The organism is Nonomuraea sp. NPDC050478, assembly GCF_044458265.1.
Classification (GTDB): Bacteria; Actinomycetota; Actinomycetes; order Streptosporangiales; family Streptosporangiaceae; genus Nonomuraea; species Nonomuraea ferruginea.
In genome coordinates, this window is sequence record NZ_JBITHT010000002.1 from 1,154,273 (window position 1) to 1,210,811 (window position 56,539).

Sequence of the window (56,539 nt, forward strand, 5' to 3'; positions counted from 1 at the left end):
GCCCCCGCACCGGCTCCCCCGTACTCCACGGGAGCGGATGCGGCGCGGGTTCCCGGGTCGGGGGCGGGTCGCCGGGGGGACGCGGTGGTTCCCTCTGATGGGGTGATCCCGCCAGGGGGTCTCCCTGAAGGCGGGGGTGAGGGTGCGTACCGAGGGGACGGGAAGCCGGAGGTACGGGCCAGGTTCTGGACGGATCGGACGGCGCAGGAGGCGGATCGGGCTGCGGAAGGAACGGACCGGCCCGTACAAGAGAAGGTGCCGGGCGCCGTGCACGGGGTGCGACTGGCGGCCGGGGTGGTGCTGGTGCTCGACGGGACGGGCCCGGCGCCGGGAGACGACGACGTGCGGGCACTACTCGCGGCCGCGGCGCCGCTGCTCGCGGTGCTCGAAGAGAGGGGACTCACATGAAGATCACATCGCTCGAGCCCGCCCGATGCGTGCCGGAGCCCGACGCGGGGATCGGCGCGCTGCGGACCGAGCGCGGCAACCTGCCGCTGGAGAGCGTCGACGTGCACGCGACGATCTCGGGCCTGGTCGCCGGCGTCGAGGTGGCCCAGGGCTTCCGCAACCCGTTCGACGTCACGCTGGAGGCCACGTACGTCTTCCCGCTGCCCGACAGGGCGGCCGTCACCGCGTTCCGGATGGAGGCGGACGACCGCGTCGTCGAGGGCGTGCTGAAGGAGCGCGGCCAGGCCCGCGCCGACTACGACCGGGCGCTGCGCGAGGGCAGGCGGGCGGCGATCGCCGAGGAGGACCGGCCGGACGTGTTCACCATCCGCGTGGGCAACATCCTCCCCGGCGAACGGGTGACGGTCCGGCTGACGCTGAGCCAGCCGCTGCCGTACGAGGACGGCGCGGCGACGTTCCGCTTCCCGCTGGTGGTGGCGCCCCGCTACATCCCCGGCGAGCCGATCGACGGCGAGCCGGCGGGCTCGGGCGCCGCGCCGGACACCGACGCGGTCCCGGACGCCTCCCGCATCACTCCCCCGGTGCTGCTGCCCGGCTTCCCGAACCCCGTCCGCCTGTCCCTGTCGGCCAGGATCGACGCCGCCGGGCTGGAGCTGCGCGAGCTGGCCTCCAGCCTGCACGTGGTCGAGGAAGAAGGCGACATCGTACGACTGCGCGCCGGTGAACGGCTGGACCGGGACTTCATCCTGCGGATGTCGTTCGCCGCGTCCACGTCCCTGCAGTTCGACGGCGCGGGCACGTTCGCGCTGTTCGTGGTCCCGCCCGAGCTGGAGGCCGACAGGCAGCCGCGCGACCTCGTCCTGCTGCTGGACCGTTCGGGCAGCATGGCGGGCTGGAAGATGGTCGCGGCCCGCAGGGCGGCGGCCCGGATCGTGGACACGCTCACGCCGCGCGACCGGTTCGCTGTGCTGGCGTTCGACTCGGTGGTGGAGGAGGCGTTCGAGGGCCTGGCCGAGGGGTCCGACCGCAACCGCTACCGCGCGGTCGAGCACCTGGCCAGGGTGGACGCGCGCGGCGGCACCGAGCTGCTGGAGCCGCTGCGCCGGGCGATCGGCCTGCTGGACGGCGAGCAGGGCAGGGAACGCGTCCTGGTGCTGGTCACCGACGGCCAGGTGGGCAACGAGGACCACATCCTGGAGCTGACCGGCGGCGCGCTGTCGGCGATGCGGGTGCACACGGTCGGCATCGACCGGGCGGTGAACGCGGGTTTCCTGGGCAGGCTGGCCGGTCTCGGCGCGGGCCGCAGCGAGCTGGTCGAGTCGGAGGACCGGCTGGACGCGGCGATGGAGCAGATCCACCGCCGGATCGGCGCGCCGATGGTGACGGACCTGTCGCTGAAGGACCTGGACGTGGAGCCGGGCACGGTCACCCGGCTGGGGTCGATCTTCCCGGGGGTGCCGCTGCGGGTGTACGGGCGGTGCCGGGGCGGCTCGTCGGTGACCGTGCGCGGGCTGGCGTCCGGCGCGCCGTGGGAGGAGCGGGTGCCGGGCACCGTCGCCGACAGCCCCGCGCTGCGCGCCGTCTGGGCGCGGGCCCATCTGCGCGAGCTGGAGGACCGGTACGCGATGGGCGAGCGGGAGCTGGAGCGGGAGATCGTCCGGGTCTCGCTGGAGCACGGCGTGCTGTGCCGGTTCACCGCCTACGTCGCGGTCGACTCCCGACCGGCGGCCGAGGGCGGCCCCGAGCACCGGGTGATCCAGCCGGTGGAGCTGCCGAGCGGGTGGGAGACGCCCGCCGCGCCGATGGCGTTCGGGCTCACCGCGATGGCGGGCCCGGCTCCCGGCGCGATCGCGCCGGCGGTGGCCCGGATGAGCTCGGCCGGTTTCGACGACCTGGACGTGCCCGACTTCCTGGCGGGCGGCGCGGCGGGACCGCGTGGTCCGATGTCCGGCCGGCCCGCGGGGATGCCTCGCGGTCCCATGTCCGCCCGTCCCGCGCCCGCCCCGCGGGCGACGCGGGGCCTGGACACCGTCAGGGTCCAGCTCGTCGCCGAGCTGGACCGGCTGAAGGCGCTGCACGCGCCGAACGCCCTCTACCTGGCGGACCTCGGCTCCCGCCTGGCCGCCCTGTCGGCGTACCTCGGCGGGCACGCCGAACTGTCGGCACTGGCCCGCGAGCTGGAATCGGCCGAACGTCCCGGAACCGACCCCGAGGCCCTCAGGCAGCGGGCCATCGAGGTGCTCACCGCCCTGACCGGCGGCCCTCCCCCGGGAAACCCCGGCGACGCCCGCCGCCCCTTCTGGAAGCGCCCCTGACGGCGCCCCGGGCGCGCCGCCCGTTCTGGAAGCGCCCCTGACGGCACCGCCCGACGCGGAGCGCCGCCCGTTCTGAAGCGACCCTGACGGCACCGCCCGACGCGGAGCGCCGCCCGTTCTGAAGCGGTCCTGACGGGCGGCGCCCGGCGCGTCGAGTCCGCCGTCGCTCCGGCCCGGCCGGGTACCCCGGTCGGGCCGGAGAGCCGCCCGGTCTGCCCGACGACGGGCCCCGCCCGAAACTCGGCCAGGCCGAAGAGCCGCGCGGTGCCACCCGACGACACGCCCCACCGGGAACGCGGCCAGGCCCAAGAGCCGAGCGGCGCCGCCCGACGACGCGCTCCGCCGGAAACCCGGCCAAACCCGAGAGCCGCGCGGGGCCCCGGACGGCGCGCAGCGCCGTAAAGCCACGCGACCGGACGACGCGCACCGCCATAAAGCCACGCGACCGGACGACGCGCACCGCCGGAGAGCCTCGCCGTGTTACGCGGCGACGCGCCGAAGGGCTTTGTTTGGGGTGATTTCTCACAGTCTTGACATCCTCAAGACCTTGGATGTCGGGAGAACGCTCGGTGAGGTATTACACCTGCTTCGCAGGCCTTTCACCTCTTCGTACGCCCTGCGGCGAGGGTGTCCGGCAGGGTCCGATTCCTCCCGCCCGAGGGCGGGGTCTCCTCGGGGACGGCTGACAAACGAGCGGATGACGGTCCCGGGAAAACGCATGCCTGAGGGGCCGGACAACCCCGTCCGGACCATATTCTGGACGGGTGACCACGATGGTTCTGGACGGTGGGCTCTCCACCCAGCTCAGTGCGCTCGGCGCCGACCTCGGCGACGAGCTCTGGACGGCGCGCCTTCTCCTCGACGACCCCGGCCTGATCCGCCAGGCGCACGCCGCCTACTTCGCGGCCGGCGCCGACGTGGCCACGACCGCCAGCTACCAGGCGTCCGTCCCCGGCTTCGTGCGCAGGGGCCTCGACCGCGGCCAGGCCGAGCGCCTGATCCGCGCGTCGGTGGAGGTGGCCGCGCAGGCCCGCGACGAGGCGGGCCACGGGCTCGTCGCCGCCTCGATCGGCCCCTACGGCGCCTACCTCGCCAACGGCGCCGAATACACCGGCGACTACGGCATCGACGAAGACGCCCTGCTGGCCTGGCACCGCCCTCGCTGGGAGATCCTCGCCTCCTCGGAGGCCGACATGCTCGCCTGCGAGACCATCCCGTCGTTCGCGGAGGCGCGGGCGCTGGCCAGGTTGCTGGCCGAGACGCCGTCGGTCAAGGTGTGGGTGAGCTTCTCCTGCCGCGACGCCGCCCACATCAGCGACGGCACCCCGATCACCGAGGCCGCGGCCCTGTTCGCCGGCAACCCGCAGGTGGTGGCCGTCGGCGCCAACTGCACCGCCCCGCGGCACATCCCCGGCCTCATCGCCGCGCTCCGCGGCGGCCTGCCCATCGTGGTCTACCCGAACTCCGGCGAGACCTGGGACGCCGCCGCCCGCCGCTGGCGCGGCCTGGCCGACCCGATCGAGTACGGTCAGGCGGCCAAGGAGTGGCAGGCGGCGGGGGCCTCACTGATCGGCGGCTGCTGCCGTACGACTCCCGAGCACATCCGGCAGATCGTCGCCCACCTGCCCTGACAGGCGGGAGCCGGGGTCACTCGCCCTTGGCCGCGGCCCTGGCCGCGCGCTCCATCTCGACCCTGGCGCTGGCGGCGTACTTGTCGACGTACTCCTGCCCCGACAGCTCCATCAGGGCGTACATGATCTCGTCCGTCACCGCGCGGAGCACCAGCCGGTCGTCCTCCATGCCGTAGTAACGGGAGAAGTCGAGCGGCTTGCCGAACCGCACCTCGGGCCGGATGCCGAACTTCGGCAGCGGGCGGCCCGGCGGCATCATCTCGAAGGTGTTGACCATGGCCCACGGGATGACCGGGGCCCGCGACTCCAGCGCCAGCCTGGCCACGCCGGTCTTGCCCTTGTAGAGGCGGCCGTCGGGCGAGCGGGTGCCCTCGGGGTAGATCCCGAGCAGGTGGCCCTCGCGCAGCACGCGAAGACCGGTGCGGAGCGCCGCCTCGCTGGCCTTGCCGCCGGAGCGGTCGATCGGGACGGTGCCGACCCCGCTGAAGAACATGCGGGTGAAGAAGCCTTTGATGCCGCGCCCGGTGAAGTAGTCGGACTTGCCCAGGCTGATGACCTTGCGGCGGAGGTGGAGCGGGCCGAAGAAGTGGTCGGCGAAGGAGAGGTGGTTGCCGGCGAGGATCGCGGGCCCCTCCTTGGGCACGTTGTCGACGCCTTCGGCCCACGGCCGGAAGACGATGTGGAGGATCGGCCCCAAGATGGCCTTGACCACCCAGTAGAACACCCGGCCACCTCTTCCTCACGCGACGGTCGGCAACGCGTAGTCATCTTCCCATCCCTCGGTGGATGCTCCTACACCAGCTCTCGCACAAATGCCCTGGATCGTGCGACGATCGGGCAGTTCCGGGATGAAAAAGCATGGAGGAGCTGTTATGCCGCTCATGCCAGGCGCCGAGCCCTATCACCACCGAGCAGGTCCGATCGGCGTGCTGCTGTGCCACGGCTTCACCGGCACGCCGCAGTCGCTGCGCCCGTGGGCCGAGTATCTGGCCGCGCGCGGGCTCACCGTGTCGCTGCCGCGGCAGCCCGGTCACGGCACCACCTGGCAGGAGATGAACCGCACCCGCTGGGAGGACTGGTACGCCGAGGTGGAGAAGGCGTTCGAGGACCTCCAGGGCCGCTGCGCCGAGGTGTTCACCGCGGGGCTGTCGCTGGGCGGCTGCCTGGCGCTGCGGCTGGCCGAGATGCACGGCGACGGCGTGCGCGGCGTGGTGGTGGTCAACCCGTCGATCACCAACGACGTGTGGCTGATGAAGCTGGCGCCGCTGCTCAAGTGGTTCGTCCCGTCGGTGCCCGGCGTGGCCAACGACGTGAAGAAGCCGGGGGTCACCGAGCTGGGCTACAGCCGCACGCCGGTGAAGGCGGCGGCGTCGCTGCCCGAGCTCTGGTCGCTGGTGCAGGCGGACCTGGACAAGCTGACGCAGCCGGTGCTCGTCTACCACAGCACCGACGACCATGTGGTGAAACCCGCCTCCGTGGCCATCATCCGTGAGAAGGTCCCGCAGGCCACGATCGAGGAGCTGGCCGATAGTTACCATGTTGCGACGCTGGACAACGATGCCGACAGGATCTTTGCCGGGAGCCTCGACTTCATCCGAACCCATGCCTCGGTACCCTTGCAGAGGGACTGATCGCACCCAGGGGGAAGTCGCGATCGCTGTGGAGAGGCCCATCTAGGTGACGCCCCAGAGTGACGAGGACGAGGTCTGGCGGCAGATCGTCGCGTCCTTCAATGACACCGCCGAGCGCGACTCGGCCGATCAGCCCTGGCCGGACAGCGAGAACGTCCCGGTGGAGCCCGGGCGGCGGGTGGTCAGGCCGCCGGAGGAGTTCGCCGAGGACGACGAGCACGGCGCCGACGACGACGATGACGAGAAGCCCCACGAGGACGACGACCACTACGTGCCGCCGCCTCCTCCCCCGCTGCCGAAGCTCGACCTGCCGGCCAAGCTCGCCTGGGTGGCGCTGTTCGGCGGCCCGGCCTACCTCCTGATCGCCGCGATCGCCGACTGGCACATGGAGGGCTGGGCGCTGTTCACCGCGGTGGCGGCGTTCATCGGCGGGTTCGTGGCGCTGGTGGTGCGCATGGGCGACGGCCCCAGCGGCGACTCCGGGTGGGACGACGGCGCCCGTCTCTAGGACTTCTTCGGATCGCGCGGCCCGAAGGACTCCACCACGTCGGTGTAGCGCTCCTGGGCGTCGACGGCGTGGCCGACCGCCCACACCGCCTGGCTGCCCGCCAGGTAGGTGACGGCCTGCAGGCGGACGCTGCTCCTGCCGTCGGCCGCCTTGCCCCGCACGACGTCGCAGGAACGCCTGCCGCAGCGCAGCATGTAGGCCTCGGCGGCGTGGCCGGGGTCGTAGCCGGAGATCCAGTAGTGGCCCTTGCCGTCGCCGGTCACCCCGTAGAGCCGGGCCGCGCCGGTCGGGACGGGCAGGCGCCGCCACTGCTTGCCGTTCCACGTGAGCGCGAGCGGCTCGACCTCGCCGGGGCCGTGGTAGACGCCGCCGACGGCGAGCGCCCGCTTGGCGCTGTCGGTGTGCACGTCGCGCAGGTAGCCGCCGGCGATGGCCGGCGTCTTCACCCGCTTCCACGAGCTGCCGGACCGCTTCATGATCAACGGTCCGGTGCCGGTGTCGCCGACGGCGAAGTCACCGTCGACGGCGTAGAGAGCGCCCTTCTCGCCGGTCTCGCGGACGAGCCAGTCGCCGTCTTCGCGGGTGACGACGAGCGCGTGCTTGCCGCGGCTGCCGACGCCCACGACCCGGTCGGCGCCCGCCTCGACGCCGCCGAGCCAGTCGCCGCTGCGCAGCCCCTGGGGCCTGATCCGGTCGAAGCCGCCGACGTTGCCGTGGGCGATGTAGGGCACCCCGTCGTGGCCGTCGCCGACCGCCCACACCTCGCCCGCCTTGGCCGCCGAGACCGACCGCAGGTTGCCGGCGCCGGTGGCGTCGCGGATGCCGATCTCGCTCCACCGCTCGCCGTTCCAGTGGCGGATGGTGCCGCGGTTCTTCCACACGTCCCAGATCTGCTGCTGGCCGACGGCCCACACGTCGCCGGGCGACAGCGCGAGCACGTCGGAGAGCGACCCGTCGACCGGCAGCTGCACGCTCGTGGTCCGCTGCCACGCGTCGTTGGCGGCGGGGCGTGGACGTGGATCGGCATGCGCGGCGGTCGGGAGGCCGGGTACGGCCAGGACGGCCGCCAGGATCATGGTGAGCGCACGCCGCCGAGAGCGACGGGTCATGAGGGAAATGCTACGGGTTGCGCGACGCCGATCACCCTTCACTCTCCAAGTCGGACCTCGGCGACGACGGGCAGATGGTCGGTGGCACCGGCCAGATCGGCGCCGGAGGCGTCCACGCCGCCGCAGGACACCACCCGGATCCCGGGCGCGGCGAACAGCCCGTCGATGCGGTGCAGGGGCCGCCTGGAGCTGAAGGTCAGCCCGTCGCCCCGGGGCGCGGCGGCGTAGCAGTCGGTCAGTTGCCCGGCGAGGTAGCGCCAGGCGGGCTGGTGCGGGCTCTCGTTCACGTCCCCGCCCAGCACGACGGGCGCGCCGTACGGTGCCGCCATCCGGCGCAGGCGGGCCACCGCCTCGGCGGCGTGGTGGAGCCTGGCCCGGCCGTCGAGGTCGAGGTGGACCGAGCCGACGGCCAGGAGCGCCGGGCCCGCCCGCACGACGGCCATGGCCAGCCCGCGCGGCTCCAGGCCGAGGAAGACCCGGAGCAGGCGGCTCTCCGCGTGCACCGGCCGCACCCAGGGGGCGGCCAGCACCGCCACCCCGGCCACGCCCTGACCCGCGACCAGGCGCAGGCCGCAACGGGCCGCCAGCGCGCGGCAGCGGGCCCGCCAGCCGGCCAGCCGGGGAGCCTCCTGCAGGCAGACCAGGTCGGCGCCCATCGCGCTGATCACGCGGACCAGCGCGGGCACGTCGTCCCGCAGCCCGCGCAGGTTGTACGTGCCGATCCTGAGGGTGGTCAACCGGCTCAGCGCCGGCGGGCCAGGTCGGCCGCGCCCACCAGGCCGGCGGAGGGACCGAGCTCGGCCAGCCGCACCTCGGCCACCGGCCGGTGGCCCCTGCCGGTCAGCCGTTCCTCGAAGGCCTTCCTGGCGCGGTCGACGAACAGGTCGGCCGCCCTGGACACGCCGCCGCCGAGGATGAAGCAGCCGGGGTCCAGCACGGCGGCCAGATCGGCCATGCCCTGGCCGAGCCCGTCGGCGAGGACCGCGAAGGCGGACAGCGAGGCGTCGTCGCCCTGGCGCGCCGCCTCGGTCACCTCCTCGCCGTCGATCTTGCCGCCGGCCAGCCCGAGCAGGATCTCGGCCCGTTCCGGATGCGCGGCGGCGATCTCCCTGGCCTCGACGACCAGCGCGTTGCCGCTCGCGTACTGCTCCCAGCAGCCGTGCAGGCCGCAGCCGCACAGCCGCCCGCCGGGCACCATCTGCGTGTGGCCCAGCTCGGCGCCCATCCCCCAGCGGCCGCGGTAGAGGGCGCCGTCGAGGACGATGCCGCCGCCGATGCCGGTGCCGATGGTCAGGCAGACGATGTGCGACTGGCCGCGCCCCGCGCCGTACCTGAACTCTCCCCAGGCCATGGCGTTGGCGTCGTTCTCCACCACGACGGGCAGCCCGACCAGGCCGCTGATCCGCTTCTGCAGCGGCTCCTCCCGCCAGGCCAGGTTGGGCGCGAAGCGCACGACCGAGCGGGACTCGTCGACGAACCCGGCCGCGCCGATGCCCACCGCCTCGATCTCCCGCCCGGCGCCCAGCTCGCGGACGCAGGCGGCGACGGTCTCGGCGACCAGATCGGGGTGTTCGGCGTCGGTGGGCCTGAGGGTCTGCTCGACGATCACGCCGTCGTCGTCCACCACGCCCGCTGCCACCTTGGTGCCGCCGATGTCCACACCGATCGTGAGCATGACGCATCCCCTCAGCTAGTCCAGGTCTATGTGTTCCACATTGTCGCGGTCGTCGCGCCCCCTGTCGTCCCGCTGACGCGGCTCGGGGCGGCTGCCGAGCACGTCGAGCGCGCCGCGGAAGGCCGCGAACAGCTCGCCGCCGGCCGCCACGAGGTGGGTGGCGACGTCGGCGGTGCCCTCGGGGGCGCGACCGGCGCCCGACTCGCGCTGCGCCGCGATGGCCCGGCAGACCGGGCAGGCGCGGCAGATGTACTCGTCGTCGGGCTCGGCGACGGCCTCGCTCCACACGTCCTTCTCGGATCGTCCGCCGCCACCGGTGAACGAGTGGAAGACGGACTTCCCGACATGCCGGGTGGCGCGGCCCTGCAAGCTGTCGAAGAGCTTGCGCGCCTCCTCGGCGACGGCGCCGATGGGATCTCTGTCGTTCTCTGTGTTGCGAGTGTTCTCGGTCATGGGACCCTCCCGGTCGGTACGGCGTCCGCCCTCTTCGCTCACGTGCCGTCCCGGCCGTGCGCTTCGTCGGTTTCCGCCTCCGAGGTGAACCGTACCCGGAGCAGGCCGTCGCGGAGCACGGCCCCACTGATCTTCCTTCGCGCCAGCGCCATGGGCAAGGCCAGGATGCGCCGGTACGGGCCCGCGGTGATGATCAGTTCGTCGCCCTTGCGCGCCAGGTCGACCTCGCCCCGTTCGGCCCCGGGCAGGGCCAGGGTGAGCTCGTCGGCCGACAGCCGCAGCGGGGGCTCCACCGAGGGCGGCGCGAACGGGTCGCACTCGCCGTACAGCGCCTCTCCGACGGCCGCGAGCGCGTGCCGGCCGACGGGCTCGGCGGGCAGGTAGGGCACGGTGTGCACAGGCAGCGGCGCGAACGACTCCTCCGCCTCGGCCAGCAGCCGCGACTGGGCGGCCACCCAGCGGGCACGCCACTCGTCGGCGTCCTCGCCGGGGAAGATCCGGTTGGCGATGACCGCGTCGACGCGGTACCCGTACAGGTTGAGCGAGGTGAGGGTGCGCCTGGCCTCGGCGAGCACCACGGCCTCCGGCGTGAGCACGAGGCGCACGGAGGCGTGGTCGCCGGTGAGCAGCTCGCGCACCTCCAGCAGCCCGCGGTGGAAGCGCTCGCCGGCGCTCATCACCTCCTCGCCCGGCGTGCTGACCCTGGCCACGCCGCGCACCAGCGGGGCGGCCAGCCGCATGAGCCTGCGGCCGACCGGCAGCAGCCGGTTGACGTGCCAGTCGAGCGCCTCGGGCAGGGCGAGCAGGCGCAGCGTCTCGGCGGTGGGCGCGCAGTCGACGACGATGACGTCCCAGCGGCCCTCGCGGGCGTGCTCGCGCAGCTCCAGCAGGGCGATGATCTCCTCGGCGCCGGGCAGGACGGTGATCTCCTCGGAGGTGATCTCGTCGAGGCCCAGCTCGACGAGCACGCCGCGGGCGTACTCCCGCAGCTCTCCCCAGTGGCGTTCGAGCGTGCGCTGGGTGTCGACCTGGTGCAGGTGGAGGCCCGGGGCGATCTCGCCGGGCTCGGCGTCGAGCGCGTCGGCCAGGGAGTGGGCGGTGTCGGTGGAGACGATGAGCGTCTTGAGCCCGCGCCGGGCCGCGAGGGTGGCGGTGGCGGCCGCGGCGGTGGTCTTGCCGACGCCGCCCTTGCCGGTGAAGAGCAGAACGCGCGGAGTCACCTCAGCGGCCTTCGACACGCTTCTTGAGACCCTTGAGCGCCGTGTCGACGATCACCTTCTCCGCCTTCCGCTTGATCATGCCGATCATGGGGACGGCGAGGCCGACGGCGAGCTCGTACGTCACCTCGACACCCCTGCCCGTGTCGGCCAGGAGGTAACGCCCGTCGAGCTCGGAGACCATCTTGCCGGGCTCGGACACGTGCCAGGTGACGCTCTCGTCGCCGTTCCAGGTGTAGGCGAGGGTGTAGGTGTCGCTGATCACGCCGGCGTCGAGCACGAACCGCACGGTCTCCGGCCTGCCGTCGGGGCCGCTGCTGAGGACCTCGGCGCTCTTGACCTGACCTGCCCATTCGGGGTATGAGGGAAGGTCCGCGATGACCGCCATCACGCGGGCGCGGTCGGCGTCGACGGTGATACTCGAACTGGTGCGATCAGCCATGGGACCAAAGTAGTGCAGAAACCCGCCTCAGCGGCGGAGCGGCCCGGGTCACCACTCGAGGACGTACGGCACGCCCCTGCCCCTGAAGTGGCCGACGTTGACGCACTCGGTGCGGCCGATGCGGGTGCGGCGGTGGAGCGGCTGGTGGACGTGCCCGAACAGGGCGTAACGCGGCTGGGTGCGCCTGATCAGCTCCAGCGTGGCCTCGCTGCCCCGCTCGAAGCGCCGGGCCACCACGTCGTAGAGCAGCTCGGGCACGGCGGGCGGGATGTGGCAGCACAGCACGTCCACCTCTCCGACCGCCTCCACCTTGGCGGCGAACTCCTCGTCGCTGATCTCGTTGGGGGTGCGGTAGTCGGTCTTGAGCCCGCCGCCGACGAAGCCGAAGCGCAGCCCGCCGATCTCCACCGTCTCCCCGTCGAGCACCCGGTGGCCGGGCCTGAGGTAGTCGCCGCCCAGGCGGGGCACGTCCACGTTGCCGTAGGTCAGGTAGGCCGGCGCGGGCATGGCGGCGAACAGCTCGGCGTACTGGGCGCGCACGTGGCGCTCGATGTGGTCGCGGGGGTCGCCGTCGAGGCTCGCCCACAGCTGGGCCGACATCGCCCTGGCCTCGTCGAAGCGCTTGGCGGTGCGCAGGGCGATGAACTCCCCGGCCCGTTCGGCGCCGAACAAATCGGCGAAGATGCCCTGGCCGTGGTCGTCGTAGTCGATGAACAGGATGAGATCACCGAGACAGATCAGCGCGTCGGCGCCGTCTCCCGCGGTCGCCAGCGCGTCGGCCCTGCCGTGTACGTCACTGACCACATGGACCCTCATGCGGGAAATCCTACGAGTTACGCCTGCTAGCGTGATGATTCGTTCCACATAACGCCTGGATGACGAAACCTACCGCTAGGTAACATATCGCGGTAACGTCCGGGTCGACCCGAAGCGTGCACCCGGAGGAGTTGATCCGTGCGCGAGTACAGCGTCCCCGTACTGGTGGATGTCCCCGCCTCTGCCTCGCTGGCCGACACCGTGTTCCAACGGGGCCGGGACGAGCCCGACCGGGTGATCATGGCACGCAAGACCGGCGACGGCTGGCCCGAGGTCACCGCGGGAGAGTTCCGCGACCAGGTGGCCGCGCTGGCCAAGGGGCTCACCGCGGCGGGAGTCGGGCACGGCGACCGGGTGGCGCTGATGTCGCGCACCCGCTACGAGTGGACGCTCGTCGACTACGCGCTCTGGACGATCGGCGCGGTCACCGTGCCGATCTACGAGACCTCCTCGGCCGAACAGGTCAGGTGGATCATCTCCGACAGCGGGGCCAAGGCCGCCTTCACCGAGCTCGACACGCACGAGCGCACGGTGCGCGAGGCGGCGCCCGGGCTGAAGGACGTCTGGCGGGTGGAGGCCGCGCTGGACGGCTCGCTCGCCCCCGGCGACGTGGACGACGCCGCCCTGGAGGAGCTCAGGTCCCGGGTGAGCGGGTCCGACCTGGCGACGATCGTCTACACCTCCGGCACCACGGGCAGGCCCAAGGGCTGCCTCATCACCCACGACAACCTGCTGTTCACCGCGCTGAACGTGCTGCGCGGGCCGCTGCGGCCGCTGTTCACCGGCGCTCCCGCCGCGCTGCTGTTCCTGCCGCTGGCGCACATCTTCGCGCGGATGATCCAGGTCGTGCTGCTGGAGGCGGGCGCGGTCATGGCGCACACCCCCAACATGAAGAACGTCGCGCCCGACCTCCAGGAGTTCCGGCCGACGTTCCTGCTGGGCGTGCCGCGCGTGTTCGAGAAGGTCTACAACGCCGCCGAGCAGAAGGCCATCGCGGGCGGCAAGGGCAAGATCTTCGCCCGCGCCGTCGACGTGGCGGTCGCCTGGAGCAAGGCCCGCGCCGGCGGCGGCGCCGGGCTCGGGCTGCGGCTCCAGCACGCCGTGTTCGACAAGCTGGTGTACGCCAAGCTCCGCGAGGCCACGGGCGGGCGGCTGTCGGCGGCGGTGTCGGGCGGGTCGGCGCTGGGCGACCGGCTGGGCCACTTCTTCCGCGGCGTCGGCATCGAGGTGTTCGAGGGCTACGGCCTGACCGAGACGTCCGCCCCGTGCTCGGTCAACCTGCCGGGCGGCAACAAGATCGGCACCGTGGGGCGGCCGCTGCCCGGCGTCACCCTGCGCGTCGCCGACGACGGCGAGATCCTGGCCAGGGGACGCAACGTCTTCACCGGCTACTGGAACGACGACCGGGCCACCGGCGAGGTCCTCGACGCCGAGGGCTGGTTCCACACCGGCGACGTGGGCGAGCTGGACGACGACGGCTACCTGCGCATCACCGGGCGCAAGAAGGAGATCCTGGTGACGGCCGCGGGCAAGAACGTCGCCCCCGGCCCGCTGGAGGACGCGCTGCGCGCGCACCCGCTCGTCTCCCAGGCGATGGTGATCGGCGACGGGCGGCCGTTCGTCAGCGCGCTCGTCACCCTCGATCCCGAGGCGCTGGAGCCGTACGCCCCGGCCACGGCCGCGGAGCTGCGCACCGACCCGCGCGTGCTGGCCGAGGTGCAGGGCGCGGTCGACCGGGCCAACAGCATGGTGTCCAAGGCCGAGCAGATCAAGAAGTTCACCGTGCTGGCCGCGGACATCACCGAGGAGAGCGGTCACCTGACCCCGACGCTCAAGGTCAAGCGGGGTGTCGTGATGCGCGACTTCGAGGCCGACATCGAGGCGCTGTACGCCCCGAAGGGCTGATCAAGCCCCCAACCGCCACTCCCGCAACTCACGAACACCCGGAAGGCCGCCAGGACGCCCTGGCGGCCTTTTGGCATATGTCCGTTGACAGTTTGAAAAGTTGGCTTTTCGATGAAGGGTGATCGAACTCGGGGGAATCTGAGGGTCCGGCCAAGGAGGAACCACCATGGACCACCGTCCGCCGATCTCCCGCCGCAATCTGCTGCTCGGCACGGCCGCCGCCTTCGGCGTGCCCGCCGTGCTGGCAGGCTGCGGCGGCTCCGAACAGCCGAGCCCCGGCAGCACCTCCGGCAACCTCGGCGCAGTCACCCTGGGATCCAACGCCTCCGACGAGGTGCCGAAGAAGTCGCTCGCCACCGTGATCGAGAAGTTCACCCAGGCGAGCGTGCGGATCAACACCGTCGACCACAACACCTTCCAGGAGAACATCAACCGCTACCTCAGGGGCACGCCCGACGACGTGTTCACCTGGTTCGCCGGCTACCGGATGCAGTTCTTCGCCGAGCAGGGCCTGGCCACCGACATCTCGGACGTGTGGCAGGAGATCGGCGGCGACTACACGCAGGCGTTCAAGGACGCCTCCACCGGCGTCGACGGCAAGCAGTACTTCATCCCGTTCACCTACTATCCGTGGGCGGTCTTCTACCGCAAGAGCGTGTGGGAGGAGAAGGGCTACGAGCCGCCCAAGACGCTCGACGAGCTGACCGCGCTGGCCAAGAAGATGCAGGGCGACGACCTCGTCCCGATCGCGTTCGCCGACAAGGACGGCTGGCCCGCCATGGGCACGTTCGACATCATCAACATGCGGATGAACGGCTACGACTTCCACATCTCGCTCATGGCGGGCAAGGAGTCGTGGACGGACCCGCGGGTCAAGCAGGTGTTCGACACCTGGCGCGGGCTGATGGAGTATCACCAGCCGGCGTCGCTGGGCCGCACCTGGCAGGAGGCCGCGCAGTCGCTGGTGCAGAAGAAGAGCGGCATGTACCTGCTCGGCATGTTCGTGGCCCAGCAGTTCCCCGAGGAGGACCTGGCCGACCTGGACTTCTTCACCTTCCCGGAGATCAACCCCACCCACGGCACCGACTCCATCGACGCCCCCATCGACGGCTACATGGTCTCCGCCAAGGCCAAGAACGTCGACGGGGCCAAGGCGCTCGTCAAGCACCTCGCCCAGGCGTCGTCGCAGGACATCGCCACCGAGCTGGACCCCGGCACCCTCGCGGCCAGCTCCAAGGCCGACACCAGCGGCTACAGCGCGCTGCAGAAGCGCGGCGCCGAACTGGTGTCGCAGGCCTCGCACATCGCCCAGTTCCTCGACCGTGACACGCGGCCGGACTTCGCCTCCACGGTGATGATCCCGTCGCTGCAGTCGTTCGTCGACAAGCCCGCCGAGATCGACTCCTTACTCACGAGCATCGAACAGCAGAAGGCCAACATCTTCCGCTGATGACCGTCAAGACCCGTCGCTACTCCGCCCGTGACGTGACCGTGCTGGTCATCGGGGTGGGGGTGGCCGTCATCGTCAACGTGGGCCTCATCTGGGGGCCCACGCTGGCCTCCGTCGCCCTGTCCGCCACCGACTGGAACGGCTTCGGGCCGATCGAGTGGATCGGCGGGCGGAACTACTCCGACCTGGCCGGCGAGTATCCGCCGTTCTGGTCGGCCGTCCGCAACAACATCCTCTGGCTGGTCTTCCTCGGGCTGGTCGCGACCCCGTTCGGGCTGTTCTGCGCGGTGCTGCTGGACCGGCGGCTGCGCGGCTCGCGCTTCTACCAGAGCGCCCTGTACATGCCGGTCGTGCTGTCGCTGGCGGTGGTCGGGTTCATCGCCCAGCTCGTCTACTCGCACGACTACGGCGTGCTGAACGCCGTCACCGGGCTGTCGGCCGACTGGCTCGGCGACCGGTCGATCAACATCTGGGTGGTCATGGTGGCGGCGGCCTGGCGGCACGTCGGCTACGTCATGATCATCTATCTGGCCGGGCTGAAGGCGGTGGACCCGGCGCTCAAGGAGGCCGCCGCCATCGACGGGGCCAACGAGAGGCAGGCGTTCTTCCGGGTGGTGTTCCCGACGCTGCGGCCGGTCAACGTGATCGTGCTGGTGATCACGGTGATCGAGGCGCTGCGCGCGTTCGACATCGTCTACGCCATCAACAAGGGCAGGAACGGGCTCGAACTGCTGTCGGTGCTGGTCACCGAGAACATCGTGGGCGAGGCCAGCCGGATCGGGTTCGGCTCGGCCATCGCGGTGATCCTGCTGGTGATCTCGCTCGGGTTCATCGTCACCTACCTGTCGCAGCTGTTCAGGGAGGAACGATGACGCTGACCGCGCCCGTCGGCACCAGCCCGGAACGCGAGGCGGCGCCGCCGCCCCGGCGCGGGGCCCGGCCGCTGCGCTGGCTGCTGCACGCCTTCCTGGCGGTGGTGGCCCTCGGCTGGCTGATGCCGCTCCTGCTGGCCGTGTACGCGTCGCTGCGCCCGTACGACGAGACCGCCCGCCTGGGCTACTTCTCGCTGCCCGAGCAGCTCACGCTCGACTACTACGGGCAGGCGTGGAGCCAGGCCGAGCTGCCCCGCTACTACCTGAACACGCTGATCATCGTGATCCCGGCGCTGGTGCTGACGCTGTTCCTGGCCTCGTTCGTGGCGTTCGCCATCGCGCGGGCGCGCATCCCCGGCCGCAAGACGCTGCTCATCGTGTTCACCGCGGGCAACCTGCTGCCGCCACAGGTCCTCATCACCCCGCTGTACTCGCTCTACACGCTGATCCCGCTGCCCGCGTGGCTGTCGGACTCGCAGTCCCTGTACGACTCGTACCTGGGGCTGATCCTGATCCACGTGGCGTTCCAGTTCGGGTTCTGCGTGTTCGTCATCGCGAACTTCATGCGCACGATCCCCGAGGAGATCTCCGAGGCGGCGCTGGTCGACGGGGCGAGCCTGTGGCGCCGCTACTGGACGCTGACGCTGCCGCTGTGCAGGCCCGTGCTGGCGGCGCTGGGCACGCTGCAGTTCACCTGGATGTACAACGACTTCCTGTGGGCGCTGGTGCTCATGGTGTCGGGCGACAAGCTGCCCGTCACCTCGGCGCTGAACAACCTGCGCGGCCAGTTCTTCACCGACTACAACCTGCTGGCCGCCGGATCGGTGCTGGTGGCGCTGCCGACGCTGATCGTGTTCCAGCTGCTGCACAAGCATTTCGTGGCCGGGCTGACGCTCGGCTCGACGAAGGGATGAATCAGAGCAGGGCGTGGAAGCGGGCGGCGACCCGGTCCCAGGACCACTCGCCGACGACCCAGTCGCGGCCGGTCTCGCCCATCTTCCGCGCCTGCTCGGGACGGGTCAGCAGCTCGACGACGGCACGGGCCGCGGGGGCCGGGTCCGCGCCGTCGACGACCAGGCCGGTCTCGCCGTCGCGTACGGCCTCGGGCGCGCCGCCCGAGCGGCCGGCCACGACCGGCAGGCCGGTCGCGGCCGCCTCCAGGAACACGATGCCGAGCCCCTCCACGTCGATCCCGCCCCATCGGGTACGGCACGGCATGGCGAAGACGTCGGCGGCGGCGTAGTAGCCGGGCAGGTCGGCGGCCGGGACGGTGCCGGTGAAGACGATCGACGGATGCCCGCCGGCCAGCTTCTCCAGCGCGCGCCGGTGCGGCCCGCCGCCGACCAGGAGCAGCACGGCGTCCGGCACCGCGCCGAGCACCTCCGGCCAGGCCCTGATGAGCCGGTCCTGACCCTTGCGCGGCACCAGCCTGGACACGCACGCCACCACCGGCCTGCCCGCCAGCCCCAGCTCCGCCTTGGCCGCCCCCGGGTGGAACAGGCCGGTGTCGACGCCGGGCGCGAGCCGTACCAGCTTGTCCTGCGGGATGGCGCGGGCCAGCCGCGCGCGCGTGTACTCGCCCAGGTAGGTGACCACGTCGGCGTGCGCGCCGATGCGGCGCAGCACCGCGCGGAAACCGGGCGCGCTCGCCCACGACGCCTCGTGGCCGTGGGTGAGCATCACCACGCGCCGCGCGCCCGCCGCGCGCAGGCGCGGCGCGAGCAGGCCGAGCGGCGCCGCCGCGCCGAACACGACGGTGTCCGCGCCGTGCCCGGCCACCAGCTCGGCCGCCGTACGGGCGACGGACGGGACGGGCAGCATGAGCCGCCCGGGGTGACGGACGACGGGGTACGGCTCACGGCGGTCGAACTCGGCGCACCCGCGCCAGGCGGGGGCGTAGACGACCGCGCCCGGGGTGCGCTGGGCCAGGCCGTGCACGAACGACTGGATGCCGCCCGGGCGGGGCGGGAAGTCGTTGGTGACGAAGACGACTCGGGTCACGGGCCGGGGACGCCGTTCAGCTTCGCCCAGGAGCGGGCCATCGCGATCCGTTCCGGTGCCGTGGGATGGGAGGCATAGAGCACATATTCCACTGCATCGGGCGACAAGTCGGAAATATTGGCTGTTGCCAGGCGTTTTTGCATCGCGGCGAACGTGACCGGATCCCGCGTCAAATTGAGGGCGTGGGCGTCGGCCCTGGCCTCGATGTGGCGGCTGACGAAGTTCTGCGCGGGGCCTGACAGGAACGTCGCCAGCGTCATCAACCCCAGGATCGCGCCCGCCGCGCGCCAGTCGGCGATCGACGTGACCCCGGCGCGCCGGCGCACCGGCCCGAAGACCAGGAACAGCAGGATCGCGCCGAGCGCCGCGCCCAGCGCGCCGACGAGCGTGCCGTAGAGCACGTCGTTCTCCCCCGCGTGGCCCAGCTCGTGCGCCACCACCAGCTCGACCTCGGGCTGCGGGGCCTTGAGCAGGTTGTCGTAGACCACGATGCGGCGGGTGGCGCCGAACCCGGACACGTAGGCGTTCAGCGCGGTGGTGCGGCGGGAGGCGTCGGCCACCAGCACGTCCTCCACCGGCACCCCGTCGCGCTCGGCCATCGCCAGCAGGTTCGTCCGCAGCGGGCCTTCGGGCATGGACCTGAAGTCGTTGAACACCGGCTCGAACACCACCGGGTAGACGAAGGAGGCCGCCACGGTGAGCGCGAACGCCCCCGCCGCGGCGGGGATCCACCAGCGCCTGAACCGCCGGGCCAGCGCCACCACCGCCACGACCATCACGCCCAGCAGAGCCGTGTTGATGGCGATGCTCTTGAGCCGGTCGCCCGTCCAGGACGCCCAGTCCTGCGTGGAGAGGCCGTAGTCGCGCAGCACGGTCTCGAACCAGACGCCGAGCGGCCAGCGCAGCGCCTCCTCGACGACCGTGAGCACGAGCACCCCCAGCAGGACCCGCACCCACCACGGCCCGCGCAGCACCCCGAGGATTCTGGCGCCCAGCGGGGTGGCGACGAGCAGGCCCGCGAACACCAGCGTCAGGCCGAGCGACAGGTAGCCGGGCATGCCGGTGGCCGCGTCGAACGCCTGCGCGCGGGCGATCTGCCCGGCGGTGAAGTCCGCGGCCGGGTCGGCGGCCACCTCCGGCGCCCCCGGCAGCGCCTGCCACGGCGTCGTCAGCCCCACCACCACGAGGATCCCGACCCCCAGCACGACCCCGGCCACCCCAGCCTGCCGCCGCCCCCTCCGGCCAGCCCCACCGTCCTTGGGCTCCGGCCCGCCGTCCGTTGGGGGCGTCTGTCCGTCATCCGGGCGCGGACCGTTCTCGTGGGCGGATTCGCCGCCGGATCGGGTCCCGGCCTGCTCGCCCGCGGCGGCGTTCCTGTCGTGGCCGTCGTCCACTTCGCGTCCTCTCACCCCAGCTGGTCCCGCATGTACGCGCGCCACCCCCGGGTCAGGCCGCCGAGCGTGAGCCCCCGCGCGGCGAGTGCCCGGTCGGTGCCGACACTCTGGGCATCACGGTAGAGCCTCACCAGAGTCCCCTCGCCCGCGCTCTCGGCCAGGAACCGACACGCCAGCCACGCCTCCTGGTACGCCCGCGCCAGCGCGTCCCCCCGGGAGCCGAAGTCACCGGCCCCGGGCAGCTCGTCCGGCAGCCGCCCCGCCCGCACCTCGGCCGCCAGTTCGGCCGCCGCCACGGTGACCGCCAGCCCCGCGTCCCGATAGGCCACGTAGTCGGCGAATCCCTCGTACAGCCAGCCGGGCAGCCCGTCGGTGCCAGCGGCGACGTGCGTGAGCTCATGGGCGAGCACCACGTCCCTGCCGGTCGGGTTGAGCCGCGCGAAACCCTCGGGCACCACGATCACCCGCCGCCCGTCGGCCACCGCCGCCAGCCCGCGCACGTCGGCGACGCCGGCCAGCCGCGCGGCCTGCTCTCCTGACGCGGGCACCAGCACCAGCGGGCGCACGGGCCGGCCCAGCACGCCCGACACCCGTCGCCCCGCCGCGTCGGCCCGCCGCGCCAGATCGGCCAGCAGCCCGGGATCGGCCCGCTGCCCGGCGACCAGCGCCCGCTCGCCGCGCGCGACGCCCAGCTCGCCCCGCCACAGCTCCCGCACCCCGGCCAGCTCGTCGGGCACCCCGGCGGACCACGACTCCGGCACCGCCCCGCCGGCCGCGGCCACGGCGAGGACCAGCCCCGCCACCACCGCTCGACGGCCCACGATCCCGGACATGCTGTCCGATGCTAGCGGCGGGACGCCCGTCCCACGCATCACGAAGGCCCCGCCCCCAGTCAGGGGCGGGGCCTTCGCGATCGGTCACAGACCGGGGCGTACCGCGCCGGCGAACGACGACTTGCGCCATCCGTTCAGCTTCTCGACGCGCACCGTCTTGCCCGAGCTCGGCGAGTGCACCATCTTGCCCTTGCCGATGTACATGCCCACGTGGCCGAGCCCGCGGAAGAACATCAGGTCACCCGGCTTCAGGTTCTTGTAGGAGACCTTCTTCCTGATGCCCGCGAACTGGCTGTTCGTCACGCGCGGGATCTTCACCCCGGCCTTCCGCCAGGCGAACTGGACGAGACCTGAGCAGTCGAAGGCGTGCGGCCCGGTGGCCCCGTAGCGGTACGGGTCACCGATCTGCTTCTTGGCCACCGCGACGGCCTTGTGGGCCTTCACCTTCTGCCGGGCCGCCTTCGCCTGCTTCTTGGACAGGACCTTCTTCGAAGTCGCCTTCTTGGAAGCAGTGGTCTTGACGGCCTCGACCGTCGTCACCGAAGCTCCGGCCGGGGCGATCACCGTGTCCGCCTGCGCCGCCGGGACGTGGAGGGCCAGCCCTCCGGCCGTCACGGTCATGCTGAGCGCCACGCCGCTGACGGCAAGGCGAGACAGACGGGGGTTCTTAGGGGAGGTAGACAGGATTGCTCCTTGAGTCTTCCACGAACGCCTACCGGGTTAGCTGACGGATTCGGGCCTGGAAGTCGCCCTACGGCGCGTCGCCGCGCCGATTCACCCCTGATCCCGCCCTGAAATGACGGGATCTATGGTTCCCCGGCTCCGTGCCTCCTGGCTGCACGGATTCGGCAGGCCACCACCCGGGTGAAGGTTCCCGGAGATGCGGCGGTGACCGGCAGATTCTTGTTCGTCCACGTCGCGGCGCCGGCGGCGCGGCGGCGATGGCCGGCGGCGGGCATGGAGTGTCCGCCGCGACGCCAGAACCTACGCCTGAAGTCATGGGCTGGCAAAGGCACGGTCAGCACATGACGATCTGACAAGCCCGCTGTCAGACCCGCGGATCCCTGCTGGCAAGCCAGTCCCGTTACCCAGATGTGACCATACTCACACTTGCCGCCCTGACGATGTGTCAGAGCCCTTCTGTCACATCAGTCACAGACGTTTCAACGGCTCACGGGCGTACCGCGCCGACGAGCCGGCGCCCGTACGCGGAGAGCGGGACGACCTTGACCACGTCACCGGTCTGCGGCGCGTGCACGATCTTGCCGTTTCCCGCATAGATGCTCACGTGGCCCAGCCCCTCGCTGAAGATGAGGTCACCGGGCTCCAGGGCGTCCAGCGACACCCTCCGGCTCGCGCCCCAGGCCCACTGCTGCCACGTCGTACGCGGCAGGGAGACGCCGGCCGCGCGCCACGAGGCCTGCGTCAGGCCGGAGCAGTCCCAGCCGCCGGGGCCGGTGCCGCCGAACTGGTAGGGCTTGCCGATCTGCGCGTAGGCGAAGTTGAGCACCGCCGCCGCGCTCCCCGAGGCGGGTCCGGTGTACTTGACGCCGGTGCTGTTCGGGTCGCCGACGCGGTAGGCGCCGAGGCGGTCGAGCAGCTTCTTCTGCTGGGCGATCAGCTTCTCGATCTCGGAGCGCTCCTTCTTGACCTTGTCGCGCTCCTCGTCGGCCTCGCCCAGAGCCCCCTGGGCCTTGTCACGCTCGATCTTGAGCCCGCGGTTCTCCCGGTCGAAGGCGGCCAGCCTGCCGGCGCGGTCGGCGGTCAGCCGCTCCGTCAGCGCCATCTGGTAGAGCAGGTCACCCGGGTTCTCGGCGGTCACCATGGTCGGCATCGAGGTCAGGTCGCGGCCCATCTTGTAGCCGTCGACGGCCATCGTGACGACCTGCTGCCGCAGCTCGGCGACGGTGGCGAGCTTCCGCTTGTAGCCGGCGTTGAGCTTGTCGTAGCGCTTCTTGGCGGCCTTGTAGTTCTCCGTCGCCGTGTTGTAGCGATCGACGACCTTGTCGGCCTTGTCGTTGAGCTTCTCGAGCTTGGCCTTGGCCTGACTGATCGTCGGTTGCGGGTCGGCGGCCACTCCTCCCGTGGGGAGAGTGATCAGCCCGATCACGAGACCCGCGGCCAGTGGCGCCCGGCCCAACCTCACAGCTCGCCTCCCAGGGGGAATACATCTGGGGCGAAATAGTACAGAAGTGGAAGGTGAGGTCTCACCCAAACACTGATTTGTAATCTAGGCGCGGCCGAGCCTGCGCAGCAGCAAAGCAGACGGAACGGGTCTGGCTCCCATGCGCCGGACGGATTCGGCCACCTCCCGGTCGGAGGAGACCACGGCCATGGCGCGGCCCGGCGGCTCGGCGCGTACCAGCTGGCGGATCAGGTCGTCGGCGATCTCCCCCGGCGCGCTGAACAGCACCCGCACCCCGCGCGGCGCGACGACCTGCACCGGCGCGTTCAGCTCCGCGCCGTCGAACACCACGGTCACCTCGACCCTGGTCTGCGCGACCAGGCCGCCGAGCCCGGTCATCAGCCGGTTGCGCTGGTCGGCCAGCGTGAGAGTGCCGTAACCGGTCTTGGTCACGTTGTAGCCGTCTATGATCAGATGGACCTGCGGCAGGGCGAGGAGCTGGTCGAGCAGCTGCGGGTCGTCGTCGGCCAGCGCGCGGGCCGGCACCCCCCGCACGCCCGGCGTCTCCCCGGCGACGGCGGCCACCGAGTCGGCGGGCCTGGAGATGGTGGTGGGCAGCGCCAGCTCCCTGCGCAGCCCGGCGGAGGCGTCCTGCAGCGCGTCGAGCAGCACCCGTATGCGGGCGTCCTCGATGCTGCGCCCCTCGCGGGCGGCCCTGCGCGAGGCTTCGAGCTGTTTCTCCACGTCGGCCAGGCGCTCGCGCAGCCGGCGCAGCTCGGTCTCACCGGCGCTGCCGGCGGCCGTGGCCGCGGCCCTGGCGTCCTGGGCGGTCTGTTCCATCGCCTCGGCCCGCTGCACGGCCGCCTTCGCCCGCTCCCGGGCGTCGTGGAGCTTGCGGCGCAGGTCGGAGTTCTCCCCCCGGGCGGCCTTGAGCTGCTCGCGCAGCCGGTCGACCTCCTCCTTGGCCGCCGACTTCTGCGCGGCGAGCTGCTCGCGCAGCCGCGACACGACCTCCTCGCGCTCCGCGCCCTCGGCGGCGGCGGCGTTCCTCTCCAGGTCGGTCCTGGCGGCCTCGATCATCTCCTCCCACCCCGGCGGGCGGGTGAGGTAGGCGGCCGCGGCGACGAGCACGGGATCGGCGGCGGGCGGGACGTTGCCCTCGGCCAGCGACGAGACGAGCTCCGGCCACCCGGCCGTCACGTGCTCCGCGACGGCCACGCGGAAGTCCTTGTCGTTCTCCAGCTGGGCGGCGATGGGCGCGCCGCCCAGGCGGGCACGCTTGCGCGGATCGAACTTGGCGATGCCGCGCAGCGGCGGCGGGACGGCGGCGGCGGGCATCGAGCCGAGAACCTGGGCGGCCAGGTCGACGACGTTGAGTCGCACCTGCTCGGGAAGCGGGCGAGACAGGCCTTCACCCGCTGAGCTCATCCCACTGTCCCTTCATGACATGCTCTTTCAGACAAGGGTACGGCTGCCGGGTACCTGTCCGTAACGGGCATCCTTTTCCGGGTAAGCGCTCGGTCCCGCGGCCGTTTCCACCCCCTGCCCCATCGCCGACCTGCGAGGCGTCACCTCGGGAACTCGGGCGCGTCCTCTCGCGCCGTCCGTGCGAGGCGAGCGGTTCCGACGGTGCGTGTGTGGCCCGTACCTGCGTGGAGTCACTCCCGTACGGGACCGGCCCGCAAGGGAAAGGACGGGCAAAACCTGGAACTCCAGGACGTGCGTCAGAGACTGGCGTCGTAGACCAGCAGGGCCACCTGCACCCTGTTGTTCAGTTCGAGCTTCGTCAGGATGCGCGAGACGTGGGCCTTGACCGTGGGGACGCTCATGAACAGCTCGCGCCCGATCTCCGCGTTGGACCTGCCCCGCCCCACGGCCAGCGCCACCTCCCGCTCGCGCTCGCTGAGCCGGCCGATCAGGGCCCTGGCCCGGTCCGCGCGGCCACCGGCGCCGCCGTTGGAGACGTGGGCGATGAGCTGCCGGGTCACGGCGGGCGACAGGATCGGCTCCCCCGCCGCCACCTTCCTGATGGCGGCCACCAGCTCGACGGGCGGGATGTCCTTGAGCAGGAACCCGGCCGCGCCCGCGCGCAACGCCCGCAGCACCTGCGCGTCGGCGTGGAACGTGGTCAGCACGAGGACCTCGGGCGGCGACTGGGCGGCCCGCAGCGCCTCGGTCGCGGTCAGCCCGTCGACGTCCGGCATCCGGATGTCCATCAGCACCACGTCCGGCCGATGCCGGGCGACCATCGCCGGCACCTCGGCGCCGTCGCCCGCCTCACCGACGATCGCGATGTCGTCGGCGCCGCCGAGGATCATCGACAGCCCCGCCCGGACGAGCGCGTCGTCGTCGACGATCAGCACCCTGACCGGCCGCGCCCCTGGCGTCGTCATCCGTCCTCCCACCAGCCCTTCACCAGCGCCTCCCCGCCCTTCGCCGTCATGTCCGCGCCGGCCAGGGTAGCCAGGCGCGGACCACGTACTCGCCCTCGGGGGTCGGGCCGTGCTCCAGCCGCCCGCCCGCCAGCGCGGCGCGCTCCGTCAGGCCGATGAGCCCGGCCCCGGCGCCGGGGATCTGGACGCCGGGGATGCGGGGGCCGTGGCGCGCGGGCAGCCAGTTGCGCACCTCGGCCGACACCCCCTCACCCGGCCCACCGGTCACGGTCACGGTGACCGGTGCGCCCGCCGCGTGTTTGCGCGCGTTGGTGAGCGCCTCCTGGACGATGCGGTAGAGGTTGCGCCCCGGCTTCTCCGGCACCTCGCCGGCCTTGAGACGCAGGCTCACGTCCATGCCCGCCTGCTCGCACTCCGCCACCAGCGCGGGCAGGTCGGCGAGCGTGGGCTGGGGCCGGTCGGGAACCTCCGCGTCCGCGTCGTGGTGACGCAGCACGCCGATCACCTCACGCAGGTCCTGCAGCGCGAGGTGGGCGCTGGCCCTGATGGCCCCGGCGGCCCTGGCGACCTCGTCGGGGGGCGCGCCGGGCCGGAACTCCAGCGCGCCCGCGTGCAGGCTGAGCATGGACAGCCGGTGGGCGAGCACGTCGTGCATCTCCCTGGCGATCCGCTCCCGCTCCAGCCGCTTGGCCTCCTCGGCGGCTCCGTCGGCCCGCTGCCTGAGCGACCAGATGAGCTGGCGCCTGGCCCGGACGACGATGCCCCAGGCGAAGGTGGTCAGCACGATCGCGAGGGCGAGGATCGCGTACGTCGGCCCGCCGAGATCCACGTCCGGGCGGAGGAAGTAGAACGGCACGATCACGAGCAGCCCGAGCCCGGCGATCGTGCCGGAGATCTTGAACGGCCGGTGCACCGCCACCGTGAACAGCGCCACCACGGACGCCCCGCCGACCATCTCGAAGTAGCCCGAGGCCACGGTGGTGACGAGCGCGAGGCCGACCGGCCAGCGGCGGCGCAGCCACACCGACAGGCAGGAGATCACGCCCACCACCTGTTCCGCGGCCACCAGCGGCGTCGGCCCGTCGATCTCCAGCGCGGTCATCAGAGTGAGCCCGCAGGCCAGCAGGAACATGGCGATGTCGACGATCCAGTCGCGGGTGGAGCGCCGCACCGGCCCGCCCGCGCCGCCGTCGCCGAGCAGCACGGACGGGAGCACCCATCGGTACTCCTGGTGCGGCTCGCTCGTCGGGGTCACGTCTCACGAGGTTAGGCGCTACCGATGGCGATCGAACAGCGACCAAAGTCGATGGCGCGGGAGACCTCGGGCCGACGCGCGGGTCCGCGGGGCTCGGCCACCCTTGACGGCCATGGACGTGGTTGTCGATGCGCGCGAGACCGCGCTGCGCCCGCCCCGCGACCAGGCGGATCCCCGGGCGGTGTCCTGGTGGACGGTGCAGTGGCTGCTGTTCATGCTGCCGATCGGCGGGAGCGCGGTCGCGGCGTTCTACACGCGCAGGGGCTGGCTGACCCACACCTGGCGGTGGCGCCGATGTCGCGCGTCCAGACGGTCGACACCGCGCGGGGGCCGGTGCAACGGCTGTTCGGGCTCGCGGACGTCACGGTGACCACGGCCTCGGCGGCGGGCGCCGTCAGGATCGAGGGCCTCGACGAGGCCGTGGCCGCCTCGTTGGCCGCCCGCCTGACAGCCGTCACCCAGTCCACCCCGGGCGACGCCACATGACCCCCGGGCCCGCGCGCACGGAGGGATGTGACATGCGCGAGGCCGCCGTGCCCGAGCCGGAGGACGAGTGGCGGGAGCTGCCTCGCGGCAACCTGCGGGCGGCCGCTGTCAAGTCCCTGGCCGTCGCGGTGCCCGCGGTGACGGTGCCGGCGCGCGTGCTGGCGGGGCTGGACTGGCCGCCGGGCGCGGTCGTCGCGGCCTGCGCCGGGGACCTGGTGGGCGGGACCGTTCTGGCCGGTGCTCGGGGCGGCGGTGGTGGCCGCGGCGCCGGTCGCGCTCTGGCTGGCGGCCGACGCCCACCGGGCGCTGCTCGCGGCGAGGTTCTGGAGCTGGCGGCGCGTGCGGCCCCCGGCCTGCTGGAACCGTTCCTGATCCGGCGCCCCGGGCCGCAGCCACAAGATCACAAGTAGGTCACGGCTCAGGGGGTGGGACGGAGACGGCGGTGAGCCGCGCGGCTCCCCCACTCCTGCCCGCCCAGGCCCCTGTGCTGGGCGGCTCTGCTCGCGCGGCTCACGTGTCGCCTGCTGACACAACGGTATGCGGCGTGCTTGCAGCGGACTTGCGAGGTCGTTGACGGTTGACGTCAAGCCGCCCCCCGGAGGATGATCCGCGCGTGGTGCCCCCACCTGCCATCTCCTGTCGCGCGCTCTCCTGCGTCGTCGCGGGCAGGACACTCATCGACGACCTCACACTCGAACTGGACGAGGGCGAGCGGGTCGCGCTCATGGGCCCGTCCGGCTCGGGCAAGACGACGCTGCTGACGACGCTGGCCGGGCTGGCGCCGCCCGCCGAGGGGCGCGTCCTGGTGGGCGGCGTGCCGCTCGACGAGCAGCCGGAGCTGCGGGCCGGCCTGGCCCTCGTCTTCCAGTCGTACGGTCTGCTGAGCCTGCTGACGGCGGCGGAGAACGTGGAGGTGGCGCTGCGCGCGGCGGGCCGGCCGCCGCGTGAGGCGATGCGGCTGGCGGCGGCGGCGCTGGAGCGGCTGCGGGTGGCCAGGTTCGCCGATCACCTGGTGGAGGAGCTGTCCGGCGGGCAGCAGCAGCGGGTGGCCGTGGCCAGGGCGCTGGCGCTGCGCCCCAAGGTGCTGCTGGCCGACGAGCCGACCGCCGAGCAGGACGCGGTCCACCGCGAGGTGGTGCTGGACGAACTGCTCGCCGTCGGCGCGGACGGCACCACGCTGGTGATCGCCACCCACGACCCCGAGGTGGCCGAACGCTGCGACCGGGTCGTCGAGCTGCGCGCGGCGGTCCATCGATGAGCATGGTGCGCTGCGACGGGATCGTGCAGATCTACCGGGCGCAGGACGTCGAGGTGGTGGCGCTGCGCGACGTCGACCTGGTGATCGACCCCGGCGAGACGGTGGCGCTGCTGGGTCCCTCGGGCGCGGGCAAGTCGACGCTGTTGTGGCTGCTCGCGGGGCTGCTGCGGCCCAGCGCCGGCCGGCTGTGGCTCGACGGGACCGACGTGGGCCGGCTCGACCAGCGCGGGCTCGACCGGTTGCGGGCGTCGCGCATCGGCGTGGTCCTGCAGAACCCGTCGCGCAACCTGATCGGCTACCTCCCGGCCGCCCAGAACGTCGCGTTCGCCCAGCGCGCGGTGAAGCGCGACCGGCGCCGGGTCCGTGACCTGCTGGCCCGCGTCGGGCTGGAAGGCGTCGGCGACCGGCCCGCGGGCCGGATGTCGGGCGGCGAGCAGCAGCGGCTGGCGCTGGCCGTGGCGCTGGCCAACTCCCCCAGGCTGCTGCTGGCCGACGAGCCCACCAGCCAGCTCGACGCCGGGTCCGGGCAGCGGGTGATCGACCTGATCAAGGAGTCCGCCGAGGCCGAGGGCACCACGGCGGTGGTGGTGACGCACGACCCGGGCGTCAGCGAGGCGCTGGGCCGCACGGTGACGATCAGGGACGGCCGGGTCGGCGCCGAGGGCCGTCACGGCGAGGACTTCGTGGTGGTCGGCAGGGAGGGCGCGGTGCAGGTGCCGCCCGAGTACCACCACCTGCTGCCCCCCGGTTCCATGGCCAGGATCGAGGCGGTGGAGGACGGGGTCGTGCTGCGGAGGGTGGAGCCGTGATCCTGCGAGGCCTGTGGGAACGCCGCACGCTCGCCCTGGTGGTGCTGCTGATCGCGGTCGTGCCGATCGCCTCGGCCGCCGTGGCGCCGATCTACTCGGCGGGCGCGCTGACCACGATCGTCCGCGACGCGATACGCGAGGCGCCGGTGGAGGGCCGCGGCTGGCGCTACACCACGTCCGGCGGCACCATCGAGCCCAAGGTGGCCGGCTTCACGGCGGGCGCGGGCTTCACCGACCCGCCGGTGTTCGGCATGGAGGTGTCCAGCGGCAGCGCCGACCAGGACGACCGTCGCGCGTACACGGTGGTGTGGCAGGACGGCCAGTGCGAGCACCTGGAGCCGGCCCGGGGGCGCTGCCCCGCCGCCGCCGGGGAGGTGATGGCCAGCGAGGCGTCCGGGCTGGAGACCGGCGACGTCGTGCGCCTGAGGTCGCTCCGGTCCGCGCGGCCGGGCTCGGCCACGCTGGAGACGGCCCCGCTGGAGGTCGTCGGCGTCTACCGGCCGGGCGACCCCGCGGACCCGTTCTGGTTCGGCAGGACACTGTTCGACCCGCAGGGGCAGCCCAGCCAGAACAAGGCGGACGCGCTGTTCACGGCGCGCGAGACCCGCTCCGTCACCTACTACGTCGGCTCCGGCCTCGGGGAGCAGGCCTGGACCGACTACGCCCTGATCCGCGTCAATCCGGACCGGCTGACCGGCACGGACCTGCCGTTGCTGGCGGAGATGCAGGCGCTGGCCGAGGCCACGGGCCGGACCACCGACGCGATCGTGTTCTCCCGGATGGCCGACACGCTGCGGACGATGAACGCCAACGCCGGCACGCTGGGCGTGCCCGCGCTGCTGGTGGCGGCGCAGCTCGTCGGGCTGGGCTGGCTGCTGCTGTTCCAGACGGTCGGCGACCTGGTGCGCGCCCGCGGGCCGGAGATCGCGCTGGCCAGACTCCGCGGCCACGGCAGGGTGCGGGTGTGGCGGTTCGCGCTCGCCGAGCCGTTGCTGCTGCTCCTGCTGGCGGTGCCGCTGGGCCTCGCGGCGGGGTTCGCGGCGGCGAGCCTGATGATCGGCGCGCTGCTGCCCGCGGGCGTCCCCACCACGTTCCCGCCGGCGGCGGTCGCGGCCGGGCTGGCGGCCACGCTCGGCGGGGTGCTGGCCGCGACCGCGTCGGCCTGGCGCGTCGCCACCCGGCCGGTCACGGAGGAGTGGCGGCGCACGCCGCGCAGGAGCGCCCGCGGCTGGGCGCTGGACGCGGTGGTGCTGGCCGTGACGGCGCTGGGGCTGACGGAACTGCTGGCGGCCGGTGTGATCACCGATGCCTCCGGGGAGAGCGCCGGCGCGATGGCCGTGCCCGGGCTGATGGCGCTCGGCGTCGCGCTGCTGGCCAGCCGTATCCTGCCGGTGGCGAGCGGATGGCTGTTCGGTCTCACCCGGCGGCGCGGCGGGCTGGGGCCCTTCCTGGCGCTGCGCCAGGTGGCCAGGGGTCCCGTGACGGCGGGCAGCGTGATCGTCCTGGGCACCGCGTTCGGGCTGGCCACCTTCGCCGTGGCGGCGTGGACGGCGACGAGCGACGACTACGCGCGGGTGGCGGCCTTCCACAACGGCGCTCCCACCGCCATCACCGTCCAGCCGGTCGAGCCTGGCGAGCTGGCCGCCGCGGTCGAGGCCGCCGACCCCGGAGGCGCGCTCGCCGCGCCGGTGATCAAGATGCCGGGTACGCCGCAGCTCGTGGTCTCCGACCCCGACCGGCTGGCGCGGGTGGCGCACTGGGATCCCGAGCTCGCGGGCGGCAAGGACCTGGCCGGGGCGATGGCCGCGCTGCCGGGCCCCGACGCCGGCCGGGTGTGGGTGCGCGGCGAGCGGTTCCGGCTGCGGCTGGCCCACAGCGAGCTGACCGAGAACTGGGCGGCGCAGGTCAAGGCCGCCTTCCGGATCACCGGCAGGGTGGGCCCTGTCTCGATCACCATGGGCGAGCTCCGCGGCGCCGGCGGCGCGTACGAGTGGAACCTGCCCCTGCCCTGCCGCCAGGTGCCCTGCGAGCTGCGCAGGATCCACGCCGACCTGAACGCCCTGGGGAGCGTGGAAGGCGGGGCCTTCGTCGAGGTGCGGGTGGAGAGCATGGAGGTGCTGCGGGACGGCGCCTGGCAGCCGGTGCCGGCGCCCGCCTGGCGGGTGGACCAGGACCCGAGCCGGACGGACGGCAGCTTCGGCGTGTCCGACACGGGCATGCAGGTGCTGCGGCCGGCCACCTACGAGCAGGAGCCCGCCGGGATCGTGGTCGGCGAGGTGGGCGCGAAGGCGGTGCCGGGGCTGGACAACGCCTTCGCCTACCGCGTCCGGCCCGCGGTCACCGCCGCGGCCGCGCCGGGCATCACCGGTGCCGGCGTCCTGATGGATCTCGAACAGGCTGACAGGATCGCGTACGGGGTGGACGAGAAGGCCCAGTTCCAGGTGTGGACCCGCCAGTCCGGCACCGCGGCGCTGGAGGCGGCGCTGGCCAGGGAAGGGCTGACGGTGGTGTCCACGGTGCGCGCCGCGGATCTGGAGGCCGGATACGCCGCCGAGGGGCCGGGGCTGGCGCTCATGCTGCTGCTGGTGTCGGCGCTGGCCGCGGCCGTGCTCGCGCTCGGCAGGACCGTGCTGGCCCTGCACACGGCGGCGCGGCGGCGCGGCTACGAGCTGGCCGCGCTGGAGGCGGCCGGCGCGAAGGCGCCGGCGCTGCGGCTGTCGCTGCTGCTCGAACAGGCGATCACGGTCGTGACCGGCACGCTGGCCGGGCTGGTGGCCGGGCTGGTCGCCGCCGAGGCGGCGCTGGGCCGCATCCCGCAGTTCGCCGAGCCGGTGGTGACGCCGCCGCTGCCGCACGAGGTCGCGGCGGCGCCCGTGGCGCTCGTCACCGGCGCCGCGCTGGCGGCCACGCTGCTGTGCGCGCTGCTGGTCTCCGAGCTGCTGCTGCGCGGCGTACGGGTGGAACGCCTGCGCGACACCCCCGCCTAGCTGCCGATCGGCTTCTGGGCCAGCGCGGCCAGGAACGCCTTGGCCATCGTGAGCGCGCCGTCGCGGGCCTCCTTCTCCGGGAGCATCTCGGCCTCGGGCGCGTCGGCGGGCTTGCCCTCGGGCCGGTCGGCGCCCGCGTAGTCGACCACCACGACCAGCGAGCCCTGCCGCGCCGTCACGCTGCCGCTGCCGGCGTGCACGTCGCCGCGCCGGGTCTGGACGTAGCGGCCGTAGGCGGCCTCGCCGAGCCCTTCGACGTCGCGGACGTCGCCGAACACGATGCCGCTGAACGACGAGTTCTCGGTGCTGTTGTCCTGGCCGCGCTGGGTCGAGTAGTAGGACCCGGCTGCGGTCTTGTCGGCCACGCCCGCCCGGTTGGTGAAGCTGTGCACGGTGATGAGGACGCTGCGGACGCGGGTCTTGCCCGCCACGCCCGGCGCGTCCCGGTTGAGCCAGCGGCACTCGGTCTGGGTGTCGTTGCCCGTCTCGGTGCCGCGCGCCCGGGTCTCCGGCTCCGGCACCAGCGCGGTGGCGGCCTGCGTGATGGACTCGCAGGCGGCGGGGAAGATCTTCAGCTCCGTCGGCGTCGGGGTGGGGGCGGCCTGCGGCGTGCTCGTGACGGTCGGGTACGGCTGGGCGACGACGTTCGGGTGCTTGGCCTTCCAGTCGGCGACGCCCTTGGCGAAGTGCTTGATCAGGCCGGTCACCTCGCGGATCGCGTTCTCCTCGGTGATCGACTGGGTGGTCTGGTTGCTGAGGATCTGCGCGTCCTTGCGCTGCTGGCCCGCTTGGTACTTGACCTCGATCGTCATGTCGTGGACGCGGGCGTAGGCCTGGCCGAACGAGTACCACAGCAGCTGGCCGGAGCGGCGCCAGGTGTACTGGGCGTAGGCGCCGTCGCCGACGCCGGGGATGTCCGTGACCGGGGAGATGCGCTCCTTCTCGCCCTTCTTCGGGGTCGGCCTGGCCGTCTCGCGGTACTTCGCGCCGCCGTAGTCGAACTCGTAGGAGCTCTGCGCCATGGCCCTGCCGGTCTTCGCGCCGTCGCCCAGGTGCTGCCCGATCTTGACGTCCACCTCGCGGTTGCGCCAGAACTCGCCGTACGAGATGCGTTGGTTCACCCAGTTACAGGTGAACGTGGTGACCGACGGGTGCTGCCGGGAGCCCTTGACCACGGTCGCCCCGGGCACCAGCCGGTCGGCCTCCTCCTTGGGCAGCATCGCGCAGACGTCGGGGCCGTCCACCGCCGCCGCGCCGGCCGACGCCTGGGAGGCGGTGGGGCCCGTCTGCTGCCGCGTGGGCGCGGGGTCGCTCGCCCGCGAGAGCTGCCCGTACACCAGATAGCCGCTCGCTCCCCCGCCCACCAGCACGACGGCGGCGGCGGCCAGCAGCGGCAGCAGCCACGGGCGGCGCCTGGGCGGGCGCGGCGGCCCGGGCGGCGGGCCCGGCAGGCTCTGCGGCATCTGAGGCATCTGCCGCATCACCTGCATCGGCGGGTGCGGCGGCGGGTGCGGCCCCGGGGGACCCGCCGGTGGCTGGAAGGGTCCGCCAGGTGCCGGGTAGGGGTTCGGCGGCTGGTTCTCGCTACCGGGATGCACCAGTGACTCCTGGGGTTAGCCATGACTTGCGGGGAGACATGCTAGTCAGCCCGGTTGCAAGCCACTTGAACGACCTCATCCTCGCAACGCACCCGAGACCATCCCGGCGGCGTCGACGGCGGTCTTCTCGTCGGTGGGATCGTCGATGCCGACGTCCGTCCGGTGCCAGACCACCTCGGCTATCAGGTTGCTGTCGCGCAGCAGCACGGCGGTGTCGGCCCGGCCGGAGTCGGGCGAGTTGATGTAGCGCTCGAAACGGGACTGCACGAACGCGGCCTCGCCCGTACCGGGCACGTCGCGCACCTCGCCGACCCGCTCGCGGAACACCGAGCCCTCGGCGGCCCGCCTGCTGGCGCGCTCCATGTCGAACCGGCGGGCAGCCACCTCGGGGGCGCCGCGCGAGCCGTCGGGCCGCTCGATCCAGACGCGCACGGTCACCCTGCGCGTGACCAGGGAGCCCTGCTGCAGACGCCACTGGCACTCGCCCTCGCGGGTCTTCTCCGCCCCCGTCGCGCCTCCCACCACCTGCTCGGCCTGGGCGGCGGTGAGCAGGCGGCACGGGTCGGGCGCGGCCGCGTAACGGCCTGGCTCGCCTTGGTTGAGCGCCGTCCACCCGTACCAGCCCGCGGTGCCGAGCAGCGCGACGGCGGCGAGCAGCACCGGCGCCAGCCACCGGACCCGGCGCCGGCCCGCGGACGGCGCGGGGGCACGGCCCGGTGAGACGGCGTGCTCCAGCGCCTGACGGACCTGCCCGGCGGTGGGGCGCGCGGCAGGGTCCTTGGCGAGCATCGCCATCAGCAGCCCGCCGAGCTCGCGACCCGCCCTGGCAGGGAACGGGGGGTCGTGCAGCAGCACGGCGGCGGCCATCGCGGCCGGGTTGGGCCGCGCGAAGGGCGGCCGCCCCTCCACGGCGGTGTAGAGGCTCGCGCCGAGGGACCACAGGTCGGAGGCGGGGCCGGACGGCTGCTCGTTGAGCCGCTCCGGCGCCATGTAGCCGGGCGACCCGGCGCTGCCGTAGCGGTCGCCCTTGGCGCCCATGGTGACGGCGATCCCGAAGTCGGTGAGCATGGCCGAGCCGTCGGCGTCGAGGAGGATGTTGGCCGGCTTGACGTCCTGGTGGACCATGCCGTACGAGTGGGCGACCTGCAGTGCGGACAGCACGCTCAGGCCGATGCGGGCCACGCTCGGCGGCGGCAGCGGACCGAAGTCCTTGATCGCCTGGTCGAGTGAGCGGCCGGTGACCAGGTCCATGATGATCCAGGGCTGGTCGGCCTCCAGCACCACGTCGTGGATCACGACGATGGCCGGGTCGCGCAGCCGCCCGGCGGCCCGCGCCTCGTAGATCGCCCGGTCGGCGAACTCGGCCCGCTGCGCCGGGGTCAGCCGGGGCGGGATCCGCACCTGCTTGACCGCGACCTCGCGGTTGAGCGTCTCGTCGCGGGCCCGCCACACCGTGCCGGCGCCGCCCTCGCCGAGCCGCTCCACGAGCCGGTAGCGGCCGGCCAGCAGGTAGGCGTCAACCGGCATGGCGCAACGCCCGCTCGGTCGCCTGCGCGGCCTTGACCGCCGCCTGCTTGATGTCCTCGTCGCCGAGCCGCTCGGACAGCGCCGTGTAGCCGACGAAGACCACCAGGTTGGACAGGCGGTAGTGGACGATGGCGGTGTGGATGCGGCCGGTGCCGCCCTTCAGCTCGAACGCGAACGCCTCCTCGCCGACGCCGGCGATCGTCCGCACGGGGGTGCGGGTCACCGGGACGCTGGCCTTGGTCCCGATCTCGGGCCACGTCCAGTCGAGCTTGTCGTGGGTGTCCCACCAGCGCCGCTGGTTGGCGAAGAGGGTGCGGGCCGTCTCGGGGGTCATCGCCCACGGGTCCCGGGTGTCGGAGTCCTTCTGCACCTGGAGCTCCACCCCGCTGCCCTGGATCGGCCACTGACAGCGGGGGCCGACCTCGTCGGAGCCGGGCGTCGCCTTGGGCGGCTGCTGGGTGCGCAGGAAGAGGCCGACCTCCTCCTCGCCGAGCAGCGAGCACACGTCCATCGGCGCGGTGAACGCCTCGGGGACACCGCCCGAGGCCCGGTCGCGCATCAGCAGGACGGTGGTCGTGGCGGCGGCGACCACCACCGCCGCGACCGCGGCGACGGCCACCCACAGCAGCGGCCTGCCGCGTTTCCTGACCCGCACGGGCGTCGTGGCCTCGTGGTGGGCGGGCAGCTGCGCCTGCTGACCGGCCGCGACCTGGCGTAACGCCTGGATCAGCTGCGGCGCGGGCGGGCGGGCGGCCGGATGGGGCGCCATCATGGCGGCGATCACCGGGCCGAGCGGGCCGGGAGCGTGCGGGACCGGCCGGGTGAGCGTCGCCCGGATGCGCTCGGCCGCCGTGCCGCCGTAGGCGGGGGCGCCGGTCACCGCGGTGAACAGGGTCGCGCCGAGCGACCACACATCGCTGGCGGGGCCGCCCGGGTCGCCCTCCAGCCGCTCGGGCGCGATGAAGCCCGGCGAGCCGATCATCAGGCCCTGCTCGGTGAGCGTCGCCTGGCCCTCCTGGCGGGCGATGCCGAAGTCGGTGAGCACCACCCTGCCGCTGTCGGTCAGGAACACGTTGCCGGGCTTGACGTCGCGGTGCTGGAGGCCGCGGGCGTGGGCCGCGGACAGCGCGTCGAGCATCTCGGCGCCGATCCTGGCGGCGTACTCCTGCGGCATGGGGCCGTGCTCGCGCACCGCGTCGCCCAGGGTGCGGCCGCGCAGCAGCTCCATGACCAGCCAGGGGCGGTCGTGCTCGACGACCACGTCGTGCAGCGCCACGATGCCGGGGTGACGGAGCTGGGCCGTGGCCTGCGCCTCGCGCGCGGCCCTGGCGATCAGCTCGGCGCGCTCCTGCGGGGGCAGCCCTTCGGGCAGCGTCAGCTCCTTGACGGCCACCTCGCGGTCGAGCATCTCGTCCCTGGCCAGCCAGACCCGGCCCATGCCGCCGCTGCCGAGCGGCCGCAGCAGGAGGTAACGGCGGGCGAGTCGTTCCTGGGACACAAGGGGAAGCGTAACGAAGGAACAGGCCGAATAGTTATTCGTTCGGCTCCGCAACTGTCGGTGGCCCTCTCTATGGTCTTGGTTCGTGGATCCCGTTCAAGGCACTCTCGACGAGCTCGGCACCCCGCTGAGCGAAGTCACTTTCGTGGTGTTCGACCTCGAGACCACCGGCGGTTCACCGGCCGAGCACAAGATCACCGAGATCGGCGCGGTGAAGGTCCGGGCGGGCGAGGTGCTGGGCGAGTTCTCCACCCTGGTCGATCCCGGTGGCCCGATCCCGCCGTTCATCTCGGTGCTGACGGGCATCACCGACGCGATGGTCATGGCGGCGCCGCGCGTGGAGGCCGTGCTGCCGAGCTTCCTGGAGTTCATCAGAGGGGCCACGCTCGTCGCCCACAACGCGGGCTTCGACACCCGCTTCCTCAAGGCCGCCTGCGCCGCCCACGGCTATCCCCCGCCGGCCAACCCGGTCGTCGACACGGTCGACCTGGCCCGGCGCGTGCTGACCCGTGACGAGACGCCCAACGCCAAGCTGTCCACGCTGGCCCGCTTCTTCCGCGCCTCGACGGAGCCGTGTCACCGCGCGCTCCACGACGCCAGGGCCACCGTCGACGTGCTCCACGGGCTGATCGAGCGGGCCGGCTCCTTCCAGGTCCACACGCTGGAGGAGCTCAAGTCGTTCGTCCGCGCCCCCACGCCCGAGCAGCAGAGCAAGCGCCACCTCGCCGAGTCGGTGCCGCACGCGCCCGGCGTCTACTTCTTCGAGGACGAGCGCGGCGAGATCCTCTACATCGGCAAGAGCACCAACCTGCGCAACCGGGTGCGCTCCTATTTCACCGCCAGCGAGACCAGGCCCCGCATCCGCGAGATGATCGGCATCGCCGATCGGGTCCGCCACGTCGTGTGCGCGACGGCGCTGGAGGCCGAGGTGCGCGAGCTGCGGCTGATCGGCGGCGCCAAGCCGCGCTACAACCGCAGGTCCCGGTTCCCCGAGAAGGTCTTCTGGCTCAAGCTCACCCAGGAGCCGTTCCCGCGCCTGTCGATCGTGCGCGAGGTCAAGGACGACGACGCCGCCTACCTCGGCCCTTTCTCCAGCACCCGCCTGGCCGACGACGCCCGCACCGCGCTGCACGAGGCGGTGCCGCTGCGCCAGTGCACGCAGCCGATCAGCCTGCGCACCCTCCGCTCGGCCTGCGTCCTGCACGACATGGGCCGCTGCGGCGCTCCCTGCGAGGGCAAGCAGAGCCAGGCCGACTACCTGGCCCACGCCGAGGCGGCGCGGCGGGCGATGACGCTCGACGCCTCCCCCGTCTTCTCCGCGGTCTCGGCCCGGATGGAGCGGCTGTCGGTCGAGCAGCGCTACGAGGAGGCGTCCGTCGACCGCGACCGGCTGGCCGCGTTCGTCCGCACCGCCGCCCGCATGCAGCGGCTCTCCGCCGTCACCCGCATCCCCCACCTGGTGGCGGCCAGCCCCGCCTTCGACGGCGGCTGGGACATCCACGTCATCCGCTACGGCCGCCTCGCCGCGGCCGGCGTGATGCCGCGCGGTGCCCACCCCACCCCGTTCGTCGAGTCGCTCACCGCCACGGCCGAGGCCGTCATCCCCGGCCCCGGGCCGGTCCACGCGGCCAGCGCCGAGGAGACCGAGTGCATCCTGCGATGGCTGGAGTCACCGGGGGTCCGGCTGGTCGAGGTCGACGGCGAGTGGAGCCTGCCGGCCCACGGCGCCGCCCGCCACAAGGCCCGCATCGACCTGGCCTATCAGGGGATCGACCGCGTCCGCCACCGCGAAGGGCGGCCTCTGCGGTGATTCGATACAGTAGTTCCATGGTCACGGCTATCGTTCACATCAACGCCGAGGTCGACCGCATCCCGGAGGTCGCCGAGACGATCGCCGAGATCGACGGCGTCAGCGAGGTCTACTCCATCACCGGCGCCTACGACCTGCTGGCCATGGTCCGCGTGGCCGAGTACGAGCAGGTCGCCGAGGTGATCCCCGGCCGCATCAACAAGGTGCCCGGCGTGCTCAACACCGAGACCCACATAGCCTTCCGCGCCTACTCCAAGCACGACCTGGACGCCGCCTTCTCCATCGGCTTCCCCGACGCCGACTGACCACCTCCCAGCACCGGCCTCCGCTTCCCGCAAGGGCGGGACTCCTATCGTGCTGTCAGCGAGAAGCAGCGGCCCACGACTACCGCTCAGACGGCCCAGCAGGCGCGCGTAACGGCGCCCGGCCCCGTGCGGGATCAGCGGCCGTATTCCTGGAGGCCCCCGGCCACGTGCGGCGGGTGGGCCTTCCTTGGCCGTGCCGTAAAAGAAAAGAACCCCCCACACAGGGAAAGGCAAAGGGGCCCGGGCGAACCGCCCGAGCCCCTCAATCACCGTCTATCGCGTCAGCGTATGGTCCTCCTCGCCGGGACCGACCGCGGCGCGCTCTTCCTCCTCGTGGCCGTGGCCGTCGACGAGGGGGATCTTCTCCCCGCCGTAGGCCTTGGACATGCGGGCACGGAGCTTGCCGATCGGCCCGCGCATGCCCTTGTGCGGGATGCCGGACGGGTCCTCGGCCATCGGCAGCATGGCCACCGGCTCCTTGCCCCGCACGTGGGCCTCGATGTCCTCCGCCGGAGGCGTGTGGATCTCGATGAACTCACCGTGCGGCAGCCGCTTGATGACACCCGACTCCACTCCGTGGGAGACGACCTCGGCGTCCGAACGCTGAAGGCCCAGGCAGATCCGGTAGGTGATGATGTACGCCAGCACCGGGGCGGCGAACACCAGCACGCGGCCGGCGTACGTGGTCCAGTTCAGGTTGATGTGGAAGAACGCCGAGATCTCGTCGTTCGCGCCGAGCAGCCAGAGCACCCCGTAGAACGAGATGCCGGCCATGCCGATCGAGGTGCGGTGCGGGTTGTTGCGCGGGCGCTCCGCCATGTGGTGCTCGCGGTGGTCGCCCGTGATCCAGCGTTCCAGGAACGGATAGAGCGCCAGACCCGTCATGACGAGCCCCAGTGGCAACAACGCCGGGATGATCACACTCAGTGGCAGTGTGCCGGCATGGGCCGTGCCGAACATGTTGATCTCCCACGCCGGCATGATGCGCAGGGATCCTTCGAGGAAGCCCATGTACCAGTCTGGCTGGGATCCGGCCGAGATGTCGGCGGGCGTGTAGGGACCGTAGATCCAGATCGGGTTGATCTGGGCGAAGGTCGACAGCCCTGCCACCACGGCGAGCGTGAACAGGAAGTAGGCGCCCGCCTTGGCCATGAACGCCGGGTAGAACGGCGCGCCCACCACGTTCGTGTTGGTCCGCCCCTTGCCCGGCATCTGGGTGTGCTTCTGCACCCACATGAGCACCAGGTGGGCCGTGATCAGCGCCAGCAGGATGCCCGGGATGAGCAGGATGTGCAGCGCGTAGAACCGGGAGATGAGATCCGTGCCCGGGTACTCCCCGCCGAACAGGAAGAACGAGACGTACGTGCCGACCAGCGGCAGCGAGATCGCCACGCCCTGGGTGATGCGCGCGCCCGCGCCGGAGAGCAGGTCGTCCGGCAGCGAGTAACCGGTGAGGCCCTCGGCCAGGGCCAGGGTCAGCAGCAGGATGCCGATGATCCAGTTGATCTCACGCGGCTTGCGGTAGGCGCCGGTGAAGAACACCCGGAGCATGTGGACCATCATGCCCGCGATGAACAGCAGGGCCGCCCAGTGGTGCATCTGCCGCATGAGCAGACCTCCGCGGACGTCGAAGCTGATCTCCAGCGACGACGCGTAGGCCGCGGACATCCCCACGCCCTGCAGAGGCGCGTAGGAGCCGTCGTAGAGGACGTGCTCCATGCTCGGCTTGAACCAGAACGTCAGGAACGTACCGGTCAGCAGCAGGATGATGAACGAGTAGAGCGCGATCTCACCCAGCAGGAACGACCAGTGGTCGGGGAAGACCTTGCGCAGGTTGCGCTTGAGGAAGTTGGCTCCGCCGAGGCGCTCGTCGAGCCAGTTGGACGGTCCGCCGACCGCCTTGGGCACGGTTGTCAGCTCGCTCATGCCTGGCCTCCCTTGGCCCTGGCCTCCGCCTCGGCGTCGCCGCGCTCCCAGTAGCTGGGGCCGACCGGCACCGGGAAGTCACCGGCCGCGACGAGGAAGCCCTCGTTGTCGACGGTGATCGGCAGCTGCGGCAGCGGCCGGGCCGCCGGACCGAAGATGACCTTGGCGCCGTCGGCGGCGTCGAACGTCGACTGGTGACACGGGCACAGGATGTGGTGGGTCGTCTGCTCGTACAGGGCCGCGGGGCAGCCGACGTGCGTGCAGATCTTCGAATAGGCCACGATGCCGTCGTGCGTCCAGTTCTTGTTGACGCCCGACTTCAGCTCCTCGGGCCGGAACTTGATCAAGATCAGCGTGGCCTTGGCGAGCACGTTCAGGTCGTGCTCGTAGCCTTCGGGGACGATGGACAGGATGCCGCCGGGCGAGTTGAAGTCGGCCGCCCTGATCGGCTGGCCGGTGCCCTCGACGATGAGGCGTCGCGGCTGGCCCTCCACGGTCTTCTCGCCCCAGACGGTGTGGCGCAGCAGCTTGTTGAAGCTGGTGGCCTTCATCTTGGTGTTGTCGAGGTCGCGCAGCAGGATCAGGGGGATCAGGCCGAGCGGCGCGGCCGCCAGCAGCAGCGTGCGGCGCATCATCTTGCGCTTGACGAAGCCGCTCTCGTTGGCGCCCTCGACGAAGGTGTCGGCCACGACCTCGCGGTCGTCCTCGCCGGAGACCATCAGGTGGCGTTCCTGGACCAGGGCGTACTTCGGCATGATCTGGCGGACCCAGACGACGATGCCGACGGCCAGGCCCAGCACCGCCACGGTGAGGGAGCTGCCGAGAGCCAGGTTGGAGACTCCGGTCGCCTCGGGGCTGCCCACCTGGAACACCACGTAGGAGACGAGGAACGCGACGCCTCCCAGGAAGGCGAGCAGGAAGCAGAGGGCGACGAGCTTCTCGGCCCCGCTCGCCCTCTTCTCGTCCTGCAGCGTGATGCCGGGGGTCTCGCCCCCGGCGTCGCCGGCGTCGCGCGCCTCCGCCTCGCCGAGCATCGGGGTGCCCGGCGGCGGGGTGCCGATCACGCGCTTGGGGACGCGCTCGTCCGGCTGCTCGATCTCGTGCTCGTTGTCAGTCATGACTTCTGTCGCTTCTTCGCGGTGATCCAGATTGCGGCGAGGACGAGGGCAAGGATGCCCACGACCCAGGCTACGAGGCCTTCGGTTACCGGGCCAATCCGACCCAGGGCAAAACCTCCGGGGTCGGTCTGCTCCCGCACCTGGACGATGTAGGCGATCATGTTGCGCTTCTCTTCGGGCGTGATGGTCGTGTCGTTGAAGACCGGCATCGCCTGCGGGCCGGTGACCATCGCCTCGTAGATCTGGGTGGGAGAAGACTCGTTCAGGTTGGGGGCGTACTTGCCCCGCGTCAGGGCGCCGCCGGCGCCCGCCCAGTTGTGGCACTGGATGCAGTTGGCGCGGAAGAGCTCACCGCCCTTGGCGGCGTCGCCCAGCGCCGGGTCCACCTGGTCGCCGGACGGCACGGTGGGACCGCCGCCGAGCGACTGCACGTACGCCGCGATGTCGCTGATGCTGTCGCTGTCGACCCACTCGGGCAGCGGCTTGCGCGGCACCTGGGCACCCGGGTTGGACGCGGGCATCCGTCCGGTGCTCATCTGGAAGTCGACGGAGGCGGCGCCGACGCCGATGAGCGTGGGGCCCGTCGACGTGCCCTCGGCGTTGAGCCCGTGGCAGCTGGCGCAATGAGCCTGGAAGAGGCTCTTGCCGTTCGCCACGTCGTCCACCTTGCCCGACGCGAGCGCCGCGTCAGCGTGCTTGCTCACCTGCACAAAGGTGGCATATGCCGTCCCGACCAGCGCCAACGCCAGAATCAGGACGGCATATCTCGCGAGGGGATGCCGCCGCCACGCGGTGATCCTAGTCACAGAGGTCCCGTTCCTTACTGAATGATGTAGATGGTCGCGAAAAGACCAATCCAGACGACGTCGACGAAGTGCCAGTAGTAGGACACGACGATGGCGCTGGTTGCCTGCTCATGCGTGAAGCGCTTCGCGGCGTACGTACGTCCCAGCACGAACAGGAACGCGATCAGGCCACCGGTCACGTGCAGGCCGTGGAAGCCCGTCGTGAGGTAGAACACCGACGTGTAGGGGTTGGCGGACAAGGTCGCGCCCATGCTCGCCAGCTCCATGTACTCGTACAGCTGGCCGGCGATGAACACCGACCCCATCAGGAAGCTGACGAGATACCAGAACCTGAGCTTGCTGACTTGCCCCTTTTCCGCGGCCCACACGCCGAGCTGGCACGTCACACTGGACAGAACCAGGATCGTCGTGTTGACCGTCGCGAACGGGATGTTCAGGTGAGCCAGGCCCTCGGCCGAGGCGCCCGCCGGGATGTAGGCGGGTGCCCAGTCGATGCCTTGGCCCACGCTCACCGACCGGATGGTGAAGTACATCGCGAACAGCGCCGCGAAGAACATGAGCTCAGAGGACAGCCAGACGATCGTACCCACGCTGACCAGGTTGGGTCTGCGGTACGGCTGACCTGTCGTCGTCGAAGTAATTGCGGATGCTGTCGCCACGGGCAGCATTATTGCGGCTCTGGTGGTCGGTCCGGCGCACGCCCCCCCGTTAGCGGGAACAATCAGGCGTCTAACCTGGGATAATTGGGACATATCGCCCGCCAGGGGCGCCAACCTGGGTCCGCACGCCGTGCCAACGGTACGATCCCAGATGACCCTACCGCTACGACCGATAGTGAGCGCGACCGTGAGCACCGACACGATGAAGGTCCTCGTCTACAGCGACGACGCCGCCACCCGGCAGGCGGTAAGGCAGGCGATCGGCCGGCGGCCGGCGATGGACGTGCCCTTCGTGGAGGTCGTGGAGTGCGCCACCGAGCCCAAGGTGCACCAGTGGCTCGGCTCCGGCGAGATCGACGTGGCCGTGCTCGACGGCGAGACCCAGCCCGCGGGCGGCATGGGCGTCAGCCGCCAGGCCAAGGACGAGGTCTACGACTGCCCGCCCATCTGCCTCATCATCGCCCGGCGCGACGACCGCTGGCTGGCCGACTGGTCCAGGGCCGACGCCGTCGTGTCCCAGCCCCTGGAGCCCATGGTGCTGGCCGACACCGTCGCCGACCTCATGCGCCGTCGCTCCTCCACCCGACTCAACGCCAAGTAGGTGCCTGACGTGGACTCGCGGACGACCTGGCCGGCGATCCTTTCCGCGCTCCTGTCCGGGGAGCACCTCACGGCCGACGAGACGGCCTGGGCGATGCGGGAGATCATGTCCGGCACCGCCACACCCGCCCAGATCTCCGCCTTCGTGGTCGCGCTGCGCGCCAAGGGCGAGACCGTGGCCGAGGTGACCGGCCTGGCCCGCACGATGCTCGACCTCGCCACGCCGCTGCACGTCGAGGGCCCGGTCGTGGACGTCGTCGGCACCGGCGGCGACCGCGCCCACACCGTGAACGTGTCCACCATGGCCGCCATCGTGGCCGCCGCCGCGGGCGCCCGCGTCGTCAAGCACGGCAACCGCGCCGCCTCCTCCTCGTGCGGCGCCGCCGACGTGCTGGAGCACCTCGGCATCCGGCTCGACCTGACCCCCGAGCAGACCGCCCGGGTGGCGACCGAGGCCGGCATCGCCTTCTGCTTCGCGCCGGTCTACCACCCCGCGCTGCGCTTCGCCGGGCCGACCCGCAAGGAGATCGGCGTCCCCACCGTCTTCAACTTCCTCGGCCCGCTCACCAACCCGGCCCGCCCGGCCGCGCAGGCCATCGGCGTCTACGACCCGCGCATGCTCCCGGTGCTGGCCGGGGTCTTCGCCGAGCGGGGCGTCTCCGCGCTGGTCTTCCGCGGCGACGACGGGCTCGACGAGCTGACCATCGCCACCACCTCCACGGTGTGGATGGTCGCCGACGGCAGCGCCACCCAGACCACCTTCGACCCGGCGGTGCTCGGCATCCCGCGCGCCGAGGCGGGCGCCCTGCGCGGCGGCGACGTGGCCTTCAACGCCCAGGCGGTGCACGACCTGCTCGGCGGCAAGACCGGGCCGGTGCGCGACGCCGTCCTGCTGAACGCCGCCGCCGCCCTGGTCGCGCTCGACGGCCCCGGCGACGACCTCGACTCGGCCATGATCGACGCCTACGCCCGCGCCACCCAGGCCGTCGACTCCGGCCGCGCCTCGGCCACCCTCGACGGCTGGATCAAGACCAGCGCTTCCGTCTCCTCCTGACCGCGGCCCCGCCGCGGTCAGGCCCGTACGAGGTCAGGAGAACGGCAGGGTGGGCCCGTCCTTGATGGAGCTCCACCTGAGCCACTGCTTCCAGTTCTCCTGCCAGTGCCCCCACCCGTTCGTCGGCTCCAGCGGGCGCGGGGAGCCCGTGATGATGATGGGATCGCCGATCAGGGTGTTCTTGATGAACCAGGCCGCGTTGTCCGGGCTGACGTTCACGCAGCCGTGACTGACGTTGGCGTACCCCTGGGAGCCCACGGACCAGGGGGCGCTGTGCACGTACTCGCCGCTGTTGGAGATGCGCACCGTGTTGTACACGGTCATCTGGTAGTAGCCGGCCTGGCCGGGGCCGATGCCGGGCGAGGTCATGATGGTGACCGGTTCGCGGGACATGGCCAGGTGAATGCCTGAGGTGGTGTGATATTTCATCACACCGCCCTTGCCGGCGCTCATCGGCATCTCGCGGATCTTCTTGCCGTTCCGCCGCACGACCAGCACGTGCTCGTCGACGCTGCCCTTGGTGATCTGCGAGCGGCCGATCTTGAAGTCGATCGCCAGGTCACGCTTGCCGAACATGCCCTTGCCGCCTTGCACGCCCGCCAGGTTGGCCTCGACGCGCACGTCGGTGTGGGCGGGCCAGTACTCGCGCGGCCGGAAGTCGACCCGCTTGTCGTCGAACCAGTGCCAGGCCCCCTCGACGGGCTTGGAGGTACGGACGAGCAGGTTGCGCTCGACGGCGACCCGGTCGGCGATCGGCTGGTCGAAGGCGATCATGATGGGCATGCCGACGCCGACGGTCAGGCCGGTGGTGTTCTTGCTGGGCGAGATGCTCTCGATGTCGAAGGACGTGGCCGCCTTGACGGTGGAGAACGTGCTGCTCTTCTCGGTCTGCTTGCCGTCGCTGTTGGCGGCGACCGAGCGGATCGTGTAGGTGGTGCCGGGGCGGGCGGTGGCGGTGCTGCGCCAGCGGGTCCCGTCGGCGCTGAGCACGCCCGGCAGGGCACCGTCCTCGCTGCGTACGGTGACGCTCCTGAGCGTGCCTCCATGGGCCGCCACGACGACCGTCTGGTCCGTCGGCACATCGGCCGCCCGGTCGGCCGGTTGGATCGCCACAGTGGCGTCAGGCGCCGCCTTGCGCTCCTCGTCGGCGGCGATGCTCGCCGAGCACGCCGTCAGCAGCACGGCCATGCCCAGGCCCAGGCTCATCGATCGACCCGCTACGCGCCCCATCAGCACTCCCCCCGTCCGAGTCGAGCAGATTCATCTCTGTTATTACCCTCGGTGATCGTTTGGCCACATCCGCAGTCCAGTAAAGAACACCAAAAAGCGGGCGTCCCCTCTGAAGAAGGACGCCCGCTCATGGACGAGGGGTCAGTGCGAGAAGTGGCCCCGGTAGTACTGGAACACGAACCCGATCATGGCCATGATCACCAGGAACACGCCCATGATGAACATCCACAGGCCGATGACGAACCCGGCGAAGGTGAAGGCGGCGGCCAGGCAGACGAACAGCGGCCACCAGCTGCTGGGGCTGAAGAAGCCGATCTCACCGGCGCCGTCGCTGATGTCGGCCTGCTTGTTGTCCTCCGGCTGGGCGCCGATGCGCCGCGCGGTGAACATCAGGTAGTAGCCGATCATGAACGCGAAGCCGACCGAGATGGCCAGCGCGGTGGTGCCGACCGGCTCGCCCACCCCGGTCGCCGCCTTGGTCCAGAACCAGTAGGCGACGGTGACACCGGCGAAGAACAGGCCGCACAGCAGGAACAGCCAACCTTGGACCTTCATCAGGCCTCCACCTCCGGCGCGGGCTTGGCGGACAGGTGCGGGTACTTGAGGTCGAACGCGGGACGCTCGGACCGGATGGGAGGCAGCTTGGTGAAGTTGTGGCGTGGCGGCGGGCAGGAGGTCGCCCACTCGAGCGAGCCACCGTAGCCCCACGGGTCGTCGACGGTGACCTTGGGCGCCGTGCGCCAGGTCTTCCAGACGTTGTAGAAGAACGGCAGCGTCGAGGCCCCGAGCACGAACGCGCCCACGGACGAGATCATGTTGAGGTCGGTGAAGCCGTCGGCGGCCCCGTAGTCGGCGTAGCGGCGCGGGAAGCCGAGCATGCCCAGCCAGTGCTGCACCAGGAACGTCGCGTGGAAGCCGATGAACAGCAGCCAGAACTGCACCTTGCCGAGCCTGTCGTCGAGCATCTTGCCGGTGAGCTTGGGCCACCAGAAGAAGAACCCGGCGAACATCGCGAACACCACGGTGCCGAACACCACGTAGTGGAAGTGGGCGACGACGAAGTAGGTGTCGCTGATGTGGAAGTCGAGCGGCGGCGAGGCCAGGATGACGCCGGTCAGGCCGCCGAGCAGGAACGTCACCAGGAAGCCGATCGAATAGAGCATCGGCGACTCGAAACTCAGGTGACCGCGCCACATCGTGCCGACCCAGTTGAAGAACTTCACGCCGGTCGGCACCGCGATGAGGAACGTCATGAACGAGAAGAACGGCAGCAGCACCTGGCCGGTGGGGAACATGTGGTGCGCCCACACGGTCATCGACAGGCCGGCGATGGAGATCGTCGCGGCCACGAGGCTGATGTAGCCGAAGATCGGCTTACGGCTGAAGACCGGCAGGATCTCGGTGATGATGCCGAAGAACGGCAGCGCGATGATGTAGACCTCTGGATGGCCGAAGAACCAGAAGAGGTGCTGCCACAGCATCGGCCCGCCGACCTCGGAGCTGAAGATGTGCGTGCCGAACTTGCGGTCGGACTCCAGCGCGAGCAGCGCGGCGGCCAGCACCGGGAAGGCCATCAGCACGAGCATGCTGGTCAGCAGGATGTTCCAGGTGAAGATCGGCATCCGGAACATGGTCATGCCGGGCGCGCGCATGCAGATGATCGTGGTGATGAAGTTGACCGCGCCGAGGATCGTCGCCAGACCCGACATCGTCAGGCCCATGATCCACAGGTCGCCGCCGATGCCGGGCGAGTAGACCGCGTTGGACAGCGGCGCGTACCCGAACCAGCCGAAGGACGCCGCGCCGCCCGGGGTGAGGAAGCCCGAGACCGCGATGAGGCTGCCGAACAGGTAGAGCCAGTAGCTCACCATGTTGAGCCGCGGGAACGCCACGTCGGGGGCGCCGATCTGCAGCGGCATGACCGCGTTCGCGAAGGCCGCGAACAGCGGCGTCGCGAACATCAGCAGCATGATCGTGCCGTGCATGGTGAACAGCTGGTTGAACTGCTCGTTGCTGGTGAACTGCAGCCCCGGCTGGGCCAGCTCGGCCCTCATGACCAGCGCCATGATGCCGCCGACCAGGAAGAACATGAACGAGGTGATCAGATAGAGGTTGCCGATCACCTTGTGGTCCGTGGAGGACAGCCACTTGGCGATGATCCGGCCCTTGGAGGTGGGCCGGCGCACCGGCGGGGCCGGGGTGGTGATCGGCTCTTGGATGGCGGTCACTGGGCACTCCCCGCCTGGTTGGACGCGACGTACTGGTCGAACTCCTGCTGCGTCACGAGCTTGATCGAGAAGAGCATGCGGCTGTGGTCGACGCCGCACAGCTCGGCGCACCGGCCGGCGTAGACGCCGGGCTTGCTGAGGGTGGTCACCTCGAACTTGCGCCCGGGGTTGTCATCGGGGATGCCGGGGATGATGTCCCGCTTGAACAAGAAGTCGGGCACCCAGAAGGAGTGGATCACATCATCGGTGAAGAGGTCGAACTCCACCTTCTTGTCCACGGGCAGCACGAGCTGCGGACCCTGCTGGTAGTCGCTCACCGGCATGCCGCTCACCGGCTCGGTCGTCTTGCCGTCGGCCGTCGTGGTGGTGAAACGCCAGCTCCACTGGAACGCCTCCACCTTGACCTTCACGTCGGCGTCGCCCGTCACCCGGCTCAGCTCCTCGCTGTCACGGGCGGTGAAGAAGAAGAACACCGACACCATGACGAGCGGCACCAGGGTGTAGAGCATCTCGATCGGCAGGTTGTAGCGAACCTGCGGCGGGAGATCAGCCTTGGCCCTGCGCCTGGTGTGGAAAAGACAGGCCCAGACGATGAGGCCGATGACCACTCCGCCGGTGGCGAGCGCGGCGATCCACGCTCCGTTCCACAGGGCCGTGACGGTCTCACCCTGCTGGGTGATGGCGTCCGGCAGCAGTCCGTTGGACCACTTTGCCTCGGGAACGTCATTTGCACACGCCGTAGCGGAGGCCAGTAGCAACGCCAAAGCGGCGGCGCGCGGCACTCTACGCCGGGCCAACGAACGCCGCGTCGAACGGCGGGTCGGACTCACGGATCGCCTACCCCACAGATGAAGCCCAGGAGTCTCTCCCGGGCGCTCGTATTTCCTGATGCACAGCTGATTGCAGACACATTAGCGCGCAAGTGCCCCGCCCTTCCGCGCGCCCCCTCGATGGCGTGCCATGAGTGGGATCATAGAAGCGTGGCGTACTTCGACGCGGCCTCCACCGAGCCGCTGCATCCCCAGGCACGTGAAGCGCTGCTGGCGGCCATCGACGTCGGCTGGGCCGATCCCGCGCGGCTCTACAACCAGGCCCGCCGTGCCCACCTGCTGCTGGAGCAGGCCCGCACGGAGGTGGCCGAGGCGCTGGGCGCGCGGCCCGACGAGGTGACGTTCACCTCCTCCGGCACGCAGGCCGTGCATCTCGGTCTGCTCGGCACCCTACAGGGCAGGCGGCGGGCGGGCCGCCATCTGGTGACCTCCGCCGTCGAGCATTCCAGCGTGCTGCACGCGGCCCGCCTGCACGAACGCGACGGCGGCAGCGCCGAGCTCGTCGGCGTCGACCGGCTGGGGCGGGTCGACCTGGCGGCCTTCACCGAGGCGGTGGCGCGCCCCGACACGGCCCTGGCCTGCCTGCAGACGGCCAACCACGAGGTCGGCACGGTCCAGCCGGTGGCAGAGGCCGCCGCGGCCTGCCGGCGCCACGGGGTGCCGCTGCTGGTGGACGCGGCGCAGACGGCCGGCCGGATGCCGCTGCCCGAGGGCTGGTCGGTGCTGACGGCCAGCGCCCACAAGTGGGGCGGCCCGCCCGGCGTCGGCGTGCTGGCGGTCAGGAAGGGCACCCGGTTCCGCTCGTTCCTGCCGGAGGACGAGCGCGAGCGCAGGCGCGTGCCGGGGTTCGAGAACGTGCCGGGCATCGTGGCGGCGGCCGCCGCGCTGCGCGCGATGACGGCCGACGCCGCCCGGGAACGCTCCAGGCTGTCCGCGCTGGTCGGCAAGATCAGGGAGACGGTGCCGAAGGTGGTGCCGGACGTGGAGGTGATCGGCGACCCGGACGACCGGGCCCCGCACATCGTCACGTTCTCCTGTCTGTACGTCGACGGCGAGGCGCTGCTCACCGAGCTCGACAAGGCCGGATTCGCGGTCTCGTCCGGGAGTTCCTGCACGGCTAGTACGCTTCGTCCATCGCACGTCCTGGAAGCGATGGGCGTGCTCACGCATGGGAATGTCCGGGTGTCACTGCCCAGGGGCGCTTCCGCGGCCGAGGTCGACAGGTTCCTCACCGTGCTGCCCGAGCTGGTGCACCGGATCCGCCAGGACGCAGGAGTCGCATGACCGAGGCCACTCAGCCGGCATTGACGATCGACGCGCTGGGGAAGAAGTGCCCCATCCCGATCATCATGCTCGCCGAGCAGATCAACTACGTCCCGCTCAACGCCGTGGTGGCCGTGCTGGCCGACGACCCGGCCGCCTTCACCGACGTGCCGGCCTGGTGCCGGCTCAAGTCCCACCGCCATGTGGGCTCGTACGAGCTCCCCCAGGGGGGCTGGGCGATCCACGTGCGGCGCAACTACTGAGCCGCCCTGTACGGGGTAGCGGCCCCTTGGAGAGGAAGCAGCACTTCTTCGAGGGGGAGAGACATGAGCGACACCGCCGGCGACCTGATGAGCCAAGGGGTCGAGTGCATCCAGTCACACGAGACGCTCGACCGGGCCGCGCAGCTCATGCGCGAGCTCGGGGTGGGCGCGCTGCCGGTATGCCTGGACGATCGGGTGACCGGCATCATCACCGACCGCGACATCGTGGTGGAGTGCGTGGCCACGGGCCACGACCCGTCCCGCGTGCGGGCCGGCGACCTGGCGACCGGGCTGGTGTGGATACCGGCCGACGCGACGGTCGAGGAGGCTCTGGCGCGCATGGAGGAGCACCAGATCAGGCGGCTCCCGGTGATGCGCGACCACCGCATGGTCGGCATGATCAGCGAAGCCGACCTGGCCCGCCACCTGCCCGACGACCAGCTCGCCGAGTTCGTCCACCGGGTCTACGCGGGGACCTGACCGTACGGAAGGACACCGCGCCCCCGCCGTCCGCGGCGGGGGCGCGCCCGTGTCAGGGGTGGTAGCAGCGGATGTGCGGGGCGATCTCGGCGGCGGCGTCGGTGCCGTAGGCCTCGGTGAAACGGTCCAGGAAGACCTTCTGGCCGAGTTCGTACTCCTGGCCGCCGACGCGCTCCAGCACGTGGGTGGCCGTCAGGTTGCCGATCTGGCCGCACCTCTCCAGCGGCAGCCCCCAGGCCAGACCCGCCAGGAACCCCGCGCGGAAGGCGTCGCCGACGCCCGTCGGGTCGACCTTGCCCCGCTCGGGGGCGGGGGCGACGTGGATGGAGGGCTCGCCCTCGCGGTCGATGACGGCGCCCTTGGGGCCGAGCGTGGTGACGCGGACGCCGACCCTGCTCAGCACCTCCTCGTCGGACCAGCCCGTCTTCTGCTCGATCAGGCCCTTCTCGTAGTCGTTGGAGAAGAGGTAGGCGGCGCCGTCGACGAGCTGGCGGATCTGCTCGTCGGCCATGCGGGCGAGCTGCTGGGAGATGTCGGCGGCGAACGGGATGCCGCGGTGACGGCACTCGTCGGTGTGGCGGAGCATGCCGTCAGGGTCGTTGGGGCCGACGAGCACCAGGTCCAGGCCGCCCACCCGGCTGGCGACGGGCTGCAGCTCGATCAGCCGCGCCTCGGCCATCGCGCCGGTGTAGAAGGACGCGATCTGGTTGTGGTTGTCGTCGGTGGTGCACAGGAACCGCGCCGTGTGCTGCGTCTCGGAGACGTGCACCGACTCGCAGTCGACGCCGTGACGCTCCAGCCAGGAGCGGTAGTCGGCGAAGTCGTTGCCGACCGCGCCGACCAGGAAGGGCCGCAGACCCAGGCAGGCCATGCCGAAGGCGATGTTGGCCGCACAGCCGCCACGCCGGATCTGCAGGTCGTCGACCAGGAACGACAGCGACACCCGGTCGAGCTGCTCGGCGATGAGCTGATCGCCGAAGCTGCCGGGAAAGGTCATCAGGTGGTCAGTCGCGATGGAGCCGGTGACGGCGATGCGCACGGGATTCTTCTTCCTCGTTGTCAGCAAGCCAGTTGAGCCCCACGAGGATACGCGAAGGCCCCGCCCGCACAAAGACGGATCGGGGCCCCCGGTGCCCGATCGGGCGGGCTGATCGACTAGTTGAACGAGTCGCCACAGGCACAGGAGCCGGTGGCGTTCGGGTTGTCGATGGTGAAGCCCTGCTTCTCGATGGTGTCGACGAAGTCGATGGTGGCGCCCATCAGGTAGGGAGCGCTCATCCGGTCGGTGACCACGCCCACTCCGTCGAAGTCGGTCACGACATCGCCGTCCATCGAACGGTCATCGAAGAAGAGCTGGTAACGCAGCCCGGAGCAACCACCCGGCTGCACGGCAACGCGCAGCTGCAGACCTTCTTCGCCCTGCTGCTCCAGCAGGGACTTGACCTTGGTCGCGGCCGCCTCGGTCAGGACCAGGCCCTGTGCCGTGGTCTCGCTGCTCTCAACCGTCATCTGCTGACTCCCTAACCGGGTCTGTTTCCGACGTCCTACTAATGACGCTACCAACACCGGGGGGATGCCACACATTCCCACCTCGCTCCCCTCGGGACAAATCGGTCGTACGGGTATGACATGATGTATGCGTCACTTAGACGATAAGGGGGCAGGGCGATGACCACCCAGACGGGACTTCCGCTCTTCGTGCTCGGACGGAGCGCCGATCCGCACAGCGAGAAAGGGGTGGACTGCCCCGGCGAGCTGCCACCGGCCTCAGATCCCCAGCTGGTCGAACGGGCCCGCAAGGCCAAGGAGGCGCTCGGCGACCGCCTGTTCGTGCTGGGCCACCACTACCAGCGCGACGAGGTGATCCAGTTCGCCGACGTCACCGGCGACTCGTTCAAGCTGGCGCAGCAGGCCGCCGCCCGGCCGCAGGCCGAGTACATCGTGTTCTGCGGCGTGCACTTCATGGCCGAGTCGGCCGACATCCTGACCACCGGCTCGCAGAAGGTGGTGCTGCCGGACCTGGCCGCGGGCTGCTCGATGGCCGACATGGCCACCTTCGACCAGGTCGAGGAGGCCTGGGAGGCGCTGGAGGACGCCGGGCTGGCCGGCAGCGTGGTCCCGGTCACGTACATGAACTCCAGCGCGGACATCAAGGCGTTCTGCGGGCGCAACGGCGGCGTGGTGTGCACCTCGTCCAACGCGCGCCGCGCCCTGACGTGGGCGTTCGAGCAGGGCGAGAAGGTGCTGTTCCTGCCTGACCAGCACCTCGGCCGCAACACGGCCGTGCTGGAGATGGGCCTGTCGCTCGACGACTGCGTGGTGTGGAACCCGCACCGCCCCAACGGCGGGCTGACCACCGAGCAGCTGGAGCGGGCGCGCATGATCCTGTGGCGCGGCCACTGCTCGGTGCACGGCCGCTTCACGGCCGAGTCGGTGGACGACGTACGCGAGCGCATCCCCGGCGTGAACGTGCTGGTGCACCCGGAGTGCCGGCACGAGGTGGTGCTCAAGGCCGACCACGTGGGCTCCACCGAGCACATCATCAAGACGCTGCGCGAGGCGCCCGCCGGGTCGGCCTGGGCCATCGGCACCGAGCTCAACCTGGTCAAGCGGCTGGCCCAGATGTTCCCGGACAAGAGCGTGTCGTTCCTGGACCGTACGGTCTGCTACTGCTCGACCATGAACCGGATCGACCTGCCGCACTTGGTGTGGGCGCTGGAGTCGCTGGCGCTCGGCGACGTGGTCAACCAGATCACCGTCGACGAGGACACCGCCCACTGGGCGCGGGTCGCCCTGGACCGGATGCTCGCCCTGGCCTAGTCGCCGAAGTCGTAGCCGACCCGGACGGTGACGTGCACCGCCTGCCGTCCGGGGCTCACCGAATCCTGCGCCTCGGCCGCCATCGTGCGCCCCATGGGCCTCGGCGGCGCGCCGGACTCCTCGCTGACCGACACCACCCGGCCGAGCGGCCGCCCGGCCAGCCCGGCGTACTGCCCTGCCTTGGCGGCGGCCTGCCGGAACGCCTCGTCCCTGGCCGTCGCCAGCGCGGCGTCCGGGTCGGACACCTCGAACGCGATCCCGTTCAGCCTGGCCTCCTCCCCCACGCCGGCCACCGTGTCGATGACATGGTCGGCTCGCGCCAGGTCGCGGACCACCGCCTCCACGCCCTGCGCCGCCCGGTAGGCCGACACCTTGGGGTACGCCTCGTACTCGGGGCCGAGCGACAGCTCGGTGGTGCGCAGGTCGTGGGCCGCGACGCCGGCCCCGCGAAGCGCCTCGGCCAGCCGGGCCGCGGCGGCCCTGGCCCCCGCGAACGCCTCGGCAGCCGACTGCCTGCGCACCTCGACGCCCGTGTGCAGGCGCATCACGTCCGGCACGGCGTCGGCCGCGCCCTCTCCGATCACGGTGATGTCCGCGGTGATGTCCACGAGGGCCCTCCGGCCTCTAGGGTGTTCCCCTGCTGAATCGGAATGCCATTTTGTCGAACTCTGACCGTTTCGGGGCGGTCGCGAGCACCCTCTGTACCTTCCCCGACAGGTCGATCACCACGGCCTCGAACCCGGCGCCCTTGGCCCGCCACACGGCCAGGTGCTCGCCGTCCCACCAGCCGATCAGCCTCTCGCTGGTGAACGGCACCCGGTCGGCCTCGCCGTCGCCGCTGGTGGGGTGCGCGCAGATGGTGGCGGAGGCGGGCGCGCAGTGGGCGAGGAACCGGTCGCCGCCGGGCGACACGTCGTCGCCTTCCACCCACACCGGCTCGCCCGCCTTCGGCAGGGTGCGCAGCTTCCCGCCGTTCAGGTCGTAGAACGTCATCCGGCCGTTCACCCAGGTGCCGACCTCGTCACCGCCGGAGTTCCAGAAGAACCGCCACTCGCCCGCGCCCTTCTGCTTGATCTCGTACGTGCGCGCGGTGCCGGCGTCCACGTCGACGATGCCGTACCCGTACTCGACGCTCTCGGAGTCGGTGGCCCGGTACAGGGTGACCAGGGCGAGCTTCCCGTCGGGCGACCAGCGCGGGGTGGTGGGGAAGATCGGGGCGTCGCTGACCTCGATGGCCCGCCTGTCCCCGGTGCGGTGGTCGATGACCGACAGCAGCGCCTTGCGGCCGGTGCTGTAGTCGACGTCGGTGCCGAGCGCCCGGCTGCCGTCGTGGTTGAGCACGTACTCGAAGTAGCGCGAGTCGCGGCCGAACCGGTCGGTGCCGGGCTGCCTGACGTAGAGCTTCTTGCCGCTCTCCGTCGTGTAGGAGGCCAGCTTGATGGGGTCGGAGGAGCGCTCCTCCAGCTCGACGGAGGTGGCTGCGAGCCGGATCGTCCTGGCCTCCGGCGTGGGGGTCGGCGTGGGCGTGGGCGCCGCGCTGGTGGCGGCCTGCGTGGGGGACGGCGTGGGCGTCACGTCGGGCAGGGCCAGCCTGCTCACCACGAAGGCGCCGGCGGCCACGAGCACGACCGTGGCCACGGCGGCGCCCGCCACGATCCATCCGGTCCCGCGCCCCTTGCCCGGGCGCATGGGGGGAGGATACGGCCCGTGCCCGTACGGCCCGTACGGCGCCTGGCCGGGGCCGGCGGGACGCGGCGCGTGGCCCGGCCCGGCCGCGGCGGCGCTCCCCTGCCACAGCAGCCCCGCCGCGTCCGCCCCGTACCCGCCCTGATACGGGCCTGGAGCGCCGCTCCCGGAGAACCCGCCGGGGACACCGGCGCCGCCCGGTAAGGAGCCGGCGGGCATGCCGGGACCACCCGGGTACGGGCCCGAACCCCCGGCCGCTCCCGGAGCGGAGAATCCGCCCATGACACCCGCGCCACCCGGGAAGGACCCGGCAGGCGTCCCCGGACCCGCGGGGTTCGCCCACGGGGCGTCCTGCGACTGCCCCAGGAGGCGCATCAGCGCCTGCTGGGCGGTGGGCCGCCTGGACGGGTCCTTGGCCAGGCAGTCGGCCACCAGCGACCGCAGCGCCGGGTCGGCGATGACGCCGACGTCCGCATCGGTGTTCATGATCCGGTTCACCACCGCCGGGACGCTGTCCTGGCCGAACGGCGCCTGCCCCGAGGCCGCGTACAGCAGCGTGCAGGCCCAGGCGAACATGTCCGCCGCCGCTCCCGGGCTCCCGGCGCTGAACTGCTCCGGCGCCATGAACGACGGCGTCCCGATCGCGCTGGCCGTGAGCGTGGAGGTCAGGTCGAGCGCCTTCGCGATGCCGAAGTCGATCACCCGGGGCCCGTCGGAGGCCAGCACCACGTTGGACGGCTTGAAGTCCCGGTGCACGATCCCGGCCTGGTGGATGGCCACCAGCGCGGTGACGGTGCCGATGGCCAGCCGGTGCAGCGAGGTGCCGGACCGCGGTCCCTCGGTCCGCACCACGTCGGCCAGCGTG

The 56,539-nt window shown here is 71.7% G+C and carries 52 protein-coding genes, 1 pseudogene and 1 riboswitch (1 of these 54 only partly in view); of the genes and pseudogenes, 22 read left to right on the top strand and 31 right to left on the bottom strand.

What is annotated here, in order from left to right; translation table 11 throughout:
• The first annotated feature begins 267 nt into the window (after positions 1–267).
• The 3 genes from ACIBF7_RS13365 (at position 268) to mmuM (ending at position 4,354) form a co-directional block, all read left to right on the top strand.
• Positions 268–408, top strand: a complete 141-nt coding sequence (locus ACIBF7_RS13365; RefSeq protein WP_271275371.1) for a hypothetical protein — start codon at positions 268–270, stop codon at positions 406–408.
• Positions 405–2,723, top strand: coding sequence for a VIT domain-containing protein (locus tag ACIBF7_RS13370; RefSeq protein ID WP_397197172.1), 2,319 nt, complete (start codon positions 405–407; stop codon positions 2,721–2,723). Before ACIBF7_RS13365 ends, ACIBF7_RS13370 begins: the two co-directional genes overlap by 4 nt.
• 773 nt (positions 2,724–3,496) lie before the next feature.
• On the top strand, positions 3,497–4,354 hold the full coding sequence (mmuM, locus tag ACIBF7_RS13375; protein WP_148034751.1) for a homocysteine S-methyltransferase: 858 nt from the start codon (positions 3,497–3,499) through the stop codon (positions 4,352–4,354).
• Between the two features lie 16 nt (positions 4,355–4,370).
• On the opposite strand, the gene ACIBF7_RS13380 is transcribed toward mmuM, so the two are convergent.
• Positions 4,371–5,078 (bottom strand): 1-acyl-sn-glycerol-3-phosphate acyltransferase, encoded by a 708-nt coding sequence (locus ACIBF7_RS13380; protein ID WP_148032777.1) that lies wholly within the window; start codon positions 5,076–5,078, stop codon positions 4,371–4,373.
• A 148-nt stretch (positions 5,079–5,226) separates the two neighbouring features.
• On the opposite strand from ACIBF7_RS13380, the gene ACIBF7_RS13385 reads away from it, so the two are divergent.
• Together ACIBF7_RS13385 and ACIBF7_RS13390 are read left to right on the top strand one after the other, a co-directional pair.
• Positions 5,227–5,985, top strand: a complete 759-nt coding sequence (locus tag ACIBF7_RS13385) for a carboxylesterase (protein WP_148032778.1) — start codon at positions 5,227–5,229, stop codon at positions 5,983–5,985.
• A gap of 46 nt (positions 5,986–6,031) precedes the next feature.
• The gene (locus ACIBF7_RS13390) at positions 6,032–6,493 is read left to right on the top strand and encodes a hypothetical protein (RefSeq protein WP_148032779.1); all 462 of its coding nucleotides are present in this window, start codon (positions 6,032–6,034) and stop codon (positions 6,491–6,493) included.
• Here the strand turns inward: ACIBF7_RS13390 and ACIBF7_RS13395 are convergent.
• Genes ACIBF7_RS13395 through ACIBF7_RS13425 form a run of 7 tightly spaced genes read right to left on the bottom strand, consistent with a single transcriptional unit; the run spans position 6,490 to position 12,205 of the window.
• Positions 6,490–7,602: a hypothetical protein gene (locus tag ACIBF7_RS13395; RefSeq protein WP_261808681.1), complete on the bottom strand. Its 1,113-nt coding sequence runs from the start codon at positions 7,600–7,602 to the stop codon at positions 6,490–6,492. The genes ACIBF7_RS13390 and ACIBF7_RS13395 overlap by 4 nt on opposite strands.
• A 38-nt stretch (positions 7,603–7,640) precedes the next feature.
• Positions 7,641–8,339, bottom strand: a complete 699-nt coding sequence (locus ACIBF7_RS13400; RefSeq protein ID WP_148032780.1) for an endonuclease/exonuclease/phosphatase family protein — start codon at positions 8,337–8,339, stop codon at positions 7,641–7,643.
• Between the two features lie 5 nt (positions 8,340–8,344).
• Entirely contained in the window at positions 8,345–9,277 is a 933-nt protein-coding gene (locus ACIBF7_RS13405) for an ROK family glucokinase (protein WP_148032781.1), read from the bottom strand.
• A gap of 15 nt (positions 9,278–9,292) precedes the next feature.
• Entirely contained in the window at positions 9,293–9,730 is a 438-nt protein-coding gene (locus tag ACIBF7_RS13410; protein ID WP_148032782.1) for a hypothetical protein, read from the bottom strand.
• A gap of 38 nt (positions 9,731–9,768) precedes the next feature.
• A complete protein-coding gene (locus ACIBF7_RS13415; protein ID WP_219544654.1) occupies positions 9,769–10,950 on the bottom strand; it encodes an ArsA family ATPase in 1,182 nt (393 codons plus the stop codon).
• 1 nt (position 10,951) lies between these two features.
• Positions 10,952–11,389, bottom strand: coding sequence for an SRPBCC family protein (locus ACIBF7_RS13420; RefSeq protein ID WP_271275366.1), 438 nt, complete (start codon positions 11,387–11,389; stop codon positions 10,952–10,954).
• A 48-nt stretch (positions 11,390–11,437) separates the two neighbouring features.
• Positions 11,438–12,205 carry a metallophosphoesterase gene (locus tag ACIBF7_RS13425; protein WP_397197173.1) on the bottom strand — a complete coding sequence of 256 codons (768 nt, stop codon included), beginning with the start codon at positions 12,203–12,205 and terminating at the stop codon, positions 11,438–11,440.
• A gap of 138 nt (positions 12,206–12,343) precedes the next feature.
• On the opposite strand from ACIBF7_RS13425, the gene ACIBF7_RS13430 reads away from it, so the two are divergent.
• From ACIBF7_RS13430 to ACIBF7_RS13445, 4 genes are all read left to right on the top strand, one after another.
• The gene (locus ACIBF7_RS13430) at positions 12,344–14,110 is read left to right on the top strand and encodes a long-chain fatty acid--CoA ligase (RefSeq protein ID WP_219544656.1); all 1,767 of its coding nucleotides are present in this window, start codon (positions 12,344–12,346) and stop codon (positions 14,108–14,110) included.
• 166 nt (positions 14,111–14,276) lie between these two features.
• A complete protein-coding gene (locus ACIBF7_RS13435) occupies positions 14,277–15,560 on the top strand; it encodes an ABC transporter substrate-binding protein (RefSeq protein WP_148032787.1) in 1,284 nt (427 codons plus the stop codon).
• On the top strand, positions 15,560–16,432 hold the full coding sequence (locus ACIBF7_RS13440) for a carbohydrate ABC transporter permease (RefSeq protein ID WP_219544658.1): 873 nt from the start codon (positions 15,560–15,562) through the stop codon (positions 16,430–16,432). Before ACIBF7_RS13435 ends, ACIBF7_RS13440 begins: the two co-directional genes overlap by 1 nt.
• The gene (locus ACIBF7_RS13445) at positions 16,429–17,346 is read left to right on the top strand and encodes a carbohydrate ABC transporter permease (protein WP_148032789.1); all 918 of its coding nucleotides are present in this window, start codon (positions 16,429–16,431) and stop codon (positions 17,344–17,346) included. The genes ACIBF7_RS13440 and ACIBF7_RS13445 overlap by 4 nt, the downstream gene beginning before the upstream one ends.
• A 1-nt stretch (position 17,347) precedes the next feature.
• Here ACIBF7_RS13445 and ACIBF7_RS13450 read toward each other — a convergent pair whose 3' ends face one another.
• The 8 genes from ACIBF7_RS13450 to ACIBF7_RS13485 form a co-directional block, all read right to left on the bottom strand.
• Positions 17,348–18,433, bottom strand: a complete 1,086-nt coding sequence (locus tag ACIBF7_RS13450; protein ID WP_345482791.1) for a glycosyltransferase family 4 protein — start codon at positions 18,431–18,433, stop codon at positions 17,348–17,350.
• Positions 18,430–19,842 (bottom strand): M48 family metallopeptidase, encoded by a 1,413-nt coding sequence (locus ACIBF7_RS13455; protein WP_364227011.1) that lies wholly within the window; start codon positions 19,840–19,842, stop codon positions 18,430–18,432. The genes ACIBF7_RS13450 and ACIBF7_RS13455 overlap by 4 nt, the downstream gene beginning before the upstream one ends.
• A complete protein-coding gene (locus ACIBF7_RS13460) occupies positions 19,839–20,660 on the bottom strand; it encodes a hypothetical protein (RefSeq protein ID WP_397197174.1) in 822 nt (273 codons plus the stop codon). Before ACIBF7_RS13460 ends, ACIBF7_RS13455 begins: the two co-directional genes overlap by 4 nt.
• 84 nt (positions 20,661–20,744) lie before the next feature.
• Positions 20,745–21,293, bottom strand: a complete 549-nt coding sequence (locus ACIBF7_RS13465; protein ID WP_261808682.1) for a C40 family peptidase — start codon at positions 21,291–21,293, stop codon at positions 20,745–20,747.
• 61 nt (positions 21,294–21,354) lie between these two features.
• Positions 21,355–21,521: riboswitch (cyclic di-AMP (ydaO/yuaA leader) on the bottom strand.
• Between the two features lie 310 nt (positions 21,522–21,831).
• The gene (locus tag ACIBF7_RS13470) at positions 21,832–22,806 is read right to left on the bottom strand and encodes an NlpC/P60 family protein (protein ID WP_308248894.1); all 975 of its coding nucleotides are present in this window, start codon (positions 22,804–22,806) and stop codon (positions 21,832–21,834) included.
• An 84-nt stretch (positions 22,807–22,890) separates the two neighbouring features.
• Positions 22,891–24,213 (bottom strand): NYN domain-containing protein, encoded by a 1,323-nt coding sequence (locus ACIBF7_RS13475; protein ID WP_271277916.1) that lies wholly within the window; start codon positions 24,211–24,213, stop codon positions 22,891–22,893.
• 296 nt (positions 24,214–24,509) lie between these two features.
• A complete protein-coding gene (locus ACIBF7_RS13480) occupies positions 24,510–25,178 on the bottom strand; it encodes a response regulator transcription factor (RefSeq protein WP_219544662.1) in 669 nt (222 codons plus the stop codon).
• Between the two features lie 46 nt (positions 25,179–25,224).
• Positions 25,225–26,433, bottom strand: coding sequence for a sensor histidine kinase (locus ACIBF7_RS13485; protein ID WP_397197175.1), 1,209 nt, complete (start codon positions 26,431–26,433; stop codon positions 25,225–25,227).
• A gap of 112 nt (positions 26,434–26,545) precedes the next feature.
• Here ACIBF7_RS13485 and ACIBF7_RS13490 point away from each other — a divergent pair.
• From ACIBF7_RS13490 to ACIBF7_RS13510, 5 genes and pseudogenes are all read left to right on the top strand, one after another.
• Positions 26,546–26,919: pseudogene (locus ACIBF7_RS13490) on the top strand (PH domain-containing protein).
• The gene (locus ACIBF7_RS13495; RefSeq protein ID WP_397197176.1) at positions 26,916–27,329 is read left to right on the top strand and encodes a hypothetical protein; all 414 of its coding nucleotides are present in this window, start codon (positions 26,916–26,918) and stop codon (positions 27,327–27,329) included. Before ACIBF7_RS13490 ends, ACIBF7_RS13495 begins: the two are co-directional and overlap by 4 nt.
• Before the next feature lie 203 nt (positions 27,330–27,532).
• A complete protein-coding gene (locus tag ACIBF7_RS13500) occupies positions 27,533–28,177 on the top strand; it encodes an ATP-binding cassette domain-containing protein (protein WP_397197177.1) in 645 nt (214 codons plus the stop codon).
• Positions 28,174–28,986 carry an ABC transporter ATP-binding protein gene (locus ACIBF7_RS13505; protein ID WP_397197178.1) on the top strand — a complete coding sequence of 271 codons (813 nt, stop codon included), beginning with the start codon at positions 28,174–28,176 and terminating at the stop codon, positions 28,984–28,986. The genes ACIBF7_RS13500 and ACIBF7_RS13505 overlap by 4 nt, the downstream gene beginning before the upstream one ends.
• Entirely contained in the window at positions 28,983–31,973 is a 2,991-nt protein-coding gene (locus tag ACIBF7_RS13510) for an FtsX-like permease family protein (protein ID WP_397197179.1), read from the top strand. Before ACIBF7_RS13505 ends, ACIBF7_RS13510 begins: the two co-directional genes overlap by 4 nt.
• Here ACIBF7_RS13510 and ACIBF7_RS13515 read toward each other — a convergent pair.
• The 3 genes from ACIBF7_RS13515 to ACIBF7_RS13525 all read right to left on the bottom strand — a co-directional run bounded on the left by ACIBF7_RS13515 (position 31,970) and on the right by ACIBF7_RS13525 (position 36,596).
• Entirely contained in the window at positions 31,970–33,445 is a 1,476-nt protein-coding gene (locus ACIBF7_RS13515; protein WP_397197180.1) for a hypothetical protein, read from the bottom strand. The genes ACIBF7_RS13510 and ACIBF7_RS13515 overlap by 4 nt on opposite strands.
• A 201-nt stretch (positions 33,446–33,646) precedes the next feature.
• Positions 33,647–35,098 carry a serine/threonine-protein kinase gene (locus ACIBF7_RS13520; RefSeq protein WP_397197181.1) on the bottom strand — a complete coding sequence of 484 codons (1,452 nt, stop codon included), beginning with the start codon at positions 35,096–35,098 and terminating at the stop codon, positions 33,647–33,649.
• Positions 35,088–36,596: a serine/threonine-protein kinase gene (locus tag ACIBF7_RS13525; protein ID WP_271277926.1), complete on the bottom strand. Its 1,509-nt coding sequence runs from the start codon at positions 36,594–36,596 to the stop codon at positions 35,088–35,090. Before ACIBF7_RS13525 ends, ACIBF7_RS13520 begins: the two co-directional genes overlap by 11 nt.
• Positions 36,597–36,681: 85 nt before the next feature.
• Here ACIBF7_RS13525 and ACIBF7_RS13530 point away from each other — a divergent pair, with 85 nt between their 5' ends.
• Together ACIBF7_RS13530 and ACIBF7_RS13535 are read left to right on the top strand one after the other, a co-directional pair.
• Positions 36,682–38,406, top strand: coding sequence for a DEDD exonuclease domain-containing protein (locus ACIBF7_RS13530; protein ID WP_148032804.1), 1,725 nt, complete (start codon positions 36,682–36,684; stop codon positions 38,404–38,406).
• 17 nt (positions 38,407–38,423) lie between these two features.
• Positions 38,424–38,711, top strand: coding sequence for an Lrp/AsnC family transcriptional regulator (locus ACIBF7_RS13535; RefSeq protein WP_148032805.1), 288 nt, complete (start codon positions 38,424–38,426; stop codon positions 38,709–38,711).
• 273 nt (positions 38,712–38,984) lie between these two features.
• Here ACIBF7_RS13535 and ACIBF7_RS13540 read toward each other — a convergent pair whose 3' ends face one another.
• From ACIBF7_RS13540 to ACIBF7_RS13555, 4 genes are read right to left on the bottom strand one after another with little or no spacing between them, the layout of a single operon-like run.
• Positions 38,985–40,637 (bottom strand): cytochrome bc complex cytochrome b subunit, encoded by a 1,653-nt coding sequence (locus ACIBF7_RS13540; RefSeq protein ID WP_397197182.1) that lies wholly within the window; start codon positions 40,635–40,637, stop codon positions 38,985–38,987.
• On the bottom strand, positions 40,634–41,755 hold the full coding sequence (locus ACIBF7_RS13545; RefSeq protein ID WP_148032807.1) for a ubiquinol-cytochrome c reductase iron-sulfur subunit: 1,122 nt from the start codon (positions 41,753–41,755) through the stop codon (positions 40,634–40,636). Before ACIBF7_RS13545 ends, ACIBF7_RS13540 begins: the two co-directional genes overlap by 4 nt.
• Positions 41,752–42,561 carry a c-type cytochrome gene (locus tag ACIBF7_RS13550; RefSeq protein ID WP_397197183.1) on the bottom strand — a complete coding sequence of 270 codons (810 nt, stop codon included), beginning with the start codon at positions 42,559–42,561 and terminating at the stop codon, positions 41,752–41,754. Before ACIBF7_RS13550 ends, ACIBF7_RS13545 begins: the two co-directional genes overlap by 4 nt.
• Positions 42,562–42,575: 14 nt before the next feature.
• Entirely contained in the window at positions 42,576–43,229 is a 654-nt protein-coding gene (locus ACIBF7_RS13555) for a heme-copper oxidase subunit III (protein ID WP_148032809.1), read from the bottom strand.
• A gap of 193 nt (positions 43,230–43,422) precedes the next feature.
• Between ACIBF7_RS13555 and ACIBF7_RS13560 the strand changes: the two genes are divergently transcribed.
• Both ACIBF7_RS13560 and trpD read left to right on the top strand, forming a co-directional pair.
• Positions 43,423–43,821 carry a hypothetical protein gene (locus ACIBF7_RS13560; RefSeq protein ID WP_148034755.1) on the top strand — a complete coding sequence of 133 codons (399 nt, stop codon included), beginning with the start codon at positions 43,423–43,425 and terminating at the stop codon, positions 43,819–43,821.
• A 9-nt stretch (positions 43,822–43,830) separates the two neighbouring features.
• Positions 43,831–44,874 carry an anthranilate phosphoribosyltransferase gene (gene trpD / locus ACIBF7_RS13565; RefSeq protein WP_219544671.1) on the top strand — a complete coding sequence of 348 codons (1,044 nt, stop codon included), beginning with the start codon at positions 43,831–43,833 and terminating at the stop codon, positions 44,872–44,874.
• Between the two features lie 33 nt (positions 44,875–44,907).
• On the opposite strand, the gene ACIBF7_RS13570 is transcribed toward trpD, so the two are convergent.
• From ACIBF7_RS13570 to ACIBF7_RS13585, 4 genes are all read right to left on the bottom strand, one after another.
• Positions 44,908–46,080 (bottom strand): Ig-like domain-containing protein, encoded by a 1,173-nt coding sequence (locus ACIBF7_RS13570; RefSeq protein WP_261808684.1) that lies wholly within the window; start codon positions 46,078–46,080, stop codon positions 44,908–44,910.
• A 165-nt stretch (positions 46,081–46,245) separates the two neighbouring features.
• A complete protein-coding gene (locus ACIBF7_RS13575; protein WP_148032812.1) occupies positions 46,246–46,659 on the bottom strand; it encodes a cytochrome c oxidase subunit 4 in 414 nt (137 codons plus the stop codon).
• Positions 46,659–48,332 (bottom strand): cytochrome c oxidase subunit I, encoded by a 1,674-nt coding sequence (ctaD, locus tag ACIBF7_RS13580; protein WP_148032813.1) that lies wholly within the window; start codon positions 48,330–48,332, stop codon positions 46,659–46,661. The genes ACIBF7_RS13575 and ctaD overlap by 1 nt, the downstream gene beginning before the upstream one ends.
• Positions 48,329–49,096, bottom strand: a complete 768-nt coding sequence (locus tag ACIBF7_RS13585) for a cytochrome c oxidase subunit II (RefSeq protein WP_246639776.1) — start codon at positions 49,094–49,096, stop codon at positions 48,329–48,331. The genes ctaD and ACIBF7_RS13585 overlap by 4 nt, the downstream gene beginning before the upstream one ends.
• Positions 49,097–49,312: 216 nt before the next feature.
• On the opposite strand from ACIBF7_RS13585, the gene ACIBF7_RS13590 reads away from it, so the two are divergent.
• The 3 genes from ACIBF7_RS13590 (at position 49,313) to ACIBF7_RS13600 (ending at position 51,168) form a co-directional block, all read left to right on the top strand.
• Positions 49,313–50,446 (top strand): cysteine desulfurase family protein, encoded by a 1,134-nt coding sequence (locus tag ACIBF7_RS13590; RefSeq protein WP_148032815.1) that lies wholly within the window; start codon positions 49,313–49,315, stop codon positions 50,444–50,446.
• On the top strand, positions 50,443–50,688 hold the full coding sequence (locus ACIBF7_RS13595; RefSeq protein WP_148032816.1) for a sulfurtransferase TusA family protein: 246 nt from the start codon (positions 50,443–50,445) through the stop codon (positions 50,686–50,688). The genes ACIBF7_RS13590 and ACIBF7_RS13595 overlap by 4 nt, the downstream gene beginning before the upstream one ends.
• 63 nt (positions 50,689–50,751) lie before the next feature.
• A complete protein-coding gene (locus ACIBF7_RS13600) occupies positions 50,752–51,168 on the top strand; it encodes a CBS domain-containing protein (RefSeq protein WP_148032817.1) in 417 nt (138 codons plus the stop codon).
• Positions 51,169–51,220: 52 nt separating this feature from the next.
• Here ACIBF7_RS13600 and ACIBF7_RS13605 read toward each other — a convergent pair whose 3' ends face one another.
• Entirely contained in the window at positions 51,221–52,207 is a 987-nt protein-coding gene (locus tag ACIBF7_RS13605) for a carbohydrate kinase family protein (RefSeq protein ID WP_148032818.1), read from the bottom strand.
• 116 nt (positions 52,208–52,323) lie between these two features.
• A complete protein-coding gene (gene erpA / locus ACIBF7_RS13610; protein WP_148032819.1) occupies positions 52,324–52,677 on the bottom strand; it encodes an iron-sulfur cluster insertion protein ErpA in 354 nt (117 codons plus the stop codon).
• A gap of 159 nt (positions 52,678–52,836) precedes the next feature.
• Between erpA and nadA the strand changes: the two genes are divergently transcribed.
• Positions 52,837–53,988, top strand: coding sequence for a quinolinate synthase NadA (gene nadA / locus ACIBF7_RS13615; RefSeq protein ID WP_148032820.1), 1,152 nt, complete (start codon positions 52,837–52,839; stop codon positions 53,986–53,988).
• On the opposite strand, the gene ACIBF7_RS13620 is transcribed toward nadA, so the two are convergent.
• Positions 53,985–54,596: an SIMPL domain-containing protein gene (locus ACIBF7_RS13620; protein ID WP_397197184.1), complete on the bottom strand. Its 612-nt coding sequence runs from the start codon at positions 54,594–54,596 to the stop codon at positions 53,985–53,987. The genes nadA and ACIBF7_RS13620 overlap by 4 nt on opposite strands.
• A 16-nt stretch (positions 54,597–54,612) precedes the next feature.
• Positions 54,613–56,539: the 3' portion of a protein kinase gene (locus ACIBF7_RS13625; protein ID WP_397197185.1), read on the bottom strand. It continues 257 nt past the right edge of the window; 1,927 of the gene's 2,184 nt are visible here — the last part of the coding sequence; the start codon falls outside the window, past its right edge — the gene reads right to left on this strand; it ends in the stop codon at positions 54,613–54,615.

Bases quoted from the DNA above. Each gene is read 5' to 3' on its own strand.
- ACIBF7_RS13370 (WP_397197172.1), top strand. From the start codon at position 405: ATGAAGATCACATCGCTCGAGCCCGCCCGATGCGTGCCGGAGCCCGAC.
- mmuM (WP_148034751.1), top strand. From the start codon at position 3,497: ATGGTTCTGGACGGTGGGCTCTCCACCCAGCTCAGTGCGCTCGGCGCC.
- ACIBF7_RS13385 (WP_148032778.1), top strand. From the start codon at position 5,227: ATGCCGCTCATGCCAGGCGCCGAGCCCTATCACCACCGAGCAGGTCCG.
- ACIBF7_RS13395 (WP_261808681.1), bottom strand. From the start codon at position 7,602: ATGACCCGTCGCTCTCGGCGGCGTGCGCTCACCATGATCCTGGCGGCC.
- ACIBF7_RS13405 (WP_148032781.1), bottom strand. From the start codon at position 9,277: ATGCTCACGATCGGTGTGGACATCGGCGGCACCAAGGTGGCAGCGGGC.
- ACIBF7_RS13410 (WP_148032782.1), bottom strand. From the start codon at position 9,730: ATGACCGAGAACACTCGCAACACAGAGAACGACAGAGATCCCATCGGC.
- ACIBF7_RS13420 (WP_271275366.1), bottom strand. From the start codon at position 11,389: ATGGCTGATCGCACCAGTTCGAGTATCACCGTCGACGCCGACCGCGCC.
- ACIBF7_RS13425 (WP_397197173.1), bottom strand. From the start codon at position 12,205: ATGAGGGTCCATGTGGTCAGTGACGTACACGGCAGGGCCGACGCGCTG.
- ACIBF7_RS13435 (WP_148032787.1), top strand. From the start codon at position 14,277: ATGGACCACCGTCCGCCGATCTCCCGCCGCAATCTGCTGCTCGGCACG.
- ACIBF7_RS13440 (WP_219544658.1), top strand. From the start codon at position 15,560: ATGACCGTCAAGACCCGTCGCTACTCCGCCCGTGACGTGACCGTGCTG.
- ACIBF7_RS13445 (WP_148032789.1), top strand. From the start codon at position 16,429: ATGACGCTGACCGCGCCCGTCGGCACCAGCCCGGAACGCGAGGCGGCG.
- ACIBF7_RS13460 (WP_397197174.1), bottom strand. From the start codon at position 20,660: ATGTCCGGGATCGTGGGCCGTCGAGCGGTGGTGGCGGGGCTGGTCCTC.
- ACIBF7_RS13475 (WP_271277916.1), bottom strand. From the start codon at position 24,213: ATGAGCTCAGCGGGTGAAGGCCTGTCTCGCCCGCTTCCCGAGCAGGTG.
- ACIBF7_RS13480 (WP_219544662.1), bottom strand. From the start codon at position 25,178: ATGACGACGCCAGGGGCGCGGCCGGTCAGGGTGCTGATCGTCGACGAC.
- ACIBF7_RS13495 (WP_397197176.1), top strand. From the start codon at position 26,916: ATGACCCCCGGGCCCGCGCGCACGGAGGGATGTGACATGCGCGAGGCC.
- ACIBF7_RS13505 (WP_397197178.1), top strand. From the start codon at position 28,174: ATGAGCATGGTGCGCTGCGACGGGATCGTGCAGATCTACCGGGCGCAG.
- ACIBF7_RS13515 (WP_397197180.1), bottom strand. From the start codon at position 33,445: ATGCCTCAGATGCCGCAGAGCCTGCCGGGCCCGCCGCCCGGGCCGCCG.
- ACIBF7_RS13520 (WP_397197181.1), bottom strand. From the start codon at position 35,098: ATGCCGGTTGACGCCTACCTGCTGGCCGGCCGCTACCGGCTCGTGGAG.
- ACIBF7_RS13535 (WP_148032805.1), top strand. From the start codon at position 38,424: ATGGTCACGGCTATCGTTCACATCAACGCCGAGGTCGACCGCATCCCG.
- ACIBF7_RS13540 (WP_397197182.1), bottom strand. From the start codon at position 40,637: ATGAGCGAGCTGACAACCGTGCCCAAGGCGGTCGGCGGACCGTCCAAC.
- ACIBF7_RS13545 (WP_148032807.1), bottom strand. From the start codon at position 41,755: ATGACTGACAACGAGCACGAGATCGAGCAGCCGGACGAGCGCGTCCCC.
- ACIBF7_RS13555 (WP_148032809.1), bottom strand. From the start codon at position 43,229: ATGCTGCCCGTGGCGACAGCATCCGCAATTACTTCGACGACGACAGGT.
- ACIBF7_RS13560 (WP_148034755.1), top strand. From the start codon at position 43,423: ATGAAGGTCCTCGTCTACAGCGACGACGCCGCCACCCGGCAGGCGGTA.
- ACIBF7_RS13570 (WP_261808684.1), bottom strand. From the start codon at position 46,080: ATGAGCCTGGGCCTGGGCATGGCCGTGCTGCTGACGGCGTGCTCGGCG.
- ACIBF7_RS13575 (WP_148032812.1), bottom strand. From the start codon at position 46,659: ATGAAGGTCCAAGGTTGGCTGTTCCTGCTGTGCGGCCTGTTCTTCGCC.
- ACIBF7_RS13595 (WP_148032816.1), top strand. From the start codon at position 50,443: ATGACCGAGGCCACTCAGCCGGCATTGACGATCGACGCGCTGGGGAAG.
- ACIBF7_RS13600 (WP_148032817.1), top strand. From the start codon at position 50,752: ATGAGCGACACCGCCGGCGACCTGATGAGCCAAGGGGTCGAGTGCATC.
- erpA (WP_148032819.1), bottom strand. From the start codon at position 52,677: ATGACGGTTGAGAGCAGCGAGACCACGGCACAGGGCCTGGTCCTGACC.
- nadA (WP_148032820.1), top strand. From the start codon at position 52,837: ATGACCACCCAGACGGGACTTCCGCTCTTCGTGCTCGGACGGAGCGCC.